The 44,956-nt window shown below is 60.9% G+C and carries 26 protein-coding genes and 1 pseudogene; 17 read left to right on the top strand and 10 right to left on the bottom strand.

The window, feature by feature from the left end; all coding sequences use genetic code 11:
* Window positions 1–261 precede the first annotated feature (261 nt).
* The 4 genes from QMX91_RS07400 to QMX91_RS07385 form a co-directional block, all read right to left on the bottom strand.
* Window positions 262–1,332, bottom strand: a complete 1,071-nt coding sequence (locus QMX91_RS07400) for an SMP-30/gluconolactonase/LRE family protein (protein ID WP_135295933.1) — start codon at window positions 1,330–1,332, stop codon at window positions 262–264.
* Window positions 1,329–2,474, bottom strand: coding sequence for an SRPBCC family protein (locus QMX91_RS07395; RefSeq protein WP_282412489.1), 1,146 nt, complete (start codon window positions 2,472–2,474; stop codon window positions 1,329–1,331). The genes QMX91_RS07400 and QMX91_RS07395 overlap by 4 nt, the downstream gene beginning before the upstream one ends.
* 112 nt (window positions 2,475–2,586) lie before the next feature.
* Window positions 2,587–3,450, bottom strand: a complete 864-nt coding sequence (locus tag QMX91_RS07390) for a LysR family transcriptional regulator (protein ID WP_095136762.1) — start codon at window positions 3,448–3,450, stop codon at window positions 2,587–2,589.
* A gap of 239 nt (window positions 3,451–3,689) precedes the next feature.
* The gene (locus QMX91_RS07385) at window positions 3,690–5,408 is read right to left on the bottom strand and encodes a hydrogenase maturation protein (RefSeq protein ID WP_282412488.1); all 1,719 of its coding nucleotides are present in this window, start codon (window positions 5,406–5,408) and stop codon (window positions 3,690–3,692) included.
* A 295-nt stretch (window positions 5,409–5,703) separates the two neighbouring features.
* Between QMX91_RS07385 and QMX91_RS07380 the strand changes: the two genes are divergently transcribed.
* The 10 genes and pseudogenes from QMX91_RS07380 to QMX91_RS07335 all read left to right on the top strand — a co-directional run bounded on the left by QMX91_RS07380 (window position 5,704) and on the right by QMX91_RS07335 (window position 19,889).
* Window positions 5,704–6,213 carry a sigma-70 family RNA polymerase sigma factor gene (locus QMX91_RS07380; RefSeq protein ID WP_135295930.1) on the top strand — a complete coding sequence of 170 codons (510 nt, stop codon included), beginning with the start codon at window positions 5,704–5,706 and terminating at the stop codon, window positions 6,211–6,213.
* Complete coding sequence (locus QMX91_RS07375; protein ID WP_282412487.1) at window positions 6,210–7,157, top strand: FecR family protein; 948 nt, start codon at window positions 6,210–6,212, stop codon at window positions 7,155–7,157. The genes QMX91_RS07380 and QMX91_RS07375 overlap by 4 nt, the downstream gene beginning before the upstream one ends.
* 90 nt (window positions 7,158–7,247) lie before the next feature.
* Window positions 7,248–10,155: pseudogene (locus tag QMX91_RS07370) on the top strand (TonB-dependent receptor).
* 269 nt (window positions 10,156–10,424) lie between these two features.
* The gene (locus QMX91_RS07365) at window positions 10,425–10,901 is read left to right on the top strand and encodes an MbcA/ParS/Xre antitoxin family protein (protein ID WP_282412486.1); all 477 of its coding nucleotides are present in this window, start codon (window positions 10,425–10,427) and stop codon (window positions 10,899–10,901) included.
* On the top strand, window positions 10,898–11,401 hold the full coding sequence (locus QMX91_RS07360; protein ID WP_027613695.1) for an RES family NAD+ phosphorylase: 504 nt from the start codon (window positions 10,898–10,900) through the stop codon (window positions 11,399–11,401). Before QMX91_RS07365 ends, QMX91_RS07360 begins: the two co-directional genes overlap by 4 nt.
* A gap of 118 nt (window positions 11,402–11,519) precedes the next feature.
* On the top strand, window positions 11,520–14,162 hold the full coding sequence (locus tag QMX91_RS07355) for a TonB-dependent receptor (protein ID WP_282412485.1): 2,643 nt from the start codon (window positions 11,520–11,522) through the stop codon (window positions 14,160–14,162).
* A gap of 227 nt (window positions 14,163–14,389) precedes the next feature.
* Complete coding sequence (locus QMX91_RS07350; protein WP_282412484.1) at window positions 14,390–16,240, top strand: extracellular solute-binding protein; 1,851 nt, start codon at window positions 14,390–14,392, stop codon at window positions 16,238–16,240.
* Window positions 16,227–17,291 (top strand): microcin C ABC transporter permease YejB, encoded by a 1,065-nt coding sequence (gene yejB / locus QMX91_RS07345; RefSeq protein ID WP_282412483.1) that lies wholly within the window; start codon window positions 16,227–16,229, stop codon window positions 17,289–17,291. The genes QMX91_RS07350 and yejB overlap by 14 nt, the downstream gene beginning before the upstream one ends.
* Window positions 17,291–18,313, top strand: a complete 1,023-nt coding sequence (locus tag QMX91_RS07340) for an ABC transporter permease (protein WP_135295925.1) — start codon at window positions 17,291–17,293, stop codon at window positions 18,311–18,313. Before yejB ends, QMX91_RS07340 begins: the two co-directional genes overlap by 1 nt.
* Before the next feature lies 1 nt (window position 18,314).
* Window positions 18,315–19,889: an ABC transporter ATP-binding protein gene (locus tag QMX91_RS07335; protein ID WP_282412482.1), complete on the top strand. Its 1,575-nt coding sequence runs from the start codon at window positions 18,315–18,317 to the stop codon at window positions 19,887–19,889.
* A 233-nt stretch (window positions 19,890–20,122) separates the two neighbouring features.
* On the opposite strand, the gene QMX91_RS07330 is transcribed toward QMX91_RS07335, so the two are convergent.
* Together QMX91_RS07330 and QMX91_RS07325 are read right to left on the bottom strand one after the other, a co-directional pair.
* Entirely contained in the window at window positions 20,123–20,440 is a 318-nt protein-coding gene (locus QMX91_RS07330; RefSeq protein WP_027613701.1) for an SCP2 sterol-binding domain-containing protein, read from the bottom strand.
* 62 nt (window positions 20,441–20,502) lie between these two features.
* A complete protein-coding gene (locus tag QMX91_RS07325) occupies window positions 20,503–21,213 on the bottom strand; it encodes a histidine phosphatase family protein (RefSeq protein ID WP_027613702.1) in 711 nt (236 codons plus the stop codon).
* 204 nt (window positions 21,214–21,417) lie between these two features.
* On the opposite strand from QMX91_RS07325, the gene sohB reads away from it, so the two are divergent.
* The 3 genes from sohB to QMX91_RS07310 all read left to right on the top strand — a co-directional run bounded on the left by sohB (window position 21,418) and on the right by QMX91_RS07310 (window position 27,460).
* Window positions 21,418–22,449, top strand: coding sequence for a protease SohB (gene sohB / locus QMX91_RS07320; RefSeq protein ID WP_027613703.1), 1,032 nt, complete (start codon window positions 21,418–21,420; stop codon window positions 22,447–22,449).
* A 157-nt stretch (window positions 22,450–22,606) separates the two neighbouring features.
* Complete coding sequence (locus tag QMX91_RS07315) at window positions 22,607–24,934, top strand: DUF6543 domain-containing protein (protein ID WP_282412481.1); 2,328 nt, start codon at window positions 22,607–22,609, stop codon at window positions 24,932–24,934.
* 48 nt (window positions 24,935–24,982) lie between these two features.
* On the top strand, window positions 24,983–27,460 hold the full coding sequence (locus QMX91_RS07310; RefSeq protein WP_282412480.1) for an NEL-type E3 ubiquitin ligase domain-containing protein: 2,478 nt from the start codon (window positions 24,983–24,985) through the stop codon (window positions 27,458–27,460).
* Window positions 27,461–27,484: 24 nt separating this feature from the next.
* On the opposite strand, the gene QMX91_RS07305 is transcribed toward QMX91_RS07310, so the two are convergent.
* Together QMX91_RS07305 and QMX91_RS07300 are read right to left on the bottom strand one after the other, a co-directional pair.
* Window positions 27,485–27,979, bottom strand: a complete 495-nt coding sequence (locus tag QMX91_RS07305; protein WP_098964198.1) for a DUF934 domain-containing protein — start codon at window positions 27,977–27,979, stop codon at window positions 27,485–27,487.
* Complete coding sequence (locus QMX91_RS07300; RefSeq protein ID WP_098964197.1) at window positions 27,963–29,621, bottom strand: nitrite/sulfite reductase; 1,659 nt, start codon at window positions 29,619–29,621, stop codon at window positions 27,963–27,965. The genes QMX91_RS07305 and QMX91_RS07300 overlap by 17 nt, the downstream gene beginning before the upstream one ends.
* Before the next feature lie 524 nt (window positions 29,622–30,145).
* On the opposite strand from QMX91_RS07300, the gene QMX91_RS07295 reads away from it, so the two are divergent.
* Window positions 30,146–31,219: an ABC transporter substrate-binding protein gene (locus tag QMX91_RS07295; protein WP_134786529.1), complete on the top strand. Its 1,074-nt coding sequence runs from the start codon at window positions 30,146–30,148 to the stop codon at window positions 31,217–31,219.
* Window positions 31,220–31,225: 6 nt separating this feature from the next.
* Here QMX91_RS07295 and QMX91_RS07290 read toward each other — a convergent pair whose 3' ends face one another.
* Entirely contained in the window at window positions 31,226–31,444 is a 219-nt protein-coding gene (locus QMX91_RS07290) for a DUF2970 domain-containing protein (protein WP_007967863.1), read from the bottom strand.
* A 177-nt stretch (window positions 31,445–31,621) separates the two neighbouring features.
* Between QMX91_RS07290 and QMX91_RS07285 the strand changes: the two genes are divergently transcribed.
* Entirely contained in the window at window positions 31,622–38,227 is a 6,606-nt protein-coding gene (locus QMX91_RS07285; protein ID WP_282412479.1) for a DUF6543 domain-containing protein, read from the top strand.
* Window positions 38,110–38,634 carry an NEL-type E3 ubiquitin ligase domain-containing protein gene (locus QMX91_RS07280; RefSeq protein ID WP_282412478.1) on the top strand — a complete coding sequence of 175 codons (525 nt, stop codon included), beginning with the start codon at window positions 38,110–38,112 and terminating at the stop codon, window positions 38,632–38,634. Before QMX91_RS07285 ends, QMX91_RS07280 begins: the two co-directional genes overlap by 118 nt.
* A 50-nt stretch (window positions 38,635–38,684) precedes the next feature.
* Here QMX91_RS07280 and metH read toward each other — a convergent pair whose 3' ends face one another.
* Window positions 38,685–42,395, bottom strand: coding sequence for a methionine synthase (gene metH, locus QMX91_RS07275; protein WP_282412477.1), 3,711 nt, complete (start codon window positions 42,393–42,395; stop codon window positions 38,685–38,687).
* A 156-nt stretch (window positions 42,396–42,551) separates the two neighbouring features.
* On the opposite strand from metH, the gene QMX91_RS07270 reads away from it, so the two are divergent.
* Entirely contained in the window at window positions 42,552–44,846 is a 2,295-nt protein-coding gene (locus tag QMX91_RS07270) for a fatty acid cis/trans isomerase (RefSeq protein ID WP_282412476.1), read from the top strand.
* Window positions 44,847–44,956 lie beyond the last annotated feature (110 nt).

Raw genomic sequence — 44,956 nt, 5'->3', positions numbered from 1 at the left:
GTGTCCACAAAGGTTGTGCCAGCCGCTTGAACCTGTGGGAGCGAGCTTGCTCGCGAAGAGGTCAGCCCATTCAACATCATCGTTGCCTGACACTCCGCCTTCGCGAGCAAGCTCGCTCCCACATTGGAATGCGGTTCCCCTGTGGGAGCGGGCTTGCTCGCGAAGAGGCCAGCCCATTCAACATTATCGTTGCCTGACACTCCGCTTTCGCGAGCAAGCTCGCTCCCACATTGGAATTACAGCTCCCACATTTGCCATGCATCATTTCAATGCATCCGCCAACGGCAACCGCGCCATGTGCGTAGCCTTCAGCGACCCCAAATACAACCAGTCCCCATACTCGCGCGCTGTGGTGATCGGCGAGTAATTGCCGCTGCTGGCGTCCTGCAGATTGGCGATCACCTTGCCCTCAAGATCCAGCCCCAGGACGAACCCGCGTTTCTCCACCGGTTTTGGCAGCACCGTCAGCGCGCGCACGATCATCTTGCGCACCCGCGGATGCCCGGCGGTCCGATCGAGCAAGGCACTGCGCGGTGCATACAGCGCGACCCAGAAGCGGTTGCTGCCATTGAACGCGAGGTTGTCCGGCAGGCCGGGCAGGTTGTCGATGAACAGGTCATGGGTACCGGCTTTGGGTCCCGTCAGCCAGTAACGGCTGATGCGATAGGCGCCGGTTTCGTTGACCAGCACATAAGCGTCATCCGGGCCGAGGGTCACGCCGTTGGCGAACTGCAGTTTGTCCAGCAGCACGCTGGTCTTGCCGGTCTGAAAGTCATAGCGCAGCAGGCGCCCGTCACCGCCATGTTCAATGATCGCCTCACCGTCATGGCCGTAACCCCAACGGCTGCTGGCATCGCTGAAATAGGCGTAGTGCCCGGACTTGTCGATCGCCACGTCGTCGGTAAAACCGAAAGGCAGGCCATTGGCCTCGGTGGTCAGAGGAATCAACTGACCCTGGGCGTCGAGCGAGAGCAGACCCTTGACCCCGTCGGCAATCACCAGCAAACCGTTGGGATGCCGCGCCAGGCCCAGCGGCCGGCCGCCAGTGTCGCTCAGCACCTTGCGCTCCTTGCCATCGAGGCTGGTGCGGATCATTCGCCCGTCATGCAGGCCAGTGATCAGGTAATCGCCCTCCAGCAGCAGTGCTTCGGGGCCGTCGATGTCGCTCGGGCCAACCTGTTTGGCGGCCTTGAGCCGCTGGTTTTCCGCGTAGACCCCTTCGTTCAGTGACGGCGCCGCTGGCGGTTTCCACGCCACCGGCTGCACCTTGGTCGGCATCAGCAGCAGAAACGCGATGACGAGGATCACCAGCAGTAACAGCAGGCGCTTCATGAAAGGTGCCCGGTCAGCGTCAGGTGCCTGAGCGCCATGTCGCGCAGGGCCTGCATCGAGGTCGCCGATTCACGTTCGATGCGGCGCTTGAGCAACAGCAGATTGGCCAGGCGCATGCCCAGTCCCTCGAACCGGTAATCCAGAGTGCGCACGAACCGCGTGCCGTCGCCTTGCGCCGCGCACTCGTAGGTCAGCAACAGCGACAAGCCATGATCGCCCCGCGCCTGAGCGCACCAACGGCGACCGGGCAGGTATTCGGTGACCTCCCAGCGCAAATGGCCGGCGCGCCCGCCGGCATGAATGTCTTCTTCGAAACGCGCGCCAGCATGCAGCGGGCCTTGCGGTCCGTCGATTTTCAGCGACGACGGGTGCCACTCGGGCCAGTGGTTGACGCTGGCGGCGTAGCGGAGCACGGCGATCGGTTCGCCGGCGATATCGATCTGGTGCTGCATGCGGGTCATGGGCGATCTCGAATAGCGCAACGGGGCGGGTTGCGGGTCCCAGTACAGGGTGCCGAACAGGTAATCCATCAGCGGAAAAACGATATTGAAATTACGCTCCTGCATGCACTCGCGGCGGTGATGCAATTCGTGCAGATGACGCATCTGGCGGATCCACGGCAGGCGGGTCAGCAGATTGTGCGGTGGCAAATGCTCGCAGGCGTGAAACACCTCGTAGGTCAGATAACCCAGGACCATGCAGCCGCCGAACAGCCCGGCGACATTGGTGTTGAACTGCGCGAGCAGCCACCACAGCGGCAGGGTGAAAACCAGCGTATGCACGACGATCAGCCAGGCTGGAAACAGAATCACCCGCCAGTCGCGGGCGCCGTCATACGTCATGTGGCCGGGGGTGAAAAAGCTGTGATGGTCGCCCGCATGCCGGGCATAGAACAGCTTGGCCAAAGTCTTTTTGTGGTGACCGAGATGGCGATGAACCATGTACACGCCAAAGTTGAACAACAGCAGGGTCAGCGGCACGCTCAGCCATTCCAGCGGCTGCACCTGATGCGCGCTGCTCCAGAAGGCGCCGATCGCGAGTACGCCGAACAGCAGCACGAAGGCGCCGTGCAGCCACGGGTTGTACAACGGATGAATGGCCGCGCGATAGCGGCTGCGGAATGCCTCGGTGGTCTGCCTCACTGCGTTCACCTGTGGGTATTGTTGTTATACCCGGCAGATTAGCCGATCCGGCCGTTTGTGCAGGCCGGACCTTGAGGTCAGTTGCGCCATGCTCCGGTGTAAAGCGGCCGACTCAGCTCAGCGGGTTCCAGCGTTGCGACCAGTCGTCATCGGTGGCGATTACCTGGCGCAGCAGATCGAACGCCTGTTGCAGCGTCGCCGAGTCGCGCTCGCGGGCGTACACCAGATAGGTCGGGTAACCGAATTCCGGGGCTTTGGTGACCGCTTCCAGTGCGCCGGTTTCCAGATAGCTGCGCACCACACGGGTACGGAAGTAGCCACTGCCGCCATGTTCGAGGATGTATTGCAGGGCCAACGGGCCGAGGTTGAAACTCAGCGCGGCTTTGGCCTTCTCCGGCAGTGCGGCGTCGTGCTGGCGACGAAAATCCGGCCCCCAGTCGATGTAGACGTAGGGATCCGGGCGGTTCGGCGCACGCACCAGAATCAGTTTTTCTTCCAGCACCTGCTCAACCTGCAGGCCCGGCCAGTATTCCGGCTGATAGACCAGCGCGGCATCGAGCACGCCGAGTTCGAGTTGGCGCAACAGGTTTTCACCGTCGCGGATTTCCATGCGCAGGGCGTGGCCGGGAATCTTCTCGCGCAGTTCGGCGGCCCAGCTGAGCATCAACGGGTTGCACAGGCTGACTTCGCCGCCGATGTGCAGCACGTTGTGATAGCCGTCCAGCAACGGCAGGTCGCGCCGCGCGGCTTCCCAGGTCTGCACCAGTTGATTGGCGTAGACCACGAAGGCCTCGCCGTTGGCAGTCAGTTTCGCCCCGGCGCGGTTGCGCACGAACAGCGTACTGCCCAGCTGACTTTCGAGTTTCTGCACCCGGGCGGTGATCGCTGTCTGCGTGACGAACAGCTTCTGCGCCGCCGCCGCGAGACTGCCGTGGCGAACGATTTCCAGAAAGGTGCGGGCGAGGTCGATGTCCATGGGCGGGCCGGTGTCTGAGGTGCGGGCATTGTAAAGGCAAAAGCCCCTCACCCTAACCCTCTCCCGGAGGGAGAGGGGACTGATTGGGGAATATTGAAGAAATACACCGACTTGAGCGATCAGCGTTGAATCCATAATCGGCCGAGATATTCCAGGTCGATACTGGGCGCCAGACACTTTGGTCAGTTCCCTCTCCCTTGGGAGAGGGCCAGGGTGAGGGGAAGGCAGTCACCGCAAAATCAACTGGCCAACTCGGTCGAACGCACCCGCGCCCAGTCTTCCACCAATCGCGCCGGCGTGCCGCAGGCTTTGCGCTTGTAGACGAAGTGGCTGCACTTCTCGGCAAACTGGTTGCGGTTGTAGAGCATGTCTTCCTGCATCTCTTGCAGTTCGCTTTCCCGACATTGCTCGATCAGCACCTGATCCACGCGCAACTTGCGCTCGCGCACGGCAGCATAGGTCGGGTCGGTCAGCGCCGCGTTGGCCCGTTGCAACAACCACAAGGAAAACTCATCCGGGCAGCGCGGGCCGATTTCCTGGACCATGCCCAGTTGCAGCGCCTGCGTGGCACTGACCGGCAGGCAGGCCTGGGTCAGTTGCTCGGCCATCGCCGGGCCGACGGCGCGGGGCAGGCTGTAGGTCCAGTATTCCGAGCCATACAGGCCCATGCTTTTGTAATGCGGATTGAGCACGATGTCGGCCCGGGCAAACACGATGTCAGCAGCCAGTGCGAGCATCACGCCGCCGGCCCCGGCATTGCCGGTCACGCCGCTGACCACCAGTTGCCGCGCGCTGAGCAGTTCGGCGCAGACATCGTCGATCGCCTGAATATTCGCCCACGCTTCAGCGCCGGGGTCCTGCGCCGACTGGATCACGTTCAGGTGCACGCCGTTGGAGAAGCTGCCGCGCCCGCCCTTGATCAACAGCACGCGAGTGTCCCGAGACTTGGCCCAGCGCAGCGCTTCAACCATGCGCTGGCACTGTTCGGTGCTCATCGCACCGTTGTAGAACTCGAACGTCAGCTCGCCGACATGCCCGGATTCGCGGTAGCGGATCGGCTGATAGGCCTCGTCGTTGAACGGCTCGCTGGCGATCGACCAGTCGAGGGTCGGCACGCCGTTCAGTTGCCCGGCCAGCACATGCCGCGCCGGTTGCTTGAAGGTCTCCTCGCCGGGTAGCGGCTTGCGCCGCAACGAGCCGATCCACAGGCTGTGATCGCCGGTGGCGACCAGCACCGCGTCGTCATGCACCGCGAGGATTTTGCCGGGAATCCCGGTGCGCTGATCGAGGTGCGCGTCGTACACGTAATACTGCCCGCCGGCCAGGCTTGCCAAGACCCCGGGCTGGCCGTCCGCGGCGTCGATGCAGCGTTTGATGAACCGCGAGCAGTCGTGCCAGCTGAAGGTGCGGTCGTCCTGCTTCATGTTTGGCTGCAAGCGACCCCGGACTTTTGGGTCGGTGTAATCCAGTGCGACCGGAACGAAGCCGTCGATGAACTTCTCGACCACTTCGCGAATGCAGCGAATCGCCGCATCGCTGACCCGCCCGTTGTACAGCTCGGACTTGCGCAAGCCCGACGGCAGATTGAATTCGCAGGTGGCCCAGACCGGGCCGGCGTCCATTTCTTCCACCGCTTGCAGCGCGGTCACGCCCCAGCGTGTGAGTTCGTTGGTGATCGCCCAGTCCAGCGCGCTGGCGCCACGATCGCCGACGATGCCCGGGTGGATGATCACCACCGGGCGCCGCGCATTGCTCCACAGCGCCTGCGGTACGCGGTCCTTGAGGAACGGGCAGATCACCAGATCGGCGCCGCTGTGTTCGATCTGTTCGCACACCGACGCCTCGTCGGTGAACACCACGACGCTGGGCGAGTGCCCGGCCTGACGCAGTTCCAGCCAGGCGCGTTGAGTCAGGCCGTTGAAGGCCGATGACAGCAGAATAATCTTCAGTGATCGCATGGTTTTCTTCCTTGAAGGGATAGCCGCGGGCTCCCGGTGAGCCGTCCTTGGCGTTCGATGAAGCGCGCAGATTAGAGAGTGGCTGCGCGCGGGCAACTGATCAGGGTCAACGTTGTGTCAGTCAATATTTCTGCGGCGACGGAGCGCCTTATTCTCAAAGGTTTGCTTATCCTGATTTTTAATTACTTCAAATGTCCGCAACGCTATTGCACAGTCGCGCCTGATCAAGAGCCGGACGATCCCGGCAGAACGATGGTTTTTCGCAGCGGGTGGGACCCGTTTCAGGGAGCAAGGCATGGGGGATGTTCAAAACCCGCATTACCGGATGATTGGGCAAATGTTCCAAAAGGACTATCGCTGGCTGTGCGCTGCCGTTGGCCGCACGCTGGGTTGCCCGCACAGCGCACAGGACATCGCCTCGGAAACCTTTTTACGGGTGCTGGCCTTGCCGGACCCGAGCGCGATTCGCGAACCCAGGGCGCTGCTGACCACCATCGCCCGACGGTTGGTCTATGAAGGCTGGCGCCGCCAGGACCTGGAACGCGCTTATCTGGAAAGCCTGGCGCTGGCGCCGGAACCGGTGCATCCATCACCGGAAGAACGCGCGTTGGTGATCGAGGCGTTACTGGCGGTCGATCGCTTGCTCAATGGTTTGTCGGCCAAGGCCAAAGCCGCGTTTCTCTACCATCAGCTCGACGGTTTGACCTACAGCGAAATCGGCGAACGGCTCGGGGTTTCCACTAGCCGTGTGCAGCAGTACATGGTCGAAGCCTTCAAACGCTGCTATCAGGCGATGCAGGCATGAGGCCGGACGAGGCGGTGATCGACGAGGCGGCGCAGTGGATGGCGCTGTTGCAGTCCGGCGAAGCCAGTGCTGGCGAGCGCGCGGCATTCGAAGCGTGGCGCGCGGCTGACCCACGGCATCAGCGGATCATCGAACAAATGGGCGGTGGCCTGAACCTGCTGCGCAACCCGACCTTGCGCGGGCTGCCGCGCAACAGTCTGCTGCACAGCCTGAATGCGCCGTCGAGCCGGCGGCGCTTTGTCAGTGGCAGCTTGAGCGTGCTCGGCATCGCGGTGCTGGCCGGTCTGCTCGGGCGCCGCTATGGCTGGCTGCCGGAAGCGGGGGAGTTGGCGACCGGCACCGGCGAGCGGCGCGATTTCACCCTGGAGGATGGCAGTGCGCTGAGCCTGAATGCGCGGACGCGGGTGGTGGCGCGATTCGATGCGACTCAACGCTTGCTGGCGTTGCGCTCGGGTGAGTTGCTGGTGGACGTCACCAAGGATCCCGCGCGGCCGTTCGTGGTCGAGACCGAACATGGGCGGATGCGGGCGCTAGGGACGAAATTTCTGGTGCAACAGGGCGACGATTCTACGCGGCTGGTGATGCTGCATTCGCAGGTCGAAGTGGTCACCGCCGGCGGTGCGCGGCAGGTGGTGGAGGCGGGGGAAAGTCTGCTGTTCAACGCCCAGGACATTCTCGCCCTCGAACGCAGCAACGGTCAGGAAAGCGCATGGGTGCAAGGTTGCCTGGAAGTGCGCGACCGGCCGCTGAGCGAAGTGATCGAAAGCCTGCGCCGCTATCGCCGGGGCATTCTGCACCTGAGTCCCGAGGTGGCCGATCTGCGCCTGAGCGGCCTCTATCCGCTCGATGACAGCGACCGCACCCTGCAACTGCTGGAGCGCTCGCTGCCGATCCGCGTCACCTGGCACAACCCCTATTGGGTCAGCATCGGCGCGCGGTTATAGCGTCATAACTTCTTGGCCTAATCGCCGCCCTATAAAAAGCGCCGGCCCGCTGCTCATTCCCTGCAGACGCCTTCAACAGGGAAGCCCTTGATGATTTCATTCAAACAACAATTACCGCGCCTGACCCTCGCCGCCGCATTGGCGATGGGGCTAGGGCCGATCGCGGTGTATGCGCAGGATTCTGCGGCCCAGGTCTACACCTTCGACATCGCCAGCGGCCCGCTGGATGAGGTCTTGCTGGATATCTCACGCCAGACCGGCGTACCGATTTCCTTCAGCCAGAATCTGGTGCAAGGCAAGCGCAGCAGTGCGGTGCGCGGTGCGTTGGGCGGGCGTCAGGCCGTCGAGAAGGCCTTGCTCGGCAGCGGCCTGCAAGTCGAGCAAAGTGCCCAGGGCCTGAGCGTGCGTGAAGGCGCGGCGAGCACACCGGTGGCGGCCAAAGTCAGTGCCGTGGCCCCGGCGACCAGCGCCGATTACCGCATGGAAAAAGTCACCGTCACCGGCTCGCGAATCGCCCGTGCGCAGAGTGATGGCGCGACCCCGGTCAACGTCATCACCCATGAAGAAATGGAAGCGCGCGGCTACAAGAACGTCTACGACGCCTTGGCAACGCAGACGCAAAACACCGGCATGACCCAGGGCGAGGACTACGGCAACACCTGGCAGCCAGCAGCCAGCGCAATCAACCTGCGTGGCCTCGGCCCCAATCACACGCTGGTGCTGATCAACGGCCGGCGCGTCGCCGATTACCCGACGCCATACGATGGCAAGGTCAACTTCACCAACCTGGCGAACATTCCCTCGGCAGTCATCGACCGTATCGAAATTCTCAGCAGCGGCGCCTCGGCGATCTACGGTTCGGACGCGATTGCCGGGGTGGTCAACATCATCCTCAAGAAGCAGATCAATGGCATCGACGTCAATCTCAAGGGCGGCACCAGCGAGCGCGGCGGTGGCGACAATCAGCGCCTGCAAATCAGCGGCGGCGGCAGCTGGGGCGACTTCGACGGCTTGTTCGGCCTGGAGCTGACCAACCGCGATCCGATCTGGGCCGACGATCGCGGCTTCATGCAGAGCGGCCCGCTGGCGGATGTCGGTTACCGTCGCGACCTGAGCAACAACCGCTACCTCGGCCCCGGTTGCGGCGCCTATCAAGGCACTTTCGATAACAAGCTGCTGAACAACGCGGGTCGTTGCCGCACCGATCAGATGTACAACGATTACTGGACGATCCAGACGCAAAAGGAAAACTACGACGGCTACACCCGCGGCACCTGGCACTTCAGCGACAGCGGTCAGGTGTTTGCCGACTTGATGTATGGCCTCGATCACATCCAGAACAACACCCGTGGCCCGACTTTTACTTCGCCGGACTTCATCAACCAGAACAGCGGCAATCTCGAGCGCTGGTATCGCCGTTACGGTGAAGAGGAAATCGGTGGTCGCACCAGCAACAACAGCAAGTGGACCGACACTTCATGGACCGGCACCCTCGGCCTCTCGGACAAGATCGCCGACACCGGCTGGAGCTATGATCTGGCGGCCAACCGCTCGGAGTACCGCAGCGTCCGAACCACGCGCTACACGCCGCTGTCATCGATTCAGGATTTCTACCTCGGCCCGCAATTGGGCGTGAGTGGCGGTTATCCGGTGTTCGCCCCGGACGCCTCGCGCCTCGATCGCCCGCTGACGCCACAAGAGTGGGAGCAGTTTCGCAGCAACCTGACCCAGCGCAGCAAGTCGGTTTCCACCAGCTACAACGCCTCGATCAATGGCGACTTGTTTGACCTGCCGGCCGGCCCGGTCGGATTCGCCGGCGTGCTGGAAGCGGGCAAGCAGGAATATCGCGTCGACCCGGATGACGCGCTGAATAACGGCACCTTTTATGGCGTGAGCCCGGCGCAAAGCTCCGGCGGTTCGCGCAAGCGCTACGCGGCGGGCGGCGAGTTCAGCATTCCGGTCACCGATACCGTGCTGGCCACCGCCGCCGGGCGTTGGGATCAATACAAATTCAGCGGCCGCAGCGAGCAGCAGAAAACCTATAACCTCGGCCTCGAATGGCGCCCGATCACCAGTCTTTTGCTGCGCGGCAGTTACGGCACCAGTTTCCGCGCGCCGGACCTGAATTACCAGCAACGGTTACTACCCGGCGCAGATCGACTACTACGGTTGCAGCCAGGGCGTGCAGGGCGCGTGTGATCGTGGGCGGGTCGACTACACCCAGAGCGGCACCCCGGATCTTGCGTCCGAGCGCGGCAAATCCTGGACCTATGGGTTTGTCTGGTCGCCGTCGCGCCACTTCGATTTCTCCACCGATTTCTGGCGTGTAGAGATCGACGACCTGCTGACCACCGTCGACGAAAACCGCCTGTTGCAGCAAGAGAACGAATGCCGCAACGGCACCCAGGACATCAATTCGGCCAACTGCCAATCGACTCTGGCACGCATCGACCGCAATCCGGGCAGTGCCGCCATCGATCCGAATCAGCTGCAACGGGTGCGGGTCAACGCGATCAACGCCGCCAGCGAGCGGGTCAGCGGTCTGGACTTCAAGAGCAACATCCGCTGGAGCGCCGGTCAGTACGGGGCGTTCAGTTCGGCGCTGGGCTACACCCTGGTGCTATCGCATTACTACAAGGAGTCGGACGAAGCACCGACTCAGGACTGGCGCACCTCGCGCACCAACTACGACTGGCGCAGCAAGGTCAACGCCAGTCTGACCTGGGATTACCAGAAGGCCACGGCGACGCTGATGGGCATTCGCTATGGGTCGGTGACCAACGGCGCGGGTGACGGGCGTCTGTCGCCATGGACGGTGTTCAACGCCAGCGCCCGCTACAAACTCAACGACCGCGCCAGCGTCGGCCTGACCGTGAACAACGTGCTCAACCAGATCAAACACGATGACTCGGCTGGCTGGCCGTATTACCCGACCGGTAACTATGACCCGTACGGGCGGCAGTGGTGGCTGGATGTGAGTTATCACTTCGGCAGTTGAGCGCGCGGTATTCGTGGGTAATGTCCTACGGAAACAGGTCTGGATTTCGCAGAAACGGGGATATTTCCGACGACATTCTCAGGTTGGTCGTCGGAAGCGCGATCTATAGCATCGGACATGACATTGAAGTCGTAAACGGCTTGGACGCTCAGGCCTCTGATAACGGATGGATTATGCGAACTCCCCACCTCGAATACGAAACGCCTGCTTATTCCCATCGCCTTCACTGGCGCACCGATCGTGCCAGATGCCCCATGGAGGAGGTCACGATGCCCAGCGTCAAGGTACCCCGGCTGACGGGGGTGAAGAGGGCCGAGGGCAGACCTGTCGACTTGCTCGTGAATGGCCGGAACATAGGTGACGATGCCTTTCTGATCGTTGACCTGACCGACAAAGGTTTTGAGCTGAACGATGTCGTCAACATGCTTTCAACCTCTGAGCTTTATCTGCAAGGCGACATGGTCAAACGCATCACCGGCAAGTCAGTCAGCACCGTACGCCGATTACTGAAGGAAGGTAAAATGGTACGGCTTGACCCGCAGCAGAGCGTCGTCGCCTACCAATATGCCTTGGTGCTGGAAAAGGCGACTCGCGCCTTCGGGAGGCAGTCACGGGCCGAGGAGTGGCTGCGCAAGCCCAGCACCTACCTGAACGGTCGCGTACCGGTGGAGTTTATTCGGCATTCACTGGGGTTTCAGATGGTGGAGCAGTATCTGGGGCAACTGATATACGGGGTTTACACATGAATCCCTTGCCCTGGGACGAGCACTGGTATGCCTGGCGGCTGGACCCCGAGGTTTATGGCGGGACGTGGGACAGCGGGATGGGTTCGAATCTCAATGGTGGCCGATGGAACATACCGGGGCGGCGAGTCGTTTATGCATCAGTCGATCCGTCGTCGGCCATTCTGGAGGTGGCAGCCAATCACAGCTTTGATGCGCTGGACAGTGAACCTTATGTGCTCACGTGTTTTGAGGTCGTCAGCGAAGCAAAAGTGAAAATCGTCCAGCCGGAGGATGTGCCGAATCCTTATTGGTTGAGCCCCGCCAAGCCTTCCCCCAATCAACAACTGTTCGCCGATGCGTTGTTGGCAGAGCATCCGTTTGTACTGATCCCCTCGGCGGCAACCCGGCACTCGTGGAATCTGCTGGTGAGCTGCGAATTGGCTGAAGGGCAGTTCAGGATGGTTTCCCAGGAGCGGTTTGGGCTGGATACCCGGTTGCTGAGGGAGATGGAACTGGCTTGATCCACACCTGCCATTTTTTTTGCATAACCTCATCACCCAACGGTCTAAATCGAGCTCTATAAAACCCTGCTGTCCATTGCACATCCCTGCATAAACCAAAACGCAGGGATGGCTGTTCATGATCCATTTTTCACCCGTTAGATCCCGTTTGAGCCTGGCCTTGCTGCTGGCGATCAATACCTTGCCGGCAGTCGCTAGCGACGAACCCACGACCCAGTTGCAACGGGTGGAAGTCACCGGCTCGGCGATTCGCCGGGTCGATGCGGAAACCGCGGTGCCGGTCACCATTCTGCGAGTTGAAGAACTGCGCGAGCAGGGGGTGAGCACCACGGAAGAACTGGTCAGCCGGATTTCCGCCAACCAGTCCTCGGTCGGCTCCGGTCGTTCGGTGGGTTCGAGCAGCGGTGGGGCGTCGTATGCCGATTTGCGCGGTATCGGCCCGAACAAGACGCTGGTGCTGCTCAATGGTCGGCGGCTGAGCAACAACGCGACCAATGCGATCAATGGCTCCGGGGTTGACCTGAACACCATTCCGTTCGCCGCCATTGATCGCGTCGAAGTACTGCGTGACGGTGCTTCGGCGTTGTACGGCACCGATGCGATCGGCGGGGTGATCAACTTCATCACCAAGACCAGCCTCACGGAAGGCCAGCTCAGCACCAACTACGACACGCCGACCCATGCCGGCGGTGGTGAAAGTCGTAACTTCAGCGGCAGTTGGGGCTTCGGCGATTTGCAGGATGATCGTTTCAACGTGTTCGGCGTGGTCAGTCATGACAAGCAGCAACGCCTGGCTGCCGAGGATCGTGGCTACACCTACAACTACCAGCCGGGACGCGGCCTCGATTACACCTCCGGCACCGCATCGCCGGCCAACTGGAGTCAGGGCAGCAACGCCACCAACCCGCTGGCCAGTTCCGCTTGCAATGCACCGGGGTTGCTGGCGCGCAATGGCATCTGCCGCCAGAGCCTGTGGAACTACCTCGATCTGGTGCCGGAAACCGAGAAGACCTCGGCTTTCGCCAAAGCCACCGGCAAGCTCGCGGATGATCACAACGTCAGCCTCGAATACTTCTGGGCACGTAACGAAAACCGCACGCAGATCGGCCCCGGTACGCTGATGGGCAATCAGGTCAATCCCGGCACGACGTTCTATCCCGGTAACGGCATTACTCCCGGCCCCAACGGTTTCGCCCTCGACCCGACGCAACCGGTGGATGTGAACTGGCGCGAAACCGCCGTAGGCGCGCGCCAGCACGAAGACGACAACACCGGCCAGCGTTTGCTGTTGAGTTTCGACGGCAGCGTGGTCGGTTGGGACTACAACGTCGGCGCGTCGTACAACCAGAACAAAGTGGTCAATGCCATCGAGGCCGGCTACGTCAATGACCGCGCCGTCAGCGCCGGTATTGCCAACGGCATCATCAACCCGTTTGGCGCGCAGACCGCTGCCGGGCAGGCGCTGCTAGCGGCCAATGCGGTGGACGGCGATTACTCGACGGCAGTGGGGCGGGTGAAGGCGATTGATGGACGTGTCAGTCGCGAGATCGGTGACTGGTTCGGCGCCGGTCCTTCGGCACTGGCGCTGGGTGGCGAATACCGCAAGGAAGATTTCCATCAGGACTTCGCCCAGTTCGCCGCCGACGTGCAGAGCCTGGGTGTCGACCCCAATGCCAGTGTCGCCGGTGATCGCAGCGTCTCGGCGCAGTACGCCGAGGTCAACGTGCCGGTGCTCGACAGCCTCGAATTGTCCGCCGCCGTGCGCCACGACAAGTACAGCGACTTCGGCAGCACCACCAACCCGAAGTACTCGTTCCGCTTCCAGCCGTTCAAGGAACTGGTGGTGCGCGGCGCCTACAGTGAAGGTTTTCGCGCACCGTCACTGTACGAGTTGTACAACCCCAACTTCACGACGTTCACCGTCGCCAATTACAACGACCCGCGACTGTGTGCCGGTGGCAACCCGAGCAACGGCGGGATCGCCAACCGCGACTGCGCCCAGCAGTTCTACAGCCGCACCGGTGGCAATACGGACCTCAGTCCGGAAACCGCGCGCAACGTCACCCTCGGTTTCGTCTATCAGCCGTTCGAACGTCTGACCACCGGGCTGGATTTCTGGTGGATCAACATCGCCAACCAGATCGCCGAATTCCCCGAATCGGCGGTGTTCGAAAACCCGGAGCTGTATCCGGATCGTCTGGTGCGCAAGCCGGACGGCTCCATAGATCACATCGTTACCGGCCTGGCCAACCTCGGCAAGATCAAGACCAATGGCGTCGACGTCAGCTTCGACTACCGTTTGCCGAGCACTCCGTACGGCAACTTCGGGATCGGCCTGCAGGGCACCTATGTCAGTCGGTACGAGTACCAGCAGCAGCTCAAGGGCGACTACATCGACAAGCTCGGCGATTTCCGCGGCGGCGACTTTTCCTCGGCCGGTGCCGTGGCCCGCTGGCGCCACAGCCTGACCGGCAGCTGGAATTACGGCCCCTACGGTATCGCCCTGACCAACCGCTACACCAGCGGTTACCACGACTCCGACCGCGAGACCCACGATTACGTTGGTTCGTACAACGTCTGGGATCTGGCCGGCACCTACACCTGGCGTAAAACCCTCAGCGTGACCCTCGGCGCGAAGAACCTGTTCGACCGCGAGCCACCGTTCAGCAACCAGACCTACACCTTCCAGAGCGGCTACGACCCGAAATACGGCGACCCGTTCGGGCGGACGCTGTACACACGGGTCAATTACAAGTTCTGAGAATGCCCAGAGGCGGCGGGTTTTAGTCACTTATTGATCTAAGCCTGCTCTATAAAAATCGCCGGCCTGTTGCACATCACAGGTAGGCAGGATGTTGGGTGACTGTACTGGCCTATTCGCGAGCAAGCCCGCTCCCACGGGGAATCTGCGGTGAGCACAACTTCCTTGTGGGAGCGGGCTTGCTCGCGAAGAGGCCAGTAGCAACACCCTGCAAAAAGGATCTGCCAATGCTATCCAGGCTCATTCTGTTCAGCGCTTTTGCGCTGCTAAGCCCATTCAGTTGGGCCGTCCCGCAACCTGCCCTCACGGTCTATGGCGAAGCCCCCAAATACGCCCCGGACTTTCAACACCTGGCCTACGCCAACCCCAACGCCCCCAAGGGCGGGACACTGCGCCGCTCCTCACTGGAAAGCGGTCCGTTCGATCACCTGATTCCGTACATCGACAAAGGCACCGGTGTCGCCGACATCGATGGCTGGCTCTACGCGCCGCTGGCCTATCGCAGCAAGGACGAACCCTATAGCGTCTACGGCCTGGTGGCGCAGCAGATGGAACTGGATGCGGATCGTCGCTGGCTGCGCTTCTACCTCAATCCCAAGGCCCGGTTCGACGACGGCACGCCAATCACTGCCGAAGACGTGCGTTACACCTTCGAGCTGTTCACCACTCAGGGCAGCCTCAAATATCGCCAGCAGTTTAGTGACGTCGCCGACGTAGTGGTGGAGTCGCCAACGCAAGTGCGCTTCAACTTCAAGAACAACGACAGCCGCACCTTGCCGCTGGATCTGGCGACGCTGCCGGTGTTGCCCGAGCACTGGTGGCGTACGCGCAACTTCGCCGAGGGCGCCGGTTTCGAGATCCCGCCGGGCAGCGGCCCGTACCGGATCAGCGCGGTGGATGCCGGGCGCAGCGTGAAATTCCAGCGTGTTGCCGACTGGTGGGCCAAGGACCTGCCGATCACTCGCGGCCTGTATAACTTCGATCACCTGAGCGTGGAATTCTTCGCCGACACCGATGTTTCCCGGCAAGTGCTCAAGGCCGGTGGCTTCGATTACAACCGCGAGTTTTCCGCGACCAGTTACACCATCGGCTATGCCGGCGCGGCGCTGGAGCAGGGCAAATTGCTTCGCGAACATCTGGCGCCGGGTGCTGCGCAAGGTTCGCAGGGTTTCGTGTTCAACCTGCAAAAAACCATGTTTCAGGATCGCCGGGTGCGGCAGGCGATCGCCATGCTCTGGGATTTCGAATGGAGCAATCGGCAAATGATGCGCAGCATGTACCTGCGCCAGCGCAGTTACTTCTCGCACAGTGCGTTGTCGGCCACCGAGTTACCGGATGCCGAGGAGCTGAAAATCCTCGAGCCGTGGCGCGGCAAGATCCCCGACGAGGTATTCACCGAGGTATTCGAAGCGCCGAAAACCGACGGCAGCGGCAACATCCGCGCCGAGCAGTTGCAAGCGTTGAAACTGCTGGAAGCCGCCGGCTGGAAAACCCGTGGTGATCAGTTGGTGAACGCCAATGGCGAGCCGCTGCAGTTCACTTTTCTCAACGGTCAGAAGGGCTTTGAACGGCTGCTGCTGCCGTTCAAGCGCAACCTGGCGCAGATCGGTATCGGCTTCGATATTCGCCAGGTCGACACCGCGCAATACACCAACCGCGTGCGCAATCGCGACTACGACATGATCGTGGTCGGCTACCCGGTGAGTCAGGCGCCGGGGCGCGAGATGTTCAATTACTTGGGTTCCGACGGTGCCGACGATCCCGGCTCGAACAACTACATGGTGCTGCGTGATCCTGCGGTCGATGCCTTGCTCGAAGGGCTGGTGCAGGCCGACAACCGCGAAAGCCTGTTGCGCAATGCCCATGCCCTGGATCGGGTGTTGCAGTGGGGCTATTACTGGATTCCCAATTACTACCCACCGGGAATTTCCACGGTGTGGTGGAACCGTTTTGGTCGTCCGGCGACGGCGCCGTTGTATGACGCCGGACTCGATACCTGGTGGGAAATCAGCCCGACCGCGCTGACCGCCACGCAGATGCAGCAACAGCAAAAGGAGTACGCCCATGTTGGGTTATAGCCTGCGGCGTCTGCTGCTGATCGTGCCGACGTTGCTCGCCATTCTGCTGGTCAACTTCGTCATCGTGCAGGCCGCGCCGGGTGGCCCGGTGGAACAGGCGATTGCCCGGTTGCAGGGCATTGGTGTCGGCGCGGCGGTGGGCGGTGGTCATGTTGAAACCATCGGTGGCGAATCCCGCGCCACCCGGGGTCTCGACCCGAAACTGGTGGCCGACATCGAGCGTCAGTACGGCTTCGATAAACCGGCCGGTGAGCGCCTGTGGTTGATGCTCAAAAGCTACGCGCAGCTGGATTTCGGTCAGAGCTTTTTCCGTGGTGCCAGCGTCACCGAACTGATCTGGCAGAAGCTGCCAGTGACCTTGTCACTGGGCTTGTGGGCCACGTTGATCACTTACCTGGTGTCGATTCCGCTGGGCATCCGCAAGGCCGTGCACAACGGTTCGGCGTTCGATGTCTGGAGCAGCGTGGCGATCATCGTCGGCTACGCGATGCCGGGGTTTCTGTTTGCTCTGCTGCTGATCATCGTGTTTGCCGGCGGCAGCGCGCTGGACTGGTTTCCGGTACGCGGACTGGTCTCGGACAACTTCGCCGAGCTGTCGCCGTGGGCCAAGGTCGCGGACTACTTCTGGCATCTGGTGTTGCCGGTCACCGCGCTGGTCATCGGTGGATTCGCCACGCTGACCATCCTCACCAAAAACAGCTTTCTCAACGAGATCTCGCGGCTGTATGTGGTGACGGCGCGGGCCAAGGGCCTGAGTGACCGTCAGGTGCTGTACGGCCATGTGTTTCGCAACGCGATGCTGCTGGTGGTGGCCGGGCTGCCCCAAGCGCTGGTAACGGTATTTTTCGGCGGCTCGCTGCTGATCGAAGTGATCTTCTCGCTGGATGGCCTCGGTCGCCTGAGTTACGAAGCGGCGGTGTCCCGCGATTACCCGGTGGTGTTCGGTTCGCTGTTCATCTTCACCCTGTTCGGCCTGCTGATAAAACTCCTCGGCGACCTGTGCTACACGCTGGTCGACCCGCGCATCGACTTCACCGCGAGGACTGCCTGATGCTGACCTTATCTCCCATAGGACAGCGCCGTTGGGCGCGATTCAAGGCACATCGACGTGGCTGGTGGTCGTTGTGGCTGTTTTTACTGTTGTTCGGCCTGAGCCTGGGCGGCGAGCTGATCGCCAATGACAAACCGTTAATGGTCGAGTATCAGGGCCAGTGGTACTTCCCGGCGTTCAAGCGCTACACCGAGCAGGATTTCGGCGGTGAACTGCCGTTCCAGCCGGACTATCGCAGCGCGCAGGTGCGGCAACTGATCGAGGGGCAGGGCGGGCGGATGTGGTTTGCGCCGATCCCGTTCGGTTTCGATACGGTGAATTACGACCTGACTGAACCGGCACCGAGTCCACCGAGCGGCGAGAACTGGCTGGGCACCGACGATCAGGCGCGGGATGTGCTGGCGCGGGTGATCTTCGGTACGCGGGTGTCACTGCTGTTTGCCTTGGCGCTGACCGCCGCCAGTGCGCTGATCGGCATTGCTGCCGGGGCCTTGCAAGGCTATTACGGCGGTTGGGTCGATCTGCTCGGGCAGCGATTGCTGGAGGTGTGGTCGGGGCTGCCGGTGTTGTATCTGCTGATCATCCTGTCCGGGTTCGTCGAGCCGAATTTCTGGTGGCTGTTGGGGATCATGGCGCTGTTTTCCTGGCTGAGTCTGGTCGATGTGGTGCGCGCCGAGTTCCTGCGCAGCCGCGGTCTGGAATACGTGAAAGCCGCGCGGGCGCTGGGGGTTGGCGATGCGCAGGTGATCAGTCGGCACATCTTGCCCAACGCCATGAGTGCGACCCTGACCTATTTGCCGTTCATTCTTACCGGAGCGATCGCGACCTTGTCGGCGCTGGATTTTCTCGGTTTCGGCATGCCCGCCGGCAGCGCCTCGCTGGGCGAATTGATTGGCCAGGGCAAGAGCAATCTGCAAGCGCCGTGGTTGGGGCTGACGGCGTTTTTTGCCTTGGCGCTGATTCTTTCTCTGTTGGTGTTCATCGGTGAGGCCTGCCGAGATGCTTATGATCCGAGGGCTTGAGATGAGCGATAACCTGATTGAAATCCGCGACCTGCGTGTGGCATTCAACGGCCAGCCAGTGGTGCATGGCATCGACCTCGATATTCGTCCGGGCGAATGTCTGGCGCTGGTCGGGGAGTCTGGCTCCGGCAAATCGGTGACCGCCCACAGCATCCTGCAATTGCTTGACCCGAACATCACGCGGATCGATGGCAGCATTCGTTATGCCGGTGAAGAGCTGCTCGGTGTGCATGAGCGCTATCTGCGCCAGTTACGGGGCAACCGCATCGCGATGATTTTTCAGGAGCCGATGAGTTCACTGAATCCACTGCATACCATCGAGCGGCAACTCGGTGAGAGCCTGGCGTTGCACAAAGGCCTGGCCGGCGCGCAAGCCCGTGAACGGATTCTTGAACTGCTCGAACTGGTGGGGATTCAGAAACCGCGCGAACGGCTCAAGGCCTATCCGCATCAACTCTCTGGAGGTCAACGCCAGCGGGTGATGATTGCCATGGCGCTGGCCTGCGAGCCGCAACTGCTGATCGCCGACGAGCCGACCACGGCGCTGGATGTGACGGTGCAGCGCAGGATTCTGTTGCTGCTCAAAGACTTGCAGCAGCGGCTCGGCATGGCGCTGTTGATCATCAGTCATGACCTGAATCTGGTGCGCACCATTGCGCAGCGGGTGGCGGTGATGCGCAGTGGGCGGATCGTCGAGCAGGCGTCGTGCGAGCAGCTGTTCCGTGCGCCGCAGCATCCGTACAGCATCGAATTGCTCAACGCCGAGCCGGGGGGCGAAGCGCTGTGCCGGGATGTGGCGCAGGATTTGTTGCAGGTGCGCGATCTGCATGTGCGTTTTCGCCTGGGCGGCGGTTGGCTGCGGCCGAAGACTTGGCTGCAGGCGGTCAAGGGCATTGATCTGAACCTGCAGCGCGGCAAAACGCTGGGGATTGTCGGCGAGTCGGGGTCGGGCAAGTCGACCTTGGGCCAGGCGATTTTGCGCCTGATCGACGCCGAGGGCAGCATTCGCTTTGCCGGTGAGGCGCTGGAGCAGCTGAGTGGCAAGCAACTGCGGCCGCTACGCAAACGCCTGCAAGTGGTGTTTCAGGACCCGTTCGGCAGTCTCAGCCCGCGCTTGTGTGTGGAGCAGATCATTGCCGAGGGCTTGCAGGTACACAGCGACTTGAATGCTGCCGAGCGTGAGCAGGCGGTGATCGATGTGCTGCGCGAAGTCGGTCTCGATCCGGCGACCCGACATCGCTATCCACACGAGTTTTCCGGTGGCCAGCGGCAACGGATTGCCATCGCTCGGGCGCTGGTGCTCAAGCCTGATTTGATTCTGCTCGATGAGCCGACCTCGGCACTGGATCGCACGGTGCAGAAGCAGATCGTTGCTTTATTGCGGCGGTTGCAGGAAGAGCATGGGCTGACTTATCTGTTCATCAGCCATGACCTGGCGGTGGTGCGGGCGTTGGCCCATGACCTGATTGTGATGAAGGATGGCGAAGTGTTGGAGCGTGGCGAGACCAGTGCGCTATTCAGCGATGCGCAGCATCCCTATACGCAGGAACTGCTGGCGGCATCATTTGCTGGGTGATGACAGTTCCAACGTAGAAGAAAGTGCATGCTGCAGTTTATGGAGCACCACGTCACCCATGTGGGAGGGGGCTTGCTCCCGAAAGCGGTGTGACAGGCGGCAAAACTTGTGGCTGATCCGACGTCTTCGGGAGCAAGCCCCCTCCCACCTATGACCTGTTTATGACGAAACCCGGGAGCCAGACGCAAAAATCCCGCCACAGGGGCGGGATTTTCTTCAAACCGAACGACGTCTTACGACGGGAACAGCTCGGACAGCTTCATCGACAGCATCATGTCGCCTTCAACGCGCAGCTTGCCGCCCATGAACGCTTGCATGCCGTCGGTTTCACCGCTGACGATGTCTTTCAGGGTTGCACTGTCCAGTACCAGGGTGCAGTTGGCGTCCGGGTTTTCACCTTCCTGGATGTCGCAAGTACCGTCTTTGACGATCAGCGCGTAGTGCTTGTCTTCGTCGGTGATGTTGAAACCGAAAACCAGATCCAGACCGGCAGCAGCGGCTGGGTTGAACTTGGCTTGCATCGCTTTTACGGCATCAGCTACGGAGGTCATGGTTCGATCCTTTCTTGGGTTAGGCGCTGGTTGATTACAGCAAGGGTCACAATTATCCGGACTCAGCGGAAAGTGATGAGTTCCGGAGCCTTCAGCAGTTGCAGGTGTGCGTGACTGTTGAAGGAGGCCAAAGCCACCTCGCGACCGCGGAACTTCAGCTGGTTGAGCGAGGTGTTGACGATTTGCCAATTCAGTTCAAATGCCTGCCGGGCAGGCATTTGGGTAATCAGGTGGAGCAGGGCGGTGATGGTGCCGCCGGAGGTGAACACGGCGATTTTCTGGTTGCCGTCGGCCTGTTCGAGGATCCGGTGCAGTCCGGCCTGTACCCGCTCGACGAAACCCAGCCAGCTTTCCAGCCCGGGGGTGTCGTAGGTGCCTGCCAGCCAGCGCTCGATGACCAGGGCGAAGATACGCTGGAATTCGGCGCGGTTCTGCGCCGCGTTGCGCAGGATGTCGATGGCTTCCGGCTCGTCCTCGAGCATGGCCGGGATCAGGGCGCGGATGATCGCGTCGGCATCGAACTCGTTGAACGCGGAGTCGGTCTCCAGCGTCGGTACCGACAGGCCCTTGGCGCTGAATTGCTCCAGCGCACTGCTGGCCGTGTGTTGCTGACGACGCAGGTCGCCGGCCAGGCAGCGATCAAAGCGGATTCCCAGCTCGGCGAGGTGCTGTCCGAGGACTTCTGCCTGGCGCACACCGATGGGCGACAGGACGTCATAGTCGTCTGCACCAAAGGAGGCCTGGCCATGTCGAATCAGATAGATGCTGCCCACGTCCGCGTCATCCCGGTACGTTGAAGGTTTGGCGAGGTTATGAGGATGAAAGAGTGCTGTCAATGAAAAAACATACGCTTGTTTGAAATGCTCGTTACAGGCCTGTTGCCAGAGGTTTCACGGCTGGCCGACGAGGCGGCGCATGGGTATGCTGGAACCATCCCGCGCGTGTTTTGCATCCGCGCATTGTTTTAAGGAGTCTCTGTGGAGTTTTTCACCGAATACGCCAGCTTCCTGGCCAAGACCGTAACGCTGGTGGTCGCCATCCTGGTGGTGCTCGCCAGTTTTGCTGCATTGCGCAGCAAGGGCCGGCGCAAGTCGGCGGGGCAGTTGCAGGTCAGCAAGCTCAACGATTTCTATAAAGGCTTGCGTGAACGTCTGGAGCAGACCCTGCTCGACAAGGATCAGCTCAAGGCCCTGCGCAAGGGCCAGGCCAAATCGGAAAAATCCGAGAAGAAGCAGAAGAACAAACCCGAGAGCAAATCCCGGGTGTTCGTGCTCGATTTCGACGGTGACATCAAGGCCTCGGCCACCGAGAGCCTGCGTCACGAAATCACCGCACTGCTGACCCTCGCCACGCCAAAGGACGAAGTGGTACTGCGTCTGGAAAGCGGCGGCGGCATGGTGCACAGCTACGGTCTGGCGTCCTCGCAACTGGCGCGTATTCGCGAGGCCGGCGTGCCGTTGACCGTGTGTATCGACAAGGTCGCGGCCAGCGGCGGTTACATGATGGCGTGCATTGGCGAGAAGATCATCAGCGCGCCGTTCGCGATTCTCGGCTCGATTGGTGTGGTGGCGCAGTTGCCCAACGTCAACCGTCTGCTGAAAAAGCACGACATCGATTTTGAAGTGCTGACCGCCGGTGAGTACAAGCGCACCCTGACCGTGTTCGGCGAAAACACCGAAAAGGGCCGGGAGAAGTTCCAGGAAGACCTGGACATCACCCATCAGCTGTTCAAGAACTTCGTTTCCCGTTATCGCCCGCAACTGGCCATTGACGAAGTGGCCACCGGTGAGGTCTGGCTTGGTGTTGCAGCGCTGGACAAACAACTGGTCGACGAACTCAAGACCAGCGATGAATACCTGGCCGACCGGGCGAAGAAAGCCGAGGTTTATCACCTGCATTACGCCGAGCGCAAAAGCCTGCAGGAGCGCATCGGCATGGCTGCCAGCGGTTCAGTGGATCGCGTGCTACTGAGCTGGTGGAGCCGCTTGACCCAGCAACGCTTCTGGTAAGAAAAGGCCAACGAAAAACCCCTTTCACTGTAACGGTGAAAGGGGTTTTTTTATGGTGGCGGTATATATGTATAGTTTGAGTTTGAATAGTTGATTCGAACTTGAAGTTTTTCATCGGCAATTCGCGCTTTTATAAAAAGGCCTGCTCGATAAGCTGTTGCTACTTTCAGTTTTCGAGATATTCAGAATGTCTTCCTTACCTGTACAGGCTGTCGCGCCTGTATTGACACCCGAACAAAAAGGCATGTTCTTTGAGTTAATCAAGAACAATGCTCCCGGCTGGCTGCTGTCGGCATCGGATGAACTGCGTCAAACACTTTATCAAAGCATGATGGCCAGCCATCGCGCCCAGAGTGAAATGGACCCGTTTCTGAAGACGCTCAAGTCGCCCGAAGCATTTTGCGCGCCGTTACTGACCAGCGCCATGTCGCAAAAGCTCGACAACTCGCTGGATATCAGCGGGGTGATTTTTCAGCATGTGCGCTCCACCTCCAGTCTGTTGGGCTTGCGCAGGAAACTGGTGTTGCCAGTCGATCGGGATCTGCTCACGGCCGCCTGCGAAAACTTCGAACTCCGTGAGACTCAGGCCACAAATTATAACGATACCTCCTTGATCTATATTCCCGAGAAAGTAACCGGTCGAGAAGCGCATATATTATCGATCCAGCCCCATGAATTTGCGCTGTTGTGTCGAACCCTGGACTTGGGCCAGCAATATCAGACTCATCTTCGTGCGGTCTTCAATGTGGATGCCGAGGCCAATCCGTTGCGCAGCAAGTTTACTGCGAACTTGCGGTGTCGCTTCGAGGTGGATCGGCACGTCGCATTGCTGAAGAAACACATCAGTGTCGAAGTGCATGAGATGTTGCAGGCAGTCAAGGATAACCAGGACACGATCAAACTGGGCAACAACACCCTGGGTTATCAGGCCTTGCAGATGCTGGGTGTCACACTTAACGGTGTGCTGTTTATCGGCCCGGTGAGTGTGCACGCCGATGACGACTATCGATGCGTTGTTTACCTGCCAGGTGATCCGTTGCACCCGCTCAAGGAGTATTCATCCTTCAGCGATTTCGAGAAACAGTTGAGCCAGCGGTTGAAAGGCGCAGCGTTTCGCCAATTCTTCATGCGCTACATCAAGATCAGTGAGCGCGCAGCGTGGGTGACTGAACTCGATGGGCGTTTGTATGCGCACAGTCATTCAATCCTGCCTCGTGCCGCGTTCTACGTGACGTTGTCCGGCATCGATTTTGCGGGTGACCCGTTCAGCCTGATGTATCGCCAGCACGCCGAACAGACCATGGCCGACGCTCGGCTCGTAGTGGTCCCAACGGACGATGAAGACGAGAAAACCCGGCTGGCCCGACTGGACACCTATAAGGCAATCGGGGTCGACCTGCTGTTGGTCGCCGTATCGTTCATACCTGTAGTAGGAGAGGCGTTATTGGCGGTCACTGCGGTGCATTTGCTCTCACAGGTCTATGAAGGGATTGCCAGTTGGTCCAGAGGCGAGCAGGAGCAGGCGACGGATTACTTTTTTGATGTCGTCGAAAACCTGATTCTGATGGCGGCTTTCGCTGCGAGTACCAGGGCGGTAGGCACAGCGTTCAAAGTCGTCAGGTCATCGGCTTTTATCGAGCGCTTGCGCATGGTCAAACTGGCTTCAGGGCAGCCTCGCCTTTGGAAGCCTGACCTGCACGTGTATCAACAGCGTCGGGCCTTGCCTGCCGGAGTGCGTCGCGATGGCCGCGGCTTGCGTTGGGTCGATGGCCAGGCGTACCTGACGCTCGATGATCTGCACTATGCAGTGCGCCCCGAGCCTCAGACCGGGCTGTGGGAAGTGCAGGCGCCGCCGGAATCGGCGAGCCGCTATGCACCGCTGCTCGAAACCAATGATCGGGGTGCCTGGCGTCATGACAGCGAGCTGGTTCAGGACTGGGATCGATTGAAGCTGCTGCGCCGCTTCGGCCATCCCCGCGAGGAGCTGTCGGATGCCAGTGCGCTGCAGGCTCTGGCTGTCTGCGGTATCGAAGACAGCGTGTTGCGTCAGATCCATGTAGATCGCGGTCATCCGCCGGCCTTGCTGCTCGACACGGTGTGGAGATTTCGCGCCGATGCAGCGGTGACGGAGTTTATCGAGCAACTGCAGATTCCGTTGTCGGCCCCCATGGCGGATGCTGACCTGCAATTGCACCTGCTGACGACATCGGCCAGTTGGCCGGCAGACTGCGCCATCAGTGTCGTCGATGCAGTGGGCACGCCAATCAATCGTTATGGCGCACCCACCGCCACTACGATCCTGAAGATAACTCAGCAGGATGTGCATCGGGGGAAACTGTACCGTTCTCTGCTGGCTGCACTCGGCAGCCAGCGGCGCAAGAACTTGCTCGGCTTGACGAGCCAGGATTCGGCGGTTCAGACACGCAAGCTGGTGCAAATCATCGGCCAGCAGGCACAAGGTCGACGGGAGCCGTTGTTCCAGTGAATCTATCGACGCCGCGAAGCGCCGAGCAATGGTCGGGTGGCGTTGCTGATGAAGACCTTTGCCGATCTGCCTGCCAGTGTTGCCGAGGAGTTGGCGGGCAGTGCCCTGGATGGCGAAGCGCAAGAGCTGGACGCTGCCCGCGTACCATTGCGGCTGGCGCAGGAGGTACGCCGCTATCAACAGGCAATTGCTGTGTGTCGAGCCTATGAAGGCCTGTACCTGGATAGTGGCGGTGGCCACAGTACCAATCGTCTGGTGCTCGATGCCCTTGAGCATTTGCCGGGTTGGTCAGGGGCTTCAGCGATCGAGATACAGGAGTGGTCGGGCAGCCATGACAGTGTTGCGACGACGGCGTCAAGCTCATCCAGTGAGCGGGTGGTCATCAATGTGTTGGCGGACCGCATCAGCGTTCAGCAGGGTAATGATGCTGCGCTGAAGTCATTTTCCGGGCGCACCCGCGAGCATTATTTCCAGGCCCTTTGGCATGGGTTGTCGGCGCAACGCAAGGTCGCGTTGGGCCTGTCGCTCGAGACCGGGGCGAGCGGGCTGCGGGAGAAAATCACCGAACTTGCCATGAAACGGCGAACAACGTTTGCCAGAACCATGGGCGGCCGTCCCGGCGATTATTCGCCCATGGCCCTGGCTGAACGGCCACCGGCAGGGCCCTGGGCGAACTCAGGTGTGAGCGTTTCAGTGATGGTGCGCCGTATTCAGGAACTCTACCCGGCCCATTCCCCTGCGCAGATCCATGCGCTACTCAACGTTTTGGGCCGCAATGAGATTCTGGTGCTGATGAAGCTGGAATTGCTGCGGCTGGAGTTTCTCGGTATTCGCGAAGTCTTGAATCGTTGGGTGACGCGGCAAACGCAGTACAAGGGGATCGATGGCTCATTGGTTGACGTTCCACAGTCAGCGAAGGCCCGTGCCATGCGCGCGATCATCCGCTGCTGGCGCAGAGAGCCAGGGGCCTCGGGCGACGCGCCACCCGACACCTTGAGCTTCGCTCCGGAGCCCTTGGGAGAGTTGCCACTGCTGGTCGGGGACTTCAGCCATGTCACGCATCTGGTCATGGAAGGCATTACGCCGCAGGGACTGACGGCGTTTTTGCGTCATTTCAGAAATTTGCGCAGCCTTTCCCTGAGGGGGAACCAATTGACCCAGTTACCGATGGCATTGGAGCGCATGCCCTGGCTGACGCATCTGGATCTGAGCGAGAACCATATTCGTCTATCTTCTGCATCGGAGCCGTCACTGGCGCGATTGAAAAAGCTGCGGGTGCTGAGTCTGGACTTCAATGCAGACCTTGCGCATGCCCCGGATGTCAGCTCGCTGCCGGATCTGGAAATACTGCGCTTGCGCGGTTGCGCAATCGATCATTGGCCCGAGGGAACCACCGGTTTGAAACGACCGCAACTGATCGATCTGCGCGATAACCAGATAAGCACGGTGCCGGAGGCGGTACTCAGGGCTCCGTTGGTGGTCACCCGCGCCGTTCGCCTGATGGGTAACCCCTTGTCGCCTGACTCTTTGCGACAGATTGCGACGTATCAGCAGGCGAACAGCGTCAGTTTCGGTGTAATGGCCCGGGTCTATCGACATCAGCCGCTACCCAGCGTGTCGTATGAAGGTCAGAGTGCGCGCTGGCTGACCGGCAGGCCTGCCGTCGAAGCGATACCGCGCAGCGTTACCTGGGAGGCGGTAAGGGCAGCGCCCGGCTCGCGGGATTTCTTCAATGTACTTTCACAATTGATCCACACGGCCGATTACACCCGGTTGTACCCGTATTTCAGCCAGCGTGTGTGGAATGTGGTCGAGGCGGCCGCTGAAGACACGCGGTTGCGCAGCGAATTGTTCCGCACGGCGCGCGTCGCCACCAGTGTCGATGGTTATTCCGCGGTGTTCAGTGAGATGGAAGTCCAGGTTCTGTGTTACCGAGCCACGGTCGCGGCCGGGATCGATGGCGCGCCGCTGGAGCGGCAATTGACGCATTTGCTCAGAGGCTTGTTTCGCCTGCAAACGCTGGAAGAGCGCACCTTGGCAGAGATCAACGCCCGCGCCCAACCGAGTGTCTACGAGCATGCGCTCGAATTCAGTCTGGCCTATCGGGTGGGGCTGGCGGAGCGTCTGAATTTGCCTGGGCAGCCAAGGGCGATGAGCAGCCCGTTGAATGTCGAGGTCTCGCAGGTAGAACTGGATCAGGCCAATCAGGCCGTGATGCGTATTGAAGGCTCTTCGGCGTTTCCCGACTGGTGTATCGGCCAGCGATTCTGGGTCGAGTTTCTCGAATCGGCCTACCCCGACGCTTTCGCCCTTGTCTATGTTCGAACTTCGCAGGCATTAGCGCGCCTGGAGGAGCAGGCGGAGCTGACGCGCGATCAGGCAGCGGTGCAGATGAACGCGATTCACGACAATTTCAGAAATGAGCGTCAGGCGCTGATTCGCCAGCTCACCGATCAGGCACTCGCGCGCCATCCGGCCAATGAGCTGGCCAGTTCGGATACAGAAGAGGAGGGAAGTACGCCTTGAGCAGGTGCTCAAGGCGTATTCGAGTCAGCGGCGACGGAACAGCGGCAGCGGTTCGTCAGTGGCGGCCTGGTAGGTCACCGAGAAGTCTTTCAGGCTTTCCAGTGCCTCGTACGGGTCCTTGTCGGCGCGCAGGGCGAACGCATCGAAACCGCAACGGTGCATGTAGAACAGCTGATCGCGCAGCACATCGCCTATCGCCCGCAGTTCACCTTTGAAACCATAGCGGTCGCGCAGCAGGCGGGCGTTGGAGTAGTTGCGGCCATCGGTGAAGGCCGGGAAGTTCAGCGCGATGACCTGGAACTGCGCGACGTCGTCACCGATTTCCTCGGCTTCTTCATCGGCGTCCAGCCACACACCCAGCCCGCCGTCGCGGGCCTTGAGCGCGTGAGCATGATCGCGCCACAGGGCCAGCGGCACGATCAGGTCGTCGCAGTTGGAGATACCGTCGAGGGTCGCGTCCTTGGGCAGCAAGTGCCAGGTTTCGTCGACCACCTCGTTGTTCTTAATGATTCGCTGCATAGACGCGTTCCTTGAAGAGGTCGATGCCAATACGCTGGTAGGTGTCGATGAAGCGCTCGTCTTCGGTACGTTGTTCAACGTACACGTCGATCAGCTTCGAGATCACGTCCGGCATGTCGTCCTGGGCGAAGGACGGGCCGAGGATCTTGCCCAGGCTGGCGTCACGGCTGGCGCTGCCACCGAGGGACACCTGGTAGAACTCTTCACCTTTCTTGTCCACCCCGAGGATGCCGATGTGGCCGACGTGGTGGTGACCGCAGGCATTCATGCAACCAGAGATGTTGAGGTCCAGCTCACCGATGTCGAACAGATAGTCCAGGTCGTCGAAACGGCGCTGGATCGATTCGGCGATCGGGATCGACTTGGCGTTGGCCAGCGAGCAGAAATCACCGCCCGGGCAGCAGATGATGTCGGTCAGCAGGCCAATGTTCGGCGTGGCGAAACCACCTTCACGCAGCTCGCCCCAGAGGGTGAACAACTGGCTCTGCTCGACGTCGGCGAGAATGATGTTCTGCTCGTGGGACGTGCGCAGTTGACCGAAGCTGTAGCGCTCGGCCAGGTCGGCGACGGCGTCCAGCTGCTTGTCGGTGATGTCGCCCGGCGCAACGCCGGTCGGCTTCAGCGACAGGGTCACGGCCACATAGCCCGGCTTTTTGTGCGCCAGGGTGTTGCGCGAACGCCAGCGGGCGAAACCCGGATGCTCTTTGTCGAGTTCGGCCAGGGCGGCAGTCTGGTTCTCCAGCGCCTTGTAGTCCGGATCAACGAAGTGTTTGGCGACGCGATGCAGTTCGGCTTCGGTCAGTGTGGTCTGGCCACCGCGCAGGTGTTCCATCTCGGCATCGACTTTCTGCGCGAACACTTCAGGGGTCAGCGCCTTGACGAGGATCTTGATCCGCGCCTTGTATTTGTTGTCGCGACGGCCATAACGGTTGTACACACGCAGGATGGCGTCGAGGTAGCTCAACAGGTCCTGCCATGGCAGGAATTCGTTGATGAAGGCGCCGACCACCGGGGTACGGCCCAGGCCACCGCCGACCAGCACACGGAAGCCCAGTTCGCCGGCGGCGTTGTGGACCGGCTCCAGGCCGATGTCGTGGACTTCGATGGCCGCACGGTCAGCGGTCGAACCGTTGACGGCGATCTTGAACTTGCGCGGCAGGTAGGCGAATTCCGGGTGGAATGTAGTCCACTGACGGACGATTTCGCACCATGGGCGTGGGTCGATCACTTCATCGGCAGCGACACCGGCGAACTGGTCGGTGGTGACGTTGCGCAGGCAGTTGCCGCTGGTCTGGATCGCGTGCATCTGCACGGTGGCCAGTTCCGCGAGGATGTCCGGAATGTCTTCCACCGCCGGCCAGTTGAACTGCACGTTCTGCCGGGTACTGATGTGGGCGTAGCCCTTGTCGTAGTCACGGGCAATCTTGGCCATCATGCGCGTCTGACGCGATGTCAGTTGGCCGTAAGGCACCGCCACGCGCAACATCGGCGCAAAACGCTGGATGTAGAGGCCATTTTGCAGGCGCAGGGGGCGGAATTCTTCTTCGCTCAGCTCGCCTGCCAGATAGCGTCGGGTCTGATCACGGAACTGCTTGACGCGGTCCTCGATGATCCGCTGATCGTACTCGTCGTATACGTACATATAAGTCCTGTTCTCAGGCTTTGGGCTACTCGGAAAACGCTGCGTTTTCGCTTGCTGGAGTCCGATGGTGCCTCGGCAATTACGCGCGCACGGCCGCGCACTCCCTAACGGAGCCGGGGCAATATACCCGTTTGCAGTTATGCGCAAAAGTGATGTTTGAGTATATGTAAAGAACCAAATCGCCTAACGAGAATAGTTGTTGATTAACCCACATTTGTCGCGGGGACAATCATCGTCTTAACTGTGATCGAGTCTTTCTGCAATCACCGATAAAACCGACAAGAGGCGATGCAATGAGCAATCCGACCAAGGCAAGAAAAAGCGATAGCAGTGTCGATGCATGGGCCATTCTGTTCCTGATTATTCTGGTAGTAGGGACGGCGGTATTCTGGGTCAGTCATCAGTAAACGACCGATCCGGGTCCGCTTCCGACGATTGTCGGACAAAAAACGGGATCAGGCGTCAATAGTCGCTGGTTCGAGGGCTATAATGCGCGGCCATTTTTCCTTGGGCCCGGATCATTCATGTTGAAGTTTTTCCACCTCAGCCTTCTGCTGTTCGGTGCGGTTTTCGGCTCTGCGGCCCGGGCCGAGTCGGTGCTGTTCCTCAATCCTGGGTCAACTCAGGAAGCCTTCTGGGTCAGCTACTCGCAATTCATGCAGGCGGCCGCCCGCGACCTGGGTGTCGATTTGCAGATTCTCTATTCCCAGCGCCAGCCGGAATTCACCCTGGCTCAGGCCAGAGTTGCCCTGCAGGGACCGAATCGTCCCGACTATCTGGTATTCGTCAACGAGCAGTACGTGGCGCCGCAGATCCTGCGCATGGCGGAGGGCAGCGGGGTCAAGCTGTTCATGGTCAACGCGGTGCTCACCCCCGATCAGCAGGCGCTGATCGGCGAGCGTGCCGATCGCATCGGCAGCCTGGTGCCGAATGACGAGGAGGGCGGCTACCTGATGATGAAGGAACTGATTCGCCTGCATCCGCCGGTGGCGCGGGGCGAACAGATTGAAGTACTGGCGTTTTCCGGCCTGAAGATCACCCCGTCAGCGCAATTGCGCGAGCAGGGCATGCAACGCGCTCTGGCCGAGCATCCGCAGGTGCGACTGCGGCAACTGGTGTACAGCGGCTGGACCCGGCAGCGTGCCTACGAGCAGGCGCGGCAACTGGTCAGCCGTTATCCGAAGGTGTCGCTGGTGTGGGCAGCCAATGATGAAATGGCGTTCGGCGCCATGCATGCGTTTGCCGAAGCCGGCAAAGTCCCTGGCAAGGATGTGCTGTTCAGCGCGGTCAATACCTCACCCGAGGCGTTGCAGGCGGTGGTCGACGGGCGCTTGAGCGCGCTGGTGGGCGGTCACTTCACTCTCGGCGGGTGGGCGCTGGTGGAGTTGCACGATTATGAGCAGGGCGTCGATCTGGATCGTTTTGGCGGACGTGACCGGCAATTGTCGCTGCTGCAACTGATCGACAAGCATCAGGCACAGCAAATGCTGGCCATGGGCGCGTCGCCGGATTACGGCGTGAGTTTTCGCAAGTTGTCGGCCAAGGGCCACCCCACGTCGTATCGCTACCCGTTCAGCCTGCAGATCCTGATGCACTGAAACCCGTCAGACCCCGGCGAAATGCAGTACCAGCTTGACGATGACAAACAGCGTCAAAGCGAACACGGCGGTGAAGCCGATCCCCAGGATCACGAAATGGCTGGGCTTGCCATGGGTGAAGTCCCTTGCCCGGTTCTTCCCGCTTTGCACGCCGAATGCCGCAGCCATCACGCTGTGCAGCATCTGCCAGAAGCTCGGTGGCTTGTTGTCGACTGGATCGTCCATAAATCCCCCGTCCGAAAGGCTGTCCCGATAGCATAGTCAATCCAGCGGGTTGTGCCGTGGTCGCACGCGGGTTCCAGACTTGTCCGGTAACACGTCCACGCCAAAACGATAATTATGTACCGCAGATCACCGTGGCGGACATGGTGTCCTGTCCTCCCATTTTTCAGGAGAGACAGGATGTCCACTCATCCCCCGACATTGCCCCGCACGCCGGTCAGCGCCAGCCTTCACGGCAAGCTGCTGGAGCAGCTGATCCCCGATTGGCTGATCGCCGCTTCACCCGAGCGGCGGGCCGCGATGAAAGTGGCCAGTACCCGGCCAGCGCACGGCTATCACCATTTCTCGAATGATCAGCAACAAGCCTTGAAAGAGCGGGTCACGGCGGCCTTTGTCGCCCAGAGCCGACTCGACAAGACCATGGCCGGCCTTGAAAGCGTCGATGCATTTGCCCAGGCGTTGCTCGGTAAGGCACTCAAGGACCAGTTCAACGTCACGGTCGATCTCGGCAAGACCTTGCTGTGTCTCAGACGGCCCCTCGAACTCGGGGTGCTGGAAGTTGAAGTTTCCACGTTCGAAGTGTTGAAGCTGCCCTTGCTGCAAGCGGCATTGCACAACTTCGAGGCTTCGGAATGTGAAGCAGGTGCCTATCACGCCAGATCCGGTTTCGTGGTCGAGACGGCAACCCCGGGCGAGTTTCAGGCAGTAGACATCGGCATCACGGTCAGGCAGTTTCTGACGCTGTGTCGTTCGCTGGACGTCGGTGCCCGTTATCAGGCAAGGATCAAAGCGTTTTTCGAGAAAACCGACACCTTGCGCCGGCACTTCATTGCCAGCCAGAAAACCGCGTTGCGTGCCGCCGCTGAATGGGCGCTGCTGAAACAGGACATCGAGCCCGCCGACTACCGGATGATTCTGTCGGTGGTGGACGGCCAGATCTATCCGCAACTCGGCGGCAAGGCCGTGTGGTTTCGTGATCTGAGCCTGATGAAGCGGCGGATGACCGGTTGCGTGGTGTTCAGCATCAGCGAGCGCTACCGCTACACCAACGAGTTCATCGTCTACATTCCCCATGACCCACAACACCCGCTCAAGCGCTACACCATGGCGCAGATGCGTGAGGTGTTCAAAGGCAAGTTCACCGCTGCTGACCCTACGGCTTCCGCGCCAGGCCCGACTGCTTACCAGCAGTTTTTCAGTCAGTTCGTGGCCTATGCCGACCGTCCTTACTATTTCAGTCAGTTCACCCAAAAGGCTGCGGACTCGCCGAGTGACCCGTTGCATTCGATCTGGGTCAAGGTTGCACAGCTGATACCGCCACTGTCGACCATCGCGCGAATCAAGGAGCTGCCACCCGAAGCCCCCGGCAAGCGCGAGCCGCAGCCCGAACCGTTTCTCGACCCGTTGCCGACCACGCGCAAAGGCGTGGCCGGGATCTGGGCCGACAACACCGATCTGTGGCAATACCTCTACGAACAGCACCGGGCCAAATTCATCGCCGATGCGAAGGCCCACGCCGTCCCCACAGCAGACGTCGACGCCCGGGTACGCGCAGAAAAACTCAGTCATCTGCTCGAGCTCGGCATGATGGCGTTGAACCTGGTGTCGATGTTTGTCCCGGTACTGGGCGAAATCATGATGACCGTGATGGCCGGGCAACTGCTCTATGAATCATTCGAAGGCGCCATCGAATGGTCGGAAGGTGATCGCCAGGCTGCCAAGGCGCATCTGGTCGATGTGGCGCAGAACCTGGCGCTGATTGGCGTGATGGGCGCGGTCGGCAAGGGCGCAGGCCGACTCCAGGCGGCCTCCGCCGAGCCCGTGATCGAGCATCTGCAGCCGGTCGAACGGCCTGACGGCTCGGTCCGCCTGTGGAAGCCTGACCTTGATGCTTACGTCAGCGATAGTGTCCTGCCGGCGAGTGCCGTGCCTGATGCGCAGGGCGTGTATCGATTCGACGGCAAGACCTTCATTCGCCAGCAGGGCAAGGTCTACCAGACGCACTACGACGAGACCCTGAAAAGCTGGCGCATCCGCCACCCGCATGATCCTGCGGCGTATCAACCGATCCTTGAGCACAATCGACTGGGGGCCTGGCGCCACAACCTGGAGCGACCGTTGAGCTGGGATCGACTGACCCTGCTGCGGCGCATCGGTCACTCGACTGAGGCGTTTTCGGATGCGCAACTGCTCGAAATCGCCGATGTCAGTGGTGTCAGTGATGAAGCCCTGCGCCAGATGCACCTCGATCATCAGCCAGCGCCACTGGCCCTGGCCGACACTTTGCGCCTGTATGAAGCGGAGCAGCAGGTCGGGCGGCTGATCGATCAGGTCGAACGAGGAACCCCCCTGGATGATTCGTATCTGCTGACGCTGCCAATGCTCACGCAAATGCCGCGCTGGCCGAGCGGAAAGATTCTGCAAGTCTTCGACGGAGCGCAGCTGTCCGGCCCCAGCCGGCTGTTCGGCGCAGAATCAGGCTTGATCGAGGGCCAGACGCATACACCGATCCAGGTGACCCGCGCCGAAGTGCTCGACGGCCAATTGCCTGAACGTATTCTGGCCGCGCTGGATGAGCCGCAAACACGTTGGCTGCTGGGCGCCGAGCCGGCGCGTGTGGTCGAATCGCGGCCGCTGGAACTGCGCAAACAGATCGCCGATTACCTGCGCACCCGGCAACCGGCGATGTTCGACAGGCTCTATGACGAGCCCGCGTTGAACGACCGGCGAATCGCCAGGCTGCAAGCCGCGACACCGGGGTTGGGCAGTTCGGCGGCAATCCGCGTGCTGCTGGAGGCGAACGCCGAGGAGCTGGCGCGCCTGCAAAGCGGCAAGCGGGTGCCGTTGCGGCTGCTGGAGATCTCCCGTGAATTTGCCCGGCGACGCCGCTTCAACCACGCGGTCGCCGGCCTGCACATGGAAAATTCCGGCGGCAGCGAAAGCCAATGGCTGACCTTGCGCGCCCTGGAACGACTGCCGGGCTGGTCGGACGAGGTGCGTCTCGAGGTGCGCGAAGGTAGCCTCGACGGGCCGTTGATTGACAGTGTCGGCAACGAAAGTGCCGGCCAAACCAAGTATCTGGTCAAGCGCGGGCCGGTCTATCAGGCGTACAACGAGCGCGGCGAAGCGCTCAACAGTGTTCCGCGTCACGGCGACAATTTTTTTGCCTCAATCCTCCATGCCTTGCCCGATCAGTCGCGGCAGGCCCTGGGTTTTACCCAGGTTGCGCGTAGCGCCCGACTGCGTCGGGCACTGATCCGGTATGTGGCCCGACACCGTGTCGAACTGGCTCGACTGGCGAGCAGACGCCATGGCCACAAGCAACGCTTCAAGGCGCCGGTGCGGGTACGCCAGCACGGGCTGGGTTATTACGCCAGCGGTCGCGGCGAAGGCGTCAATCCGTTGCTGGTGACGCGCGTGCAGGATGTGTATCCGGCGTTAACGGATCAGCAGGCGGGCGGGTTCATCCTCAAACAACTGGCCGCCGGGCGGACTGACGCGCAGATCTACGAGCTGTTGCAAAGGCGCCTGCGTGAATGGCAGGAACTCGAATCGTCGCTGGCGCAATGGGAAGGTGTGCCGGCCCCGGAGCCGACGCTGGAGTCGATGATCGGCGGCCGATCCAGCGTGGTGCGCAGCCTCAAGCAGAGCTGGCGCAATTCGCCGCTGGCCGATAGCCGCGCGAGTGCCGCACGCCTCGATTTGACCTGCGATGACCCGTTGCCGGTGCTGACGGCGGACTTCTCGCATGTGCGCGATCTGCGAGTCAGGGGGCGGTGCATCAGCGATGCCAACGTCGATGAACTGTTGGGCAGTTTCCCCAGGCTCAAGTCGCTGCGCATCAACGCCACCGCAGAAGCGTTCACCAACGTGCCGGCGGTGTTGCAGAACCTGCCGGAATTCACTGACCTGACGCTTTACAGCGCAATGCCCTATGCCGCCGATATGCCGGCACGCCTGGCTCAATTGACCCGGCTGGAAGCTTTGAGTGTCAGCACCTCGAGCTATCAGCCGCTGGCTTTCGACGTCAGCGGCATGCGTAATCTGCGCACACTGGAAATCGTCGCCTATTCATTGTTCGACTGGCCTGCGGGTGCGCTGGATTTACCGGCCCTGGAGCGTCTGAACCTCAGGGACACCGGAATCAGCACCGTGCCGGCAACACTGTTGCAGGGGCATGGAAAACTCTGGTCGGGGCTGTCGCTGGACTGGTCAAGATTCTCCCGGGAAAACTTCACGGGCGTGTACGAATACGTCAAGACTCATCCAGAACACCTGATCGATCGAGAAACGATGGTCAGGGATTATTGCCGTGGCGAGTTGCGGCGCCTGGGCGAGGGCGTGAATCAATCACCCGAGGGGGTGTTCAATCGTTTCTTCGAGCAATGGCCGGACGAGCAGCAGCGTTTCACCGCGATCAATGCCTTGAGCGATCAATATGCTGCGCTGGATAGCCAGCTCAATCAGTGGCAGCAGCGCGTGGTGGTGTCGGAAGAATCGCTGCGCGAACTCGTCGCGCGATCAAACCTGGCCCATGTCCTGAAAACCAGTTGGCGCAAGGGCATGTTCAAACGCTACGGCGCGACCATCAGTGCTTCGACCCTGGACTTGTCGGGGCTGATGCTCAGCGAACTGCCGGCATTACCCGCTGACGCATTTGCGCATGTACGCACGCTGCTGCTCAGTGGCCAGCGCGTTGCAGCCGTGCAGATGCGCGGTTTCCTCAGTGCGTTCAGCGAAGTACGAACCCTTGATCTGAGTGACAATGCCTTGCACGAATGGCCGATCGAGTCGCAAAGCCTTTCGCGCCTGGTGCACCTGGATCTGGCCGACAACCAGTTGACCGACGCTTCAGGCCTGGAGCGCGGATTGAGTGAATTGCCTGCGCTCGAACAGTTGAATCTGCGGAACAATCCGCTGAGCGAGATGAACGTTGGCAGCCTGCAGCGCTTGAAGGCCCTCGACCTGCAGGCAACGCACCTGCAACAGTGGCCGACAGGGGCCGATGGTCTGCCGCAACTGGCGTGGCTGGATCTGCGCGACACCCGTATCAGCACGCTGCCGCCTGCCGTGCTCGAGAGCACCGCACTGCTCAATACCAACCTGACCGGTACGCCGCTGACCGCCGCGGCGTCGGCTGAACTGCGTCTGGCGCAACGGCGGCTCGAAGACACCCTCGGCCTGCCTGCCGGCGCGCTGGATGCGTTTGCCCGGCAGCCAGTGCCGGCGACTTTTCCGCCGGCGGAGAACGGTGTATCAGTGGCCCGCCAGTTGCTGCCGCTGACGCAGGCACCGGTCAGTACCGGGCTGACACGGATGCGCCAGGACCTGCAGCGAGTGCAGCCGGCCCTTAGCGATGAACAAGCCACGCAAATGATCGAGGCGCTGCGCAATGAGGGTGCGACCGAAGTGCAGATCGGCGAGCGGATCACCGGTTGGAGTCAGACCTTTGAAACCATCGTTCGCCGACTCAATGGCTGGCTGTATACCCGGGAAACCCGTGGCGTCGATTGGGTCATCTCCTCGCAATCACGCAGCCTGGCGGCGTGGCGCATCCTCACCTGCTGGCGCGCACGGTTATCGGTTGCCGGGGTCGATGCGCTTCTGGATCTCAACGGCCTGCAATTGGGCGATCTACCGCCGCTGCCCGAGGATTTCGGGCATGTCGGCAGCTTGAACCTGACAGGCACACGAGTGACGGCCGAGGGCAGCAACGGCTTTCTCAAGGCTTTCACTCACCTGCGCAGTCTGACCCTAAGTGGCAATGAACTCACAGCGCTGCCTGATGCCGTCGGGCAAATGCCGCAGCTCGAGCGACTCGAGCTGGCCAGCAACAACTTCAGTGACACCGAGCCGCTGTATGCCGCGCTGTCCGGTCTGCAGCATCTGCAGGCACTGGACCTGGGCTACAACCATCTCGATGCGTTCGACGTCAGTTACTTCGAGCATTTGCAAAGTCTGGATCTACGCAACAACAACCTCACCGAATGGCCGGCCGGGACGCTGGATGCGCAGCACCTGCGGACACTCAACCTCAGTCGCAACGACATCACCGCCATCCCCGAACAGGCGCTGGACGGTGAGCACGATGAGCTGATGGACGGCACCGACCTGACTGACAACTACAACCTCTCGGAGGAATCCCTCGAAAGGCTCAGAACCTATCAGGCTGCGGGTAACCGCCCGCGAGTGCTCGGTTTTTCCAGTTCCGATCTGGAGGAAATGGCTGACGACGTTGCCGGCGGGCTGAGTGAAACCACCGACAGCATCGAGTCCGACGAAACCCTCCCGGGCGAACAGGCCCATGCGCAACAGAAAGCGCCGTGGCTGGCGAATCTGCCGGCGGATCAGGCGTTGGCACGCGACAGGCTCTGGGATCAACTCGCTGCCGAACCGGATAGCGCGGCATTCTTCCATTTGCTTGATCGATTGCAGGACACCCAGGAGTTTCGCGTGGCCAACGCCGATCTGACCCGACGGGTGTGGATGGTCATGGAAGCGGCGGCGGCCAACAGTGAGCTGCGCGAGGTGATTTTCGCCGGTTCGGCCACACACGGGACTTGCGTGGACGGGCGCATCCTTACGTTCAGTGGTCTGGAGGGCAAGGTCTTCACTTACAACGCCTTGCTCGATTTGCCGGCCGTCCGGGAATCCGCGGCGAGGCCTTGTTGTCGCTGTCGCGGCAGCTGTTCCGGCTGGACAAGGTCGATGAGCTGGCAAAAGCGGCGGCGGCGCGTAGTGGTTTCGACGAAGCCGAAGTCCGCCTCGGTTATCGGATCGGTCTGACCGGGGGCTGGGACGATGGACTGGAATTGCCCGGGCAGCCGAAAAACATGAAATTTGCCTCTGGTGTCACCCCGCAGCAGTTGGTCAATGCGCGGGCCGAGGTGGTCAGCGCGGAACGCTCCGAGAGATTTCTGGAGGACCTGATCCAGCGCGATTACTGGCTGGACTATCTCAAGGAGCAGCAGCCCGAAGCGTTCAGGCAAATGGATGAACTGCAGTTGATGGAGGAGGGCGAGGACGAAGGTCTGAGTGCTGACGATCCGCTGTATCTGAGCAGGTTGTTCGACCAGGCGGCCGCGCGAAATGCCAGGCTCATCGAATTGTCGCGAGAGGAGATCGAACGGATCGGTTTGTCTGCCGGCAACGCACAAATGCCCGGTACGTCCGGGCAAATGTCAGGCGGGTAAAACCCGCTGAACGGTCAGTCCCCGGGAGGTTCGGGGACTGACCGTTGCGCTTATTCGTCGTAACCGAGGTTCGGCGCCAGCCAGCGCTCGGTCACGCTCAGTTCCTGACCTTTGCGCGAGGTGTAGCTCTGCACCTGATCCTTGTCGACCTTGCCGACTGCGAAGTATTGCGCCTGCGGATGGGCGAAGTACCAGCCGCTGACCGCTGCCGCCGGGAACATCGCGTAATGCTCGGTAAGGAACACGCCGCTGCGCCCGGCACGCATTTCGCTGGCTTCAGGATCGAGCAGGGTGAACAACGTGGCTTTCTCGGTGTGATCCGGGCAGGCCGGATAACCCGGTGCCGGACGGATACCGGAGTACTGTTCTTTGATCAGCGCGTCGTTGTCCAGCACCTCATCCTTGGCGTAACCCCAGTGCTCTTTGCGCACTTGCTGGTGCAGCCATTCGGCGCAGGCCTCGGCCAGACGGTCGGCCAGTGCCTTGACCATGATCGAGTTGTAGTCGTCGCCAGCGTCCTGATAGGCCTTGGCGACTTCTTCGGCGCCGATGCCGGCGGTGGTGATGAAACCACCGACGTAGTCGGTCACTTCGCTGTCTTTCGGTGCGACGAAGTCGGCCAGCGAGAAGTTCGGTTTGCCATCAGTCTTGATGATCTGCTGGCGCAGGTGGTGCAGGCGCGCCATCGGCTTGCCGTCATCGCCGTACAGTTCGATGTCGTCGTCATGCACCTGATTGGCCGGCCAGAAACCGAACACTGCACGGGCGCTGATCAGCTTTTCGTCGATCAGCTTGGTGAGCATCTCGCGCGCGTCCTTGTACAGCGCGGTGGCCGCTTCACCGACCACTTCGTCTTCGAGGATGCGCGGGAATTTGCCGGCCAGGTCCCAGGAGATGAAGAACGGCGTCCAGTCGATGTACTCGGCCAGAACGTTGAGGTCGATGTTGTCCAGCACGCGGGTACCGGTGAAGGTCGGTTTGACCGGCGTGTAGTTGGCCCAGTCGAACTGCGGCTTCTTGGCGATCGCCGCCGCGTAGCTCAGGCGCTCGGTACGGGCGCTGCGGTTGGCGGTGCGCTCACGCACATCGACGTATTCCAGACGGGTCTTCTCGACGAAACCGGCCTTGAGTTCCTTGGACAGCAACTGCGTCGCGACACCGACCGCACGCGAGGCGTCGGTCACGTAGACCACCGCATCGTTGCTGTACTTCGGCTCGATCTTCACGGCGGTGTGCGCCTTGGACGTGGTCGCGCCCCCGATCATCAGCGGCAGATGGAAATCCTGACGCTGCATTTCGCGGGCAACATGGACCATCTCGTCCAGCGACGGAGTGATCAGCCCGGACAGACCGATGATGTCGCACTTTTCTTCCTTGGCCACCTGGAGGATTTTCTCCGCCGGGACCATCACGCCGAGGTCGACGATGTCGTAGCCGTTGCAACCCAGCACCACGCCGACGATGTTCTTGCCGATGTCGTGCACGTCGCCTTTTACCGTGGCCATCAGGATCTTGCCCTTGGCTTCCGGTTTGTCGCCTTTTTCCAGTTCGATGAACGGGATCAGATGCGCTACGGCCTGTTTCATCACGCGCGCGGATTTCACCACCTGCGGCAGGAACATTTTGCCGGCGCCGAACAGGTCGCCGACGATGTTCATGCCGGACATCAGCGGGCCTTCGATCACTTCGATCGGGCGGGCGAACGACTGGCGCGACTCTTCGGTGTCTTCAACGATGTGCGTGGTGATGCCTTTGACCAGCGCGTGCTCCAGACGCTTGTTGACGTCCCAGCTGCGCCACTCTTCGGTCTCGGCTTCCTTGACACTGCCGTCGCCCTTGTACTTGTCAGCGATGGCGAGGAGGGCGTCGGTGCCTTCCGGCGTGCGGTTGAGGATCACGTCTTCGACGGCGTCGCGCAGCTCCTGCGGGATCTGGTCGTAGATTTCCAGCTGACCGGCGTTGACGATACCCATGGTCAGGCCGGCGCGGATCGCGTACAGCAGGAACACCGAGTGAATCGCTTCACGCACCGGGTTGTTGCCACGGAACGAGAACGACACGTTGGACACGCCGCCGGAACTCAGCGCATACGGCAGCTCGTCGCGGATGTAGGCACAGGCGTTGATGAAGTCCACAGCGTAGTTGTTGTGTTCTTCGATGCCGGTGGCCACGGCGAAGATGTTCGGATCGAAGATGATGTCTTCCGGCGGGAAGCCGACTTCGTTGACCAGAATGTCGTAGGAGCGTTTGCAGATTTCTTTCTTGCGCGCTTCGGTGTCGGCCTGGCCGGCTTCGTCGAACGCCATCACCACCACCGCAGCGCCGTAGCGTTTGCACAGCTTGGCGTGATGGATGAACTGCTCGACGCCTTCTTTCATGCTGATCGAGTTGACGATGCCCTTGCCCTGAATGCACTTCAGACCGGCTTCGATCACTTCCCATTTCGAGGAGTCGATCATGATCGGTACGCGGGAAATGTCCGGTTCACCGGCGATCAGATTGAGGAAGGTCACCATGGCCTTCTTCGAATCGAGCATGCCTTCGTCCATGTTGATGTCGATCACCTGCGCGCCGGCCTCGACCTGCTGCAGGGCGACTTCCAGGGCTTCGGTGTAGTTGTCTTCACGGATCAGACGGGCGAACTTGGCGGAACCGGTGATGTTGGTGCGCTCGCCGACATTGACGAACAACGAGCTGCGATCGATGGTGAACGGTTCCAGACCGGACAGACGGCAAGCCTTGGGAATGTCCGGAATCTGCCGCGGTGCGTAACCGGCCACGGCCTTGGCGATGGCTTCGATGTGGCCCGGGGTGGTACCGCAGCAACCGCCGACGATATTGAGGAAACCGCTCTGGGCGAATTCTTCGATGACTTTGGCGGTGTCTACCGGCAACTCGTCGTACTCGCCGAACTCGTTCGGCAAACCGGCGTTCGGGTGCGCGGAAACGTGGGTGCTGGCCTTGTTCGACAGCTCTTCCAGGTATGGACGCAGCTCACTGGCGCCGAGGGCGCAGTTGAGGCCGACCGAAATTGGCTTGGCGTGGGCCACGGAGTTCCAGAACGCTTCGGTGGTCTGGCCCGACAGGGTGCGGCCGGACGCATCAGTGATGGTCCCGGAAATCATGATCGGCAGTTCGATGTGCAGCTCTTCGAACACCCCTTGCACGGCGAAGATCGCGGCTTTGGCGTTGAGCGTGTCGAAAATGGTTTCGATCAGGATCAGATCGACGCCGCCCTCGATCAGGCCCTTGGTGGCCTCGGTGTAGTTCTCCACCAGTTCATCGAAGGTGACGTTGCGGTAGCCGGGGTTGTTCACGTCTGGCGACAGCGAGCAGGTACGGCTGGTCGGGCCGAGCACGCCGGCGACGAAACGTGGCTTGTCCGGGTTTTCGGCGGTCTTGGCGTCGGCCACCTTGCGCGCCAGTCGCGCGCCTTCTACGTTTAATTCGTACGCCAGCTCTTCCATGCCGTAGTCGGCCATGGAAATGCGCGTGGCGTTGAAGGTGTTGGTTTCCAGAATGTCGGCGCCGGCATCCAGATAGGCCTTTTCGATGCCGCCGATCACGTCGGGACGGGTGATCACCAGCAGGTCGTTGTTGCCCTTGACGTCACTCGGCCAGTCAGCGAAGCGTTTGCCGCGATAATCCTGTTCTTCGAGCTTGTAGCTCTGGATCATCGTGCCCATGCCGCCGTCAAGAATCAGGATGCGCTCTTTGAGGGCTTGCTTGAGAGCTTGAAGGCGGACGCTGCGATCGGACATTGGGACTACTCGAAAAGACCATGACGAAGGGCCGGGATCATAACAAACCTGTGCGCTTTTGGAGCACGTGCTGCTTTTGCATGAATATCGTTCATGTTGGTACGAGCGTCATAATGTAGAATCGCGGGCGTTTTTTTCACGATCGGGATCATGGGCATGTCGTACCGCGTCATCAGCATTTTCTTGCTGTTCTTAAGCTGGGGCGCCATTGCGCAGGAACCCGCGATCTCACCTCCTATTTCATATACGCGTGACATCCAGCCGATCTTCACCGAGAAGTGTGTGGCCTGCCATGCCTGCTACGACTCGGCGTGCCAGCTCAATCTGGGCAGCGGCGAAGGCGCAGAGCGGGGCGCGAGCAAGATGCCGGTCTACGATGGCGAGCGCACTCAGGCGGCGCCGACCACTCGGCTGTTCTACGACGCTTTCGGCAAACGTGCCTGGCAGCAGAAGGGCTTTTATTCGGTACTCGACGCTCAGGGCAGCCAGGCGGCGCTGATGGCGCGGATGCTGGAACTGGGCCACAAAACCCCGCTGACACCGAATGCCAAGCTCCCGGAAGACATCGTCCTCGGCCTGCAACGGGAAAACATGTGCGCGATGCCCGCCGAGTTTGACGGCTATGCCGGCGCCCACCCGAAAGAAGGCATGCCGCTGGCGGTGACGGGGCTGACCGATCAGCAATACCAGACCCTGCAACGCTGGCTGGCGTCCGGTGCGCCGATCGACGAGCAGGGGCTGGCGCCGAGCGCCAGGGAAGCGCTGCAAATCGTCCAGTGGGAAAACCTGCTCAATGCGCCGGGGGCGCGGCAGAGTCTGGTCGGGCGCTGGCTGTTCGAACACTGGTTCCTCGCGCATATCTATTTCAAGGACGGCGAGCCGGGGCACTACTTCCAGTGGGTGCGTTCGCGCACGCCGACAGGGCAGCCGATCGACCTGATCGCCACCCGCCGCCCGAATGACGATCCGGGCACTCAGGTGTATTACCGCTTGTGGCCGGTGCGAGGGGTGATCGTGCACAAGACCCACATCACCTATCCGCTGAGTGCGGCGAAGATGGCGCGGGTCAAGAGTCTGTTCTACAGCGGAAACTGGCAGGTCAACGCGCTGCCGGGTTACGGCCCGCAGAGCCGGGCCAACCCGTTCGCCACCTTCGAGGCGATTCCGGCGCAGGCGCGTTATCAGTTCATGCTCGATAACGCTGAATACTTCGTCCGCACCTTCATTCGCGGGCCGGTGTGCCGTGGGCAGATTGCGACGGATGTGATCCGCGATAACTTCTGGGCGCTGTTCCAGGCTCCGGAACATGATCTGTACATCACCGACCCCAACTATCGCGGCCAGGCCACGCCGTTGCTGGCAATGCCTGGGCAGAACGATGACGTCGGCAGTGTGCTGAGCCTGTGGCACAACTACCGTAACAAGCGCAACGAATACGAAGCCCTGCGCCGCGACAGTTACGCCGAACTGCCGGCTCCGAGCTGGTCAACCCTGTGGGCCGGCAACGACAACGCGCTGCTGAGCATTTTCCGCCACTTCGACAGTGCGTCGGTGACCAAAGGCCTGATCGGCGAAGTGCCACAGACCATGTGGCTGTTCGACTATCCACTGCTGGAGCGCACCTATTATCAGTTGGCGGTCAACTTCGATGTGTTCGGCAACGTCTCCCATCAGGCGCAGACTCGTCTGTATTTCGACCTGATCCGCAACGGCGCCGAGCAGAACTTCCTGCGCCTGATGCCGGCCGATTCCCGCGAGGACTACCTCGACGATTGGTACCAAAGCAGCGGCCAGTTCAAGATGTGGCTCGACTATGAGGCGATCGACGACGACAAACCGACCGCGCTGAAACTCGATCCGAAGGACCCGAAATACGATTTCGCCACGCAGTTGCTGGCGCGTTACGGCGACCTCAATGCGCGGCCGGATCCGATCAACCGCTGTGACGGCGCCTACTGCTCGCGGCCGAATATCGACCCGGCGCTGCAGAATGCCGAGCAGGCGCTGAGTCGCCTGACCTCGCGTCCGGCCGCCGGTTTGAAGGTGATCGACCAATTGCCGGAAGCAACCATGCTGCGCATCGAAACCCGCAGCGGCAAACGCGAGATGTACAGCCTGCTGCGCAACCGTGCGCACAGTAACGTGGCGTTTCTGTTGGGCGAGTCGCTGCGCTATCAACCGGGGCTGGACACCTTGACCATCTACCCGGGCGTACTGAGCAGCTATCCGAATTTCATCTTCAACATTCCGGCCGAACAAGTGCCGGAGTTTGTCGATGCCATGGAGAATGCCAAGGATGCCGAGCGTTTCGAGAAAATCGTCGAACGCTGGGGGATTCGTCGCAGTCACCCGCAATTCTGGTTCTATTTCCACGACCTGAGCCAATACCTCCACGAAACCGACCCGGTGGAAGAGGGCGTGCTGGACATGAACCGCTACGAGAATCTTTGATCGTTTAATACAGGCCTGCTGTCCCAGTTCTTAGCAACACCGCACATTCCCTGTAGGAGTGAGCCTGCTCGCGATGGCGTCAGTCCATTCAGAATGGTTGTTGCCTGACA

This window comes from Pseudomonas sp. PS01299 (assembly GCF_029960145.1).
In the GTDB taxonomy this organism is placed as follows: Bacteria; Pseudomonadota; Gammaproteobacteria; order Pseudomonadales; family Pseudomonadaceae; genus Aquipseudomonas; species Aquipseudomonas putida_A.
This window is presented reverse-complemented; position numbering and strand designations above follow the sequence as displayed.

Coding starts and splice junctions, on each gene's coding strand:
- QMX91_RS07355 (WP_282412485.1), top strand. CDS start 11,520: ATGATCCATTTTTCACCCGTTAGATCCCGTTTGAGCCTGGCCTTGCTG.
- QMX91_RS07380 (WP_135295930.1), top strand. CDS start 5,704: ATGGGGGATGTTCAAAACCCGCATTACCGGATGATTGGGCAAATGTTC.
- QMX91_RS07300 (WP_098964197.1), bottom strand. CDS start 29,621: ATGTACGTATACGACGAGTACGATCAGCGGATCATCGAGGACCGCGTC.
- QMX91_RS07330 (WP_027613701.1), bottom strand. CDS start 20,440: ATGACCTCCGTAGCTGATGCCGTAAAAGCGATGCAAGCCAAGTTCAAC.
- QMX91_RS07375 (WP_282412487.1), top strand. CDS start 6,210: ATGAGGCCGGACGAGGCGGTGATCGACGAGGCGGCGCAGTGGATGGCG.
- QMX91_RS07270 (WP_282412476.1), top strand. CDS start 42,552: ATGTCGTACCGCGTCATCAGCATTTTCTTGCTGTTCTTAAGCTGGGGC.
- QMX91_RS07340 (WP_135295925.1), top strand. CDS start 17,291: ATGCTGACCTTATCTCCCATAGGACAGCGCCGTTGGGCGCGATTCAAG.
- QMX91_RS07385 (WP_282412488.1), bottom strand. CDS start 5,408: ATGCGATCACTGAAGATTATTCTGCTGTCATCGGCCTTCAACGGCCTG.
- yejB (WP_282412483.1), top strand. CDS start 16,227: ATGTTGGGTTATAGCCTGCGGCGTCTGCTGCTGATCGTGCCGACGTTG.
- QMX91_RS07400 (WP_135295933.1), bottom strand. CDS start 1,332: ATGAAGCGCCTGCTGTTACTGCTGGTGATCCTCGTCATCGCGTTTCTG.
- QMX91_RS07290 (WP_007967863.1), bottom strand. CDS start 31,444: ATGGACGATCCAGTCGACAACAAGCCACCGAGCTTCTGGCAGATGCTG.
- QMX91_RS07335 (WP_282412482.1), top strand. CDS start 18,315: ATGAGCGATAACCTGATTGAAATCCGCGACCTGCGTGTGGCATTCAAC.
- QMX91_RS07390 (WP_095136762.1), bottom strand. CDS start 3,450: ATGGACATCGACCTCGCCCGCACCTTTCTGGAAATCGTTCGCCACGGC.
- QMX91_RS07305 (WP_098964198.1), bottom strand. CDS start 27,979: ATGCAGCGAATCATTAAGAACAACGAGGTGGTCGACGAAACCTGGCAC.
- QMX91_RS07360 (WP_027613695.1), top strand. CDS start 10,898: ATGAATCCCTTGCCCTGGGACGAGCACTGGTATGCCTGGCGGCTGGAC.
- QMX91_RS07365 (WP_282412486.1), top strand. CDS start 10,425: ATGCCCAGCGTCAAGGTACCCCGGCTGACGGGGGTGAAGAGGGCCGAG.
- QMX91_RS07350 (WP_282412484.1), top strand. CDS start 14,390: ATGCTATCCAGGCTCATTCTGTTCAGCGCTTTTGCGCTGCTAAGCCCA.
- QMX91_RS07285 (WP_282412479.1), top strand. CDS start 31,622: ATGTCCACTCATCCCCCGACATTGCCCCGCACGCCGGTCAGCGCCAGC.
- QMX91_RS07295 (WP_134786529.1), top strand. CDS start 30,146: ATGTTGAAGTTTTTCCACCTCAGCCTTCTGCTGTTCGGTGCGGTTTTC.
- QMX91_RS07310 (WP_282412480.1), top strand. CDS start 24,983: ATGAAGACCTTTGCCGATCTGCCTGCCAGTGTTGCCGAGGAGTTGGCG.
- metH (WP_282412477.1), bottom strand. CDS start 42,395: ATGTCCGATCGCAGCGTCCGCCTTCAAGCTCTCAAGCAAGCCCTCAAA.